Here is a 43,356-nt window from a genome sequence, read left to right on the forward strand (position 1 = left end):
TACCCAAACAAATGTTTTGTTGTCAAGAAAAATTTGTAACTATATGAAAAATTATCTAAAATAACGTGAAATGCATATATATTCAGTTAATGGTACGACAGGTAAATCTGTTTTTATATCGCCGCAAAGTATTTCTTTGTACAGGTTGGGAAGCAAGCGGGATAAAAAAATTCTTTCTCTCACCCATTTGGGTGATTTCTTTTTTAAAATAATTGCTATAATTTATTGATGAATTACTCAAAACATTATAAAAACATTATATTAAGGGGGTTGTTTGTATGGATAAAGAAAAATTTTCTTCAAGGCTTGAACTTTTTATAGCAATTTTTTTGGGCATAACAGCAGTATTGACAGCCTGGGCATCATGGCAGTCTTCGCTTTATGGAGGTAATCAAGCTACAAAATACGCCAAAGGTATTGCTATTATCGGAGAAGCAAATTCCTTGTACAATGAAGCAGCCCAGTACATTGCCCAGGACATGGACCTTTGGAATAGAATCAGTGACTTGCGCATTGAGCTTGAATTTATGCAAGATAATGAGAGTGAGGAGGTTGAAAAGCTTCAGTGGAAACTTGACCAAATCATGGCCGATAATGTAACTGAAGAGTTGGCGTCAGCCATAGAGTGGGCGGATGCACAACAGGAATATGCATCACCTTTTGATAAAGAGGGGTTTATTGATAGTTACTACGAGGAAGCGGATGCAAAATATGAAGAGGGACAAAAACTTTTAGAAGAAGGACAAAAAGATAACTCACTTGGAGACATTTTGGGACTTGTGACCGTCGTTTATGCTGTTGTGTTATTTTTACTTGGCATTGCTGCTTCTTTTAAAGGTATAACCACGCGGATTATTATTATTGCTGTTGCCATCATTGGATTTATATACGGTACTGTAATAATGTTTAGTGTGCCCATATTAACTTTATGAAATAAATATAAGAGAAAAAGTTAAGAAACACAACATTATAACACTTAGTTATTATTACTTATAGTTATATTTACTTATAGTTTAAATAAAAAAGGGTAGTGTCAAAAGTTTTATGAAAAATGAAAAGAATGGAGGACGATGTATGAAGAAAAAATCCATATATTTAATTATAATATTTGCTATAATTATCACCGGCCTGGTTGTCTTTTTTGCAATTCTCTCTAATGACGGAAGTGAAGGTAGCCTAAGTGAGGATACAATTAAAGATGAAGGAGGCAATTCCATTTCGCACAGATATGTAAAACCGGAGAATGCTGTAGCATATACAATAATGGTATATATGAATGGCTCTGATCTGGAAAGTGAAGGGGGAATGGCGACAGGTGATATTACTGAAATGCTTTCGGCTAATTTCCCTAAAACAGATATTAACGTGATAATACAAACGGGTGGCACAAATATGTGGCAAAACGAAATTATTCCCAGCGATAAAATTGCACGATATCGTGTAATTGAAAACAATATTGAACTTTTGGAAGAACTGCCTGCTGAGAGTATAGGGGAAAGCACTACGCTCACATCTTTTATTAATTACTGTATGGATGAGTTTCCTGCAGATAAATATGGGCTCATTATGTGGAATCATGGCGGCGGATCGGTAGTCGGATACGGTGTTGATGAATTGTTTAATTATGACAGTTTGACTATAAATGAAATGAAGACAGCTTTTGAAAATTCATATTTAAAAGACCATAAGTTGGAATTTTTAGGCTTTGATGCATGCTTGATGGCAAATATAGAAACAGCTTACATGGCGAAGGATTATGCAAACTATCTTATTGCATCGGAGGAATTGGAGCCCGGCTATGGCTGGGATTATCTTACATGGTTGTCTTACTTAGGCAGCAATCCGGGGTTGAATGGTGCGGAAATCGGTAGAGAAATTGTTGATAGCTTCGTTAATTTCTATAAAAATAATGGGATGGAAGATGAAGCAACTACCTTATCTGTTGTGGATTTAACGAAGGTGGAAACTGTTGTATCAGCGCTGGAAAATTTTATAGAAGCTGCTGATATTTCAAGCTTAAGTTATCAAAAAATTGCAAAACCGCGTTCAAAAACCCGTGAATTCGGTATGCCATCGGAATACGGAGGCAGTACGGACATGGTTGATATTGTGCATATGGCACAACAATTCCGGGATATTTGTCCGGATGAAGCCAATGATCTTATCAAGGCCATGGAAAATGCAGTTGTGTATAAGTCCCAGGGGGATTTTGTAGATAATGCAGGCGGTTTATCCCTGTATTTCCCCTATTCTGCCAAAGACGAGGTGGGGGAACGCATACCGATTTACCAAACAAGCGGTTTTTCTTCAAAATATATAAATTACGTATCAAAGTTTGCAGAAGTTTTAACCGGCTCAACTTTTGCAAAGCTTGATGTTTCGGAAATTGCGCCAGCCCGGAGTGATGATAATTTTGATATTATTATTCCCCCTGAGGAAATAGATAACATAGAAAGTATATATTTTACAGCATGGGTTAAAGAGGATGATAAGTTTTACACACAAATTTATCAAGACAGCGATGTTGAAATTGATGAAAACGGAAAGATTCTTACTGAGTTTGACGGTATTATAACAACAATTAATGGCGAATGGGCATGCCTCTATGAAATCGAAGTAGGCGATGATTATATTAGATATGGTGTGCCGGCACTATTAAATGACAAAGAAGTTAACCTAATAGTATTATATGATGACAGAAATCCTGAAGGTAAAGTTATTGGGGCAATGCCTATTTATGAAAAAAACACCGGTATGGCACCCAAGCAACTTATAAAGATTAAGGATGGAGATAAGATAAAACTCTTATATTATGCAGAGAGATTTGTCGACGTCGATGAAGAAGCATCTGAATTAAGCGAGGACGATTTCTTCTGGTATGAAGGTGACGAGTTTACCGTAAAAGGCCAGCTTGTTGTGGAGAACTGGGAGGTTGAAGAGGGTGTATACTTGTATGGCTTCACCATTATTGACCTGCAAGGCAATGAGTATTACACTGACTTTATCGAGGTATCGTATTAATTTGTACCTGGCACTACCCGAATTTTATCTTATATATTGGTTGAAGTTTATATTAAGTATCTTAAACATTTTAAGTACCATAAGTACCACTATCAACAATATGTTGCCAAATCACAAAAATATTGACTAATTGCAAATAAGTGTATTAAAATATGCATATAGGGATAAAACCTGACTAAAGCAAAGTGTTTCCCAGGCAATAATTTTGGTGCATTAAAATTTTTGGCCAATAACCAGCTAAAATAAGCATTTTAAAGGGATTAAGCATAACGTTGCAGGTTGACAAAAACAGAAATAAACGGTTAAATATAAAATAAAAGTGTATCTTGATATTACTTAGAAAATTATGGAATTAACTTAGTTGAAGCAGCATAGAAATGATGATAGTATTGCTTTCGGCCTGACAGATAGAGATGATATCAAGGGCTGATGCAGTCAACAAGAACCGGATGGAGAGCCTCGGTGTTTCGGCCCGGGGATGGACAGAAGGGGACATAAGGCAGTACATACATAAGGGGGCGTGTAACCTGCATGGCTTCAAAGGCGAAGCTATGCCTGTTTGAGGGAAATATTGAAAAACATAATGGAAAAAACATAATATTAAGATAAATATTATGAGGGAGTGGAAAATTATACAAGGCTATTGCATATTTTCCAAAATTAGGTATAATAATATAAGGGGAGGAAAATGCCGGAAACACCCTTGAATTATCCGCATGAATTATGGACGGGGCGGATAAAAAGGGTGTTTTTGGCTTTTTATATGCATGAAATTAAAAAAGAATAAGCAAAAGATAAAGATTTATATTAGGTGGGTTGTTGTTGTTCTTTACCTGGCCATGATATTTTATTTCTCAAGCCAGGATGGGACAAAGTCTCACAAAGTCTCATCGGAATTATTGCAATATTTGAAGTTTCTTGTAGTGCTGATACCGGAGCGGATACAGAGGTATTTATCCGGCACATACAGGAATATGGAGTTTATCTTAAGAAAGGCTGCTCATTTTACCGAATATTTTATTCTTTCTTTTGTTTTTTACAGGGCTATGGTAATTAGCGAGGTAAGGGTGAAGAAAAGCATGATCGTGACCCTTGTTTTCTGCTTTTTATATGCGGTGTCCGATGAGGTACACCAGGTTTTTGTCCCAGGCAGGGCTTTTGCAGTGGGAGATATAATCATTGATACACTTGGCGCTGCCCTGGGTATAATAGTTATATTTTTTAAAAACCTTATTTCAGGCAATATACAATATAAAAAGAGGCATTAAACTCATTGATTAGCTTGAACTTGGGGTAAGGGAAATAAAAAAACAAAATACAAAAATGTTGTATAATATTTGAGAAATCAGTTTTTATTTTAGAGGAGAGGGTTCTATGCGTCGTGTTTTTAAGGCGTTAGTGATAGTGGCTATAGACATACTTATAATAAACGCCTCGTTTCTAATTGCTTTTTTGCTAAGGTATGACGGTAATGTATCATACATTGTTTCGTCGTATGCAAAAGACATCTGGTACATATCAATTATTGCAACAATAATCAAGCTCATGTGTTTTATACTGTTAAAACTCTATACCAGTCTATGGATGTACGCCGGCATGTATGAAGCCATGATGCTTGGCCTTGCCCTCATTACCGGAAACGCTGTTGTGGTTGCGACAGTTTCTTTTTTACCGATGTCTGCGCCACTATCCGTATTTATTACGGCGTTTTTCGTTGAAACGTTATTTATTAGCGGGACAAGGTTTATGTACAGATTTATGAGAAGAATAAAATACAAGGGGTTTGATAAGAACTCGGCAAAGAGGCTGATGATTATAGGTGGAGGAGAGGCAGGATCGGTTATAGTGAGGGAGCTGCAGCAGAGCCCGTGTTTAAACAGTAAGGCAGTGGCCATTATTGATGATAATAAGGCCAAGAGGGGCATGAAGCTCCATGGAGTGCCTATAGTGGGCGACAGGCATGACATTGTGAGGGTGGCGACAGAGAAGAATATTGACGAAATAATCATTGCCATACCTTCAGCACCAAAGAAAGAGATTAGTGCGATATACAGCGAATGTATAAAAACCGACTGTAAGGTGAGGATACTCCCATCCATATCCCATATAATTGATGGCAGAGTGAGCATAAAAAGGGTAAGGGATGTGGAGTTGGAGGACTTGCTGGGGAGGGAGGCCGTAAAGGTCGACCTCAACGAGATTGCCGCATATTTAAAAGGAAAAGTTGTTTTAGTTACGGGAGGCGGCGGTTCAATAGGTTCCGAACTGTGCCGGCAGATTGCGGGGTTTAGTCCCGAAAGCCTAATAATTCTAGACTATTATGAAAACAATGCGTTTGACATACAAAATGAGCTTAAGTTTAATTACCCGGGCCTGGATCTCAAGGTTGTTATAGCAAATATAAGGGAGAGGCAGAGGATAGACGAAATATTCAGGCAATACCGACCCGAGGTAGTATTCCATGCCGCGGCCCATAAACATGTGCCGCTTATGGAGGAAAATCCGCAGGAAGCTATCAAGAACAATGTTTTCGGTACCTTGAACGTGGTTGAGTCTGCCGATAGGTATGGTACATCCAGGTTCATATTAATTTCTACCGATAAGGCTGTAAATCCTACAAATGTTATGGGAGCAACCAAGAGAATTGCCGAAATGATAATCCAGGCTACCGGAAGGCACAGCAAGACAAAGTTTGCGGCAGTGAGGTTCGGGAATGTACTGGGGAGCAATGGCAGTGTCGTGCCCCTTTTTAAAAAGCAGATTGAGATGGGCGGGCCTGTTACAGTTACCCACCCTGAGGTTACAAGGTACTTCATGACTATTCTGGAGGCTGTCCAGCTGGTTATCCAGGCAGGGGCTATGGCAGAGGGAGGAGAAATATTTGTCCTTGATATGGGGCAGCCTATGAAGATCTACGACCTGGCAAGGAACCTAATAAAGCTTTCGGGATATAAGCCTGACGAGGATATAAGGATAATATTTACCGGCTTAAGGCCTGGAGAGAAGTTGTATGAAGAGCTTTTACTGAAGGAGGAGGGCTTGAAGGCAACAAAGCATGATAAGATTTTTGTTGCAAAGCCTGTTTTTACCGATTCTGCACTGTTAAAGAGGGAGCTTGAGGTGTTGAGCGGCCTTCTTACAAAGGAAGCGGAGGAGATTGTCGAATACATTTGCAATATTGTGCCGAGTTACAGCAGGGTAAGCGGGGGACAGTAAAAAGAAGTTGATGTTTTATAGGACCTACCAGTTATTGGGCACAAGTTAATGGCAGCAACTACACAGATGCTAAAATTTTTCTTACCATAAAAAGTGTTAATAAAATTAGATATGTAGAAATCGATGCCAATCGAGGCAGAAAACCTTAAAACACAGTTGTTTCAATGCTTTTATCGTTCCTTAACTTGAAAAATTATACAGTTTTTTAGCAGAAAAATATCCTTCAAACCATTGAAATTACTGGGTTTGAAGGGTATTTGTAGCAATTTTGTAGCAGTGGGATTAGTTAGGTATTTTATTATTGAATATGTATAAATTGAATTAAGTGCACTTAAAACTGATTTATAAGGATCTATTATTACAAAATGATTTTTATAAAATATGGGAGAGGTTGAAATAGAAGATATGGCCTTAAGATTAATGTATATTACCAATAATCCCAGCATTGCAAAAATTGCAGAAAAAAGTGGTGTTGATTGGATATTTGTTGATCTTGAAATCATTGGGAAAAAAGAAAGGCAAGGACATTTAGACACAGTTATTTCCTGTCATAGCGTAGATGATGTAAAAAAAATTAAATATGTCCTCAGTAAATCAAAACTTTTAGTACGTTTGAATCCTATTTATGATGAGTCAAAAGAAGAGATAAACCAAGTGATAAAATATGGAGCAGATATTGTTATGCTTCCATTTTTTAAGACTAAAGAAGAAGTTGAGAAATTCATAAAATATGTTGAAGGTAGAGCAAATACGTGCCTTTTATTGGAAACGCCTGAAGCAGTAAAAAATATTGATTCTATTTTAAATGTTGAAGGTATTAATTATATTCATATAGGATTAAATGATCTTCATCTAGGTTATGGTATGAAATTTATGTTTGAGCTTTTAGCAAATAATACTGTTGAGATGCTTTGTAATAAAATAAGAGACAAAGGAATTCCTTATGGTTTTGGTGGGATTGCACGATTAGGGTATGGAATTCTTCCGGCAGAGAATATTATTGCGGAACATTATCGACTTGGATCCAGCATGGCTATTTTATCCAGAAGTTTTTACAATTTCAATAAGAACGATAATATGAGTAATGTAGAAGAATTTTTTATTAATGAAGTTAATAAAATTAGGAATTATGAAAAGAAATTATTAAATGAGTCTAATGATTACTTTCAATTTAATAGACAAATTGTTATTTCAAAAGTGAATGAAATAATAAATAAAATTTAATAAAAATCTCTTAAAGTACACGGAAGTTTAATATTGAGGAGGAAAAATAAGGAAGGTAAATGAAATTATCTTATAAATTACTTAATTATATAGCCGAGAAATATGGCGAGGCATACTATTTGTTAGATTCAAAGCAGTTTGTAAAAAACTATAAAGAACTAGAAAAAGCTTTTAGAGATATCTATCCTAATTTTAATATTGCATACTCATACAAGACAAATTATACACCTAAGCTTTGTAAAATAGTAAATCAATTAGGAGGATATGCAGAAGTAGTCTCTGATATGGAGTATAGACTTGCACTAAAATCAGGTGTGATGCCCAAAAATATTTATTTTAATGGACCTTATAAAGACTCTTACGCAGTTGAAGAATTATTATTAGCAGGAGGAACTGTTAATATTGATTCTAACTATGACCTAAAAATAATAAAAGAAATTGCGAAAAAATATCCTGATAATAAGTTATCAGTTGGTATTAGATGTAACTTTGATGTTAAGGATGGAGTTGTATCTAGGTTTGGATTTGATATAAATGGAGATGAGTTTGTTACCACTATTAATAGTATTCGTGAAACCTCAAATATAATACTCAAAGGAATTCATTGCCATTTTGCTACAAGAAGTATTGAAACATGGCCTTATAGAGTAAAAGGAATGCTTAATGTAGTACAAAAATATTTTAAAGAACCTCCGAATTTTATAAGCTTAGGTGGTGGATTATATGGAAAAATGCCAGATTCTTTAAAAAAACAATTTAATGTAGAAATTCCTAAATATGAAGATTATGCTAATACGGTAGCACCTCAAATTAGAGACTTTTTCAAAGATGTAAATGAATCAAAAAAACCCATGTTGATTATTGAACCAGGTACTGCATTAGTAGGAGATGTTGTGAAATTTGTTACTAAAGTTTTAAGTATTAAAGATATAAGAGGGAAAAAAATTGCAACTCTTTTAGGAAGTATATATAATATTAACCCTACATTAAATAGAAAAAATCTACCTGTAACTGTATATCACAGTAATGATAACGTAAGCAATCAACAATTTTATTTAAATTTGGATTTTGGTGGATATACTTGTATTGAATCTGATTACCTTTATCGAGGATTTAGTGGAAATTTAGCTATAGGTGATTATGTTGTTTTTGATAATGTAGGATCTTATTCAATAGTATTAAAACCACCATTTATTTTGCCTAATTTTGCAGTAGTTGAATATGATGAAGAAACAAATTCAATTGAATTAATTAAGCGTAAAGAGAGTTTTGAAGATATATTTAAAACCTTTGAATTTTAGATGTAGTTTTGTTTTTTGGGGGCGTATATTTTGAAGTTTGTAGTTAAAAGGATCCTAGATATCTTATTTTCATTAATAGCGATTATTGTATTATCTCCTGTTATGCTAATCATTGCAGTTGCGATAAGATTAGATTCTAAAGGCCCTGCATTATTTAAACAAAGTAGATTAACTAAAAATGGGAAAATTTTTACTATATATAAGTTTAGAACAATGATTGAAAATGCAGAATATATGGGAACAGGATTATTTAATTATGAAAATGATTTTAGAGTAACTAAGGTAGGTAATTTTTTAAGAAAGACAAGTTTAGATGAGTTACCTCAATTGTTTAATGTTATAAAAGGCGATATGTCAATTGTCGGACCACGACCACCAGTTTCGTATGAGCTTGGTAATTATGATGATTTAAATGAAGAATATAAAAGGAGGTTTACAGTATTACCAGGAATTACTGGTTTGGCACAGGTTAGTGGAAGAAATGAATTAATCTGGGATGAAAAGGTAAAATATGATAATCAGTATATTGATTTATTTCATAAATATGGTATTTTAATAGATTTTAAAATTATTATACTTACCATATTAAAAGTGATTAAAATGGAAAATGTATATGAAGTAAAAGATAAATATATAGAAAATACATTAAATGAACAATTAACAACTAATTCAAAATAATTGGAAACATATGGAATTTTTCAAATCAAATGAGAAATAATAAATTTACTGTGTCTAAGTTTATAAAGTAATTATTAATACTTAGTATTGTTTAATATATATTTGGGGGCATAAATAAATGAAGACAAGTATAGAAAATAGATTTATTTGGTTAGATGGTAAGATTGTACCGCTTCAAGAGGCAACAATAAATGTATTATCACCAACAGCCCAGTTTGGAGCAAATGTGTTTGAAGGTATTCGTTGCTATTGGAATGAGAAAAAACAGCAATTGTATGCTTTTCGATTGTATGATCATTATAAAAGACTTAAAAATTCTATTAAAATGTTCCGAATGGAAGATAGATATACAATTGAAGAAATGAAACAAGGTTTAATTGATGTAATAAGAGCAAATGAATATAAAGAAGATATAGCTGTAAGACAGACTGTATTTATTGATGGATTCGGTTCTTGGAGTTCTAAGGGTCCAGTAAGTATGTTTATTGCTCCTATACCAAAAGGACGAACACTTGAACCTAATAAACTTGGTTTAAAATGTTGTATAAGTTCATGGGAAAGAATTAGTGATAAAAATCTTTCCCCCAAAGTAAAAGTTGGAGCAAATTATATTAATAGTAGAATGGCCCAAATGGAAGCTATAGAAAATGGATATGATTCAGCAATATTTTTAAATAGTCATGGTAAAGTAGCAGAAGGGCCAGGATCATGTCTTTTTATAATAAGAGACGGTGTTCTAATTACTACAACTATAACGGCATCAATATTGGAAAGTATTACTAGAAATACAATTATAGTGTTAGCTGAGGAAAAGTTAAAAATAAAAGTTATAGAAAGAGAGATTGATAGAACGGAATTATATATATGTGATGAAGCGTTTTTATGTGGTTCAGCAATGGAAGTGGTTCCAATATTAAGTGTTGATGGTATTGCTATTAATGACGGTAAACCAGGCAAGATTACTCAAGAAATATATAAGATATATTTAGATGTTGTGAGAGGTAATATTGAGGATTATAAGGATTGGCTTACACCTATTTATTAAATAAAATATACTATAAATATAATTAAAATGAATGGTGGTAGATGATAATGAATAAGTCAAATAATAATGAAAATAAAACAGTATCAGTAATAATTCCAGTATATAATGCTGAAAAATTTATTGAAGAGACAATTCAATCTGTACTTAATCAAACATATGAGGATATAGAAATTATTTTGGTGGATGATTGCTCTAAAGATAACTCTAGAGAAATAATTAAAGAATATGCAAAAAAATATAAAAACATTATTTACTATTTGCAGGAAAAAAATTTTGGTGCTGCTGTAGCAAGAAATAAAGGTTTGGATTTAGCAAAAGGTAGATATATCGCATTTTTAGATAGTGATGATTTATGGTATTCTGAGAAAATTGAGAAGCAGATAAATTTTATGAGAAAAAACAATAATGTTGCTTTTTGCTATACAGCTTATGAAATGATTGATGAAGAGGGGAATTTAATAAAAGGGAAAATAAAAATATTAGAAAAAGTAGAGTACAAACACTTACTAAAAAGAACAATAATTTCAACACCAACGGTTTTATTAGACCGACAATTAATAGGTGGTTTAAAGATGCCTCTTAGACGGACGGGACAAGATTACGCATATTGGCTATTATTATTGAGAAATGTTGGGTTTGCCTATGGAATAGATGAGGCTTTAGTCAAAGTTAGAAGACATGGTAATTCATTGTCAGCAAATAAGTTCCAAAATATTCGGGATGTATGGAGTATCCAAACTAAAAATGAAGGGCTATCACTATTATATGCAACTTATAACACTATTTGTTATATATATAATTCTTTTGCTAAACGTTACTTTTAATGCGTTATGAAAGAAAAATTTCTATTTATTAAAAATTGAAAAATTATAGGGGAGATTTTATGAGAGATAATGAGTTAGTTGTATTTTATGGGATGTTGTTAAAAAAAATATCAAATAAATATTATTGTAATGGAGCTTTTGGCAGATATATTGATGAATTAGCCAAAAAGTATAATGTTTTGTTTTTGGTTGTTCCAGTTATTACTTTAAATAATGAAAAGTACATTAATGATTATGAAATTAAATCAACAAACATTATTTTCCAAGAAATACCTGAGTATAATAGCTATTTTGAAGCTTTGAAAAAAGCTAAGTTAATAAAAGAGACAATTAAAAAACACTCATCTCAATGGAATAGTGTTGTTTATATAAGATGGCCTGTTCCCTTTTTTAAATATGTATTTAATATTGCTTCCCGGAAGGCACTACCTGTTTGTTTCCATTTAGTAGGAGATTCAAAAACTGTTATTTCAGAAGGTACTAAGTATAAAGGGATTCTAAAAATTTTAGCAATAAAATTTGCTGAATATAATGAATATATTATAAAAAAATTAATTAAAATTACACCTACTTTAGTTAATGGTAGTGGGTTAAGAAGATTATACAGTCAAGATAATAAATTTATAAAAGAAATTTGCACTAGCACATTTAGTAAAAAGGAAATAGAAAGTTCAATTAAAGAAATAAATAAAGAATTAATAAAAATATTATATGTAGGATATCTTAGACATGAAAAAGGATTGCAATATCTCTTAGAAGCAGTTAAATTGCTAAGAAAGGAAAATGTAAATGTTTATTTAACAATAATAGGAGAAGGGGATATATTAGTAGAATTAAAGAAAGTAGTAATAGATTTAGAAATTGATAAATTTGTTAATTTTAAAGGTTACATTCCTTTAGGAGAAACTCTTTTTAATGAATATAAAAAACATGATATTTTCGTTTTACCATCAATATCAGAAGGAACTCCTAGAGTTTTATTAGAAGCAATGTGCAAAGGACTTGCAGTGATTGCAACAAATGTAGGAGGAATTCCATATAGTGTGAAAAATGAATATAATGGTATTTTAGTTAAGCCGAAAGACTCAAAAGCATTAGCAAACTCAATATTAAAAGTGATAAATGATGATGATCTTAGAAAATATATCATTACAAATGGATTTGAGTTTGCGCAAAAGAATACATTAGAAAATCACGTTGATGAAGTATTTAGTTTTATAAAAGAAAAGTGTCTTGAGTATGATGTAAAATATGAGTTTGAAGATAAAACGATAGATAAAGTAAAAAGGTTTTTAATAATATCAATTCCTGTTCATTTAATAATGCTTATTACAGGGTTATTGCCTAATTCAGAACCAGCAAATAAAACACGAGGATTTTTACTGAAGCCATTTTTTAAATCTGCAGGCAAGAATTTACAAGTAGCTTCAGGAGTGATTTTAAATCGAATTGACAATATTTCAGTAGGAGATAATGTATATATAGCTCATAATGTTTGGATGAATGGCTCAGGAAGAATATATATTGAAAATGGAGTAATAATAGGGCCTTTCTCAGTTTTAGCTACAACAGAACATGTAATTGAAAATGGAAGTGTAAGTAATAAAAGAACGCTTGTTGCTCCCATTAGGATAGGTCAAGGATCATGGCTTGCTAGTCATGTTGTTGTTACTAGTGGTGTTAATGTTGGAAATGGAAGTTTAATAGCTGCAGGAGCAGTTATTACAAAAGATGTTAACGCACATAGTTTATATGGTGGCGTTCCTGCAAAATTTATCCGAGAGATAAAATGATAGAAAAAATACAATAAATAATAAACACGAAAAATATTATTAGAAAGTTGTGTAGTTCAAATGAATAATTTAGAAAATAAACTAAACAATAGTCTAAACAAAGCTGAAAAATTCTTATTATTTTTCACTGGTGCCTTAATTCCATTGATAAACTTAAGAATAAAAGTATCTTTTTATTCTATTTCTGCTTACATGTTAGCCGTGGTACTATTGATGTTTTATTTATTAATAAGGGATAAGATATATAGAAATAATTTCTTAATCTTTAATATTGGACAACAAGATATAATTATTATCCTTTTTATTTTAGTTCTTGCATTTTCATTACTCTATTGTGTAGATAAGAATTATGGTATTCAAAGGTTTATAAAATTATTAATAGTAGTATTATTCTATTTTTTTTATAAACAGATTTTGATTAGAAAACCTAACTATATCGAAATAATTACTTCATATGCTATAAAAGGACTAGCACTATATATTATTTACCTTTCGTATTATTATTTATTTAAATTTAATGTTACTTATATAGGAATTAATACCCAATATGCGACAAGAAGTGAAAAAAATTCATTAGCTTTTATGATGAGTATTTTAATTGCATTTATAATCACAGACTTATTTAAAATTGAAAAGAAACGAAAGCATAAATTTATAAATACTTTATTTCATTTAATTGTTATTATTTCTGTATTGTTGGTACAGTCTAGAGCTCTTCTATTAGTAACTATTCTTCAATTTATTATAAATTTTGCAATTAGTTCAAAAAAATTCAGTTTAATTAGCAAATCCATAGTAATTTTAATTTTGATAATTATAATTATTAATTTTTTTGTGCCAAACAATGTGATTATCAGTTCTATTGACCGTGCTTTTACTATAGTAAAAGTATTTACTAATAATGAAGTTTTAAATGAAGGGTCAATAGGAATAAGATTGTTAATGCTTCAAAAAAGCATTAGTTTGTTTTTTGAGAGTCCTATTTTTGGTGTGGGCTTAGGAAGTTTTATGTATTATTATGGAGATATTATAACATATATCTCACATAATGATTATCTGTTAGTATTAGCAGAACAAGGGATATTTGGCATTACTTTATTTGTTTTACTAATTCTTTCTTTTCTGAAGATGGCTTATAAAAATTATAGAGCTAATAAATCATCAACTAATAAAGGGTTAGTTTTGGCCATGTTTGGTGTTTCGTTTTATTTTCTTTTTATTAATGCCTATGATAATATATTATTTTGGTCATTACTTGCCTTTATAAGTGCAACTAATATTGAAAATTTATAAGTTAGAGTATATAAATATTGATAATAATTGATAATAATTCGTTAGTGATATATTATTAATTTATTAACGGAAGGAAGAGGCTGCCGCATGTCTACTCAACAGAAGTTAGTAAGTATAATTGTGCCTATTTATAATGTGGAGGATCATATTAGAAAATGTGTGAATAGCATTCTAAAACAAACATATACAAATATTGAAATAATTTTAGTTGATGATGGTTCAAATGATAAAAGTTCAAAAATATGCGACGAATATGCCCAGCTTGATGATCGAATAAAGGTTATCCACAAGGAAAATGGGGGTGTATCATCTGCAAGAAATGCTGGCCTAAGTATAGCAAACGGGAAATATATTGGTTTTGTAGATGCGGATGATTGGATAGATATTGATATGTATGAATATCTTGTTCAGAGTATTGAATCTAATAATTGTGATATAGCTTGTTGTGGTTATTATAAAGAACATAAAGGAATAACAGAAATAATCTCAAAATCTGAGGATATGATTATAGAATCGTTGGATGAAAATTTGGATAATTTTATTGAGGGAAGTTATGAAGGAAGTGTTTGGAATAAGCTTTTTGTAAGATCTATTATTAATCATGAGTTCGATACTAAGATATCAATAGGTGAAGATGCTTATTTTCTTTATAATGCCATAAAGAATGCAAAAAGAATTGTGTACAAACGTGACCCAAAATATCATTATTTCATCAGATTTGATTCTGCAACAAATGTACATTTCAATGCGAAGCGATTTGATACGATAAACTCAGTTGATAAGATATACAATGATATAACAATAAACTTTCCAAATCATGCAAAAAAAGCAGAAATTATGGTTTTCAATAAATATTTAGCTATTTTAAATCTAATGTTATATTACGATGCTGATTTTCAGTATGAATTTCAGTATAGTATGATTATTGAAAAATTGTTGAATCTTGGGGGGAAAATTAAATTTTCTAATCATCCATCTAAACAAAAATATTTAGCATATAGACTTTTTAGATTTAATAAGAAAATATATCGCTTAATAATAAAATTGTATTACAAAAACAAGCTTTGTAAGTTTTCCTAACATTAACTCCTACCGCATATTTGTTAATAAGTGCTTGGTATAAGTTTTAAATCTTTAAACTTTTGAGCAAAGACTAGTCACCAAACTAACACCTGTATTACATGTGAGATAGTAGACGGATTGTATAAAATTGTATAAACTAGCAGATTAAAACTATCAGGACGTAGCGAAAGAGAAGATATTAAATCTTTAACCTTTCACCGTCGAGAAAGTCGACATTGTTCAATAACTTAAAGGCAGTAAACTGATGGGTGAAAAGGTAAGTACAATAATACTCTAAGGTCTATGCTTATAGCACGATAAAAAATAGAATTGATAAGAACCAAGGAGAATCAGTCTATTCCTAAAAAATATTTGCAAAAGTAATTTAAAATAATGCTGTACTTAGAGAAACTAAAAAATTATCTTAACATTATAGGGAATTATAAAAAGTCATCTAGAGAAGCTCTTAGATATCTTGAAAAAGACATTAAAAACATAACTAGGATTTACATAATAAGATTAATGTGGAACCAATACAGTAGCTATAACTTTTAAGTGAAAGCGTGGTGGAAAAACAAACCATTGAAAACCTCCCGAAATCTATGTAATGATATAGTGTTACGTTAAGGAAGGGGGTTTTCAAAATGTTATTTGCTAAGAAATATGAGACATTCGATGAAATGAATAAGTTATATAATATGCACTTTGAAGCCAAGGAAACCAAAATGTACTTGAGGACTCGGATGATCATGCTCTCCTGGGATGGTTACACTGTACCGGAGATAGGCCGTATCCTTGACATTCACCCTCATACCGTCCGTCATTGGGTCAAACAGTATAACGAAAAAGGTATAGGCGGTCTGTATGATGCGGAAAAACCAGTACCTCAGCCACTGTACAGTGAAGAGTTGGAGAATGAGCTTGCTGACCTTGCTTTCACTCCTCCAAAACAATTGAGTCTGCCATTTGGCAGATGGACATGTGAAAGAATGGCTCAATACCTTGTCGATACCGGAAAAGTGAAGCACATATCCGGAGAAAAGGTAAGGCAGATATTGCATAAAAAGCATGTCAGTTTCAAGAGAGCCAAGCTTCACATTACCTCACCGGATGACCAATATGAGGTTAAAAAAAACGAATCGAGGACCTCAAAGCAAGCTATCCGGCAAACTCGGTTATCCTCTACGAGGATGAATGCGGCCCTTTAAACTCAAAGACACTGCTTACGAAGAGCTGGTTACCTGTAGGTAAGCCCCAGAAAGTTGAGGGCAATGCCCCAAATGTCGGGAGTATTAACCTATTTGGTGCTTATGACTACAGGACAGGTGAAGTGTTCTACAAGTTTACTAAAAAGAAGAACAGCTATGAGTTTAAAAGGTTCCTTACAAGGCTCTTGTTCCGCTTCAAAGGCAGGAAGATATATCTTATTCTTGATAATGCCAGATATCATACGAGCCGAGAGATCCAGGCTTAGCTTGCAAAGCAGGAAGGCAAGATAGAATTTTTGTTCCTGCCAAAGCAGTCGCCATGGCTAAATCCCATTGAACCGGTGTGGGAGGATTTCAAAAATGACCGAATCCGAAACCGGCACTTTACTTCAATGAGGCAGATCATCTCGGAATCGAGGGGTTACTTTAAACAGAGAAGGCAAAGAACAGTTCAGATGGTTGCTGCTTAAAATAAAAAACTGTAAAATAGGGTTTGATGCTACTTTCCCTTTTTCTCATGATACTGGCATAATTTACATAACCCACCGTTGTTTGCTACTGTATTAAGTTCTCAACGAATCATGATCTTTCGCTCACAACCAGGGATGAAAATGGGTTAAACTGCTTGCATAATTTCAACTATGTGCTAAATTAAAAGTAAGACAGGAACAGAGTTTGAACGCACATTGGAGGAATAGTACCCCGATTGTCAACGTAAACTGATTGCCTTCGAGCACAACCAAATGTGCACCTTTAGGTAGCACGAGTAGTAAAGTTCATATAATCTCGGGCAATCACTCCTGTCAAAATAATTATTAAGGAGTTGATCTATATGCAAGACATACTTGAGTGCTGTATGGCCTTGACATCCATAAGGAATCCATAGTTGCATGACTTCTCAAAGGACCTCTTAATAGACAACCCACCTCTGAAATCAGGGTGTTTTTAACACTGCTTTTAGACCTTGATTCTCTAAAGGCATGACTTGTTAAAGAAAACTGCATGCATGTTGCTATGGAAAGTACAGGCATATACTGGATACCTGTATATGAAACCCTTGAAACGGCTTTTGATGGCCATATGTCCCTGATTGTTGCCAATGCAAGACACATGAAGAATGTACCTGGCAAGAAGACTGATATGAAAGATGCTGAATGGATTGCCACTCTCTTAAGGGCTGGTCTTTTAAACGGAAGTTTTATTCCCGAAAAAGATATCCGGGAATTAAGAAACCTTACGAGATACCGCAAAAGTGTTATATCTGATATAACTTCACAGAAGAATCGCATTGAGAAGTTTCTGCAAAGCTGCGGTTTTAGGCTTTCATCTTTCATATCGGATATATTTGGCGCTTCCGGCAGTGCAATTATAAAACATCTCTACACCCATGGCAGTATTACTATCAAGGACCTTGATGCTTATCTTAAAACCCAAACTCGTAATAAGATAAATGAAATAATGCAAGCTATAAATGGTAAATTGGATAAACATCAAAGGTGGTTTCTTAAAATGATGTTTGAGCATCTTGAGAGTCTTAAGGCACATCTTTCCGAGGTAGAAAGCCAAATCGATTCATCTATTCAGAAATATGACCATCAGATAGAGTTAATAGATGGTATACCAGGCATCGATAAAACTGCTGCTTCTACAATACTTGCGGAAGTTGGCACAGATATGAGTAAATTCAAAACTTCCGAACATATATGTTCCTGGGCGGGATTAAGTCCAGGCAATAATGAAAGTGCCGGTAAAAAAAAAAGTACTAGAACCAGCCCAGGCAACAAGTATATAAAGACCATCGCTTGCCAGTGTGCCCATGCAGTTTCCCACACCAAAGATACATATCTTGCTTTCAAGTTCCATAGTATAAAGGCCCGACGAGGACCACAGAAAGCGGCAATAGCCACTTCAAGACATATAATGATTGGAGTCTTCCATATCATTAAAAAGAAAGAGCCTTACAAGGAACTTGGTGGAGACTACCTACTAAAGCTAAGACCCAAAAATGTTGCAAATAGCATGATTAAGCGCTTTAAATCCCTTGGTTACGAAGTCATTGAAAAAAACGTTATTTAACTGTCAAGGAACAAATAGTATATTAAGTATTATTTAAAAGCTGTTTTATAGCAGCTCTTATAGGTATTGGTTTTTTGCGCCTTACACACTTTGTACGCGGATTACACTATGTTTCATATTAAGGTCCAGTTTTAATGTGCCTATTGGCACGGTTTACCAAATTTTATACTTTAAATGTTGGATGCTGATAATAATTTCTGCTTTGCATCCACATTAAGTTAAATTGATTGTATATTGTAAACTGTTAAAGTAATGTCAAATAAATAATGAAAACTCAAACTTCGTATATTAAAAATATGCTCTGAACCTTGGGAAATCAACATTTTTCAGCACAGATGTTTTGGAAGAAAATCTGTTCCTCTCAGGAGAATAGATTAATGAGTTGATACTTTCATTGCGTAACTTCTTTGAGCATTATAAGACAAAAATGAAGCATAAAAAAGCATCTTAACAGTTATAATTCGGCTAAACTATTGATTTTCGAAAGTATAGAAGTCATTATTTAATTACGAAGTTTGAGAATGAAACTAATTTGGAGGATATATCCATGAAAAAAGCAGGAATTATTACATTTCATTTTGCAGACAACTTCGGAGCAGTACTACAAGTTTATGCCTTGTCAAAGATAATAGAAGATTTAGGTATTGATGTTGAAATTATTGATTTTATACCTCAGAAACTAAGAGAAGGATATAATTTATTTTTTAACCTCAGAAGTACAATACCTGAAAAAGGTTTTATTTTGACCATTCGAAGCTTATTAGGTAGAATATATAACTTAAAGGCAAATTATTTACGGATAATGAATTTTAATGACTTTAGAAACAAACATTTAAAATTTTCAAATAGAAGGTATAAAGAACCAATAGAACTTATTGAGTGGAAACCTAAATATGATTATTATATTACTGGCAGTGATCAAGTATGGAATCCAAACTTTTTTTCAAAAGTTGGAGAAACATATTTCCTTGATTTTGTGGATGAAAACTCGAAAAAAATATCTTATGCTGTTAGTATAGCCGAAAAGGTTGATGAAAAATATTATAATGATTTTCAAAAACATTTACAAAGATTCGACTTTATTTCTGTAAGAGAAAAATCAGCTAAAGACTTTTTGTGTAAATTCACAAATAAAGAAATATTTGTGACATTAGACCCTACTCTTTTATTAAATAAAGAAAATTGGAGTCAAATTTCTACTTTTAATTTTAATAATATAAAAGGGAAATATATATTAGTATATGATTTACGTTATGATCCTTTAATGGTAGAAATTGCAAATAAAGTTGCTAAAGAAACTGGTTATAAAATAATAAGTTATTCAAGGAATACGAAATATTATAAGAAATATGTTAATTGGGATAGTTCTTTTTATTCGAAGAATCCAACGGATTTTCTTGGACTTTATGATAATGCAGAATTTATTGTTACAAATTCTTTTCACGGTACTGCATTTTCTGTTATTTATAACAAACCGTTTTTCACAGTTCCTCATCCAACAAGAGGAAGTAGAATGATTGACTTGTTGGTTGTTCTAGATCTTCAGAACCGTATTATAAGAAATAACGAAGATATACATATGATTATCAAATCTATGAATTTTTCCAATGTAAATAAAAAGTTGTCAGATTTAAGAGAACAATCAATAAATTATTTAAAAAATGCTTTAGATATTAATTAATGGTGAAAGATGAGAACTAAAAAATTTGTTTATAATTCAATCACAACTGTTGCTTATCAAATAATACTTATGTTTGCTGGTTTTATTACTCCTAAAGTGATGCTTAAATATTACGGTTCAGAGATTAATGGATTAGTGTCATCCATCAATCAGTTTATTGTTTACTTTAATTTGGTAGAAGTAGGATTATCAGGAGCAGCAATATATGCATTATATAAGCCACTTGCTGATAATGATTATAGAGCTATAAACGGAATAGTGGCAGCCGCAAAGAGATTTTATATCAAATCAGGATATATATTTGTGTTGTTAACAATTGGTTTAGCTATAATATATCCAATGTTTGTTACATCAAATATTTTATCACCGATTAATATCGGATTATTGGTTTTAATAATTGGTGTTAATGGAGCTTTAGAGTTTTTCACACTTGCAAAATATAGGGTATTATTATCAGCAGACCAAAGAACATATGTTATTTCTTTATCTTCAATAGTTTACAGAATATTTGATACATTGATTGTTGTTGTTTTAGCTATTCGAAAAGTAAATATTGTTGTTTTGCGTTTAGTGGCTTTACTCTCAATATTTTTACGATCATTCTTTTTGATGAGTTATGCAAAAACTAAGTATAAATTTTTAAGTTACGATGAAAAACCAAATTATGATGCTCTAGATAAGAGATGGGATGTTTTATATCTACAAATTTTAGGAGTAATACATACTGGGGCTCCTATTGTAGTTCTAACAATTATAACAAATAATCTGAAATTAATAAGTGTATATGTAATTTTCAATATGATTATAGATGGGTTAAATAGAATATTAAGCATTTTTACAAGCGGATTATCTGCATCATTTGGTGATGTTATAGCAAGAGACCAAAAAAGCATTTTACAGAAGGCTTATAGTGAATTTGAATTTTTTTATTACATTGCTATAACAATTATTTATTCTATAGCATTTATAACTATAATGCCTTTTATTCGGATCTATACTAAGGGAGTCACTGATATTAGTTATGATATTCCATTAATAGGGTTTTTGTTTGTATTAAATGGCCTTTTATATAATATAAAAACGCCCCAGGGGATGCTTGTCATTTCTGCTGGTCTTTTCAAAGAAACCAAGATCCAGACAACGATACAAGGTGTAATTGCTGTTATTGTAGGAATTATATTAACACCATTTTTAGGGATTATAGGAGTATTAATAGGATCAATTTTGTCGAATCTTTATAGAGATATTGACTTACTATTTTATATTCCAAGAAATGTTACAGAACTACCAGTTAGAAAAACAGCATATAGAATTGTTAGAATGTTAATGTCAGTTATTGTTATATGGATACCATTCTTGTTTATTGAAATTAATCCTACTGATTATATATCATGGGTTGCGAATGCTGCTATTGTAGGTATATATGCGATTATAGTAGTATTTGTAATCAATTTTATATTTGAGCGAAATGAAATGATAAATATATATAAAAGAATAAGCGGAATAATAATACATTGATATTATATTTGAAAGAACAAAACACATGTATACTAAGCTGTATAAGTATTTACCCGGTCTAATTATTTGATAAAAATCAAAGTGAAGAAATATCTTAAATTAAAAGATTAAATAATTTATAAGAGATTTTTAGTTTTGCCGATTGAAAGAATCGGAACAGATCAACGAAAATTGTAGGTGAGGAGAATGATTAATATCACAAATAAGAAAGACTGTTGTGGATGCAATGCATGTTATAATATATGTCCTAAAAGTTGTATTGAGATGAAAGAAGATTTTGAAGGATTTTTATATCCAACTGTAAATTATAAAAATTGCATAAAATGCGGACTATGCATAAAAGTTTGTCCAATGATAAATTTAAAAGAACCCAAAAATATATTGTTTGTTTATGGGTGTAAAAGTAAAAACATTGAAGAAAAATTCAAAAGTTCTTCTGGTGGGATGTTTTCTATACTAGCGAATTACACACTAGATAAGGGTGGAGTTGTCTTTGGAGCAGCATTTAATACGGATTTCAAAGTAGAACATATTATAGTTGAAGACAGGGAAGAATTGGATAAAATAAGAAGATCAAAGTACGTTCAAAGTAATATAAATGATTGCTATAAATTAGCCAAGAAGCATTTAGAAGAAGGAAGAGACGTGTTATTTTCAGGTACTCCTTGCCAAATAGCGGGGTTAAAGAATTTTTTGAATAGTGATTATGAAAAATTATTACTGGTTGATGTTGTATGTCATGGAGTACCGTCACCAGGTATTTTTAGAGAATATTTAGAATATTTAAAAAACAAGAATAATTCTAACATTAGAACTATTAATTTCCGCGCGAAAGAATTATCTGTACAGGCTATTAGTATAGAATTTAATAGTGGGTATAAATATTTAAATGAACCTTTTAAAGATATATACTATAAAGCTTTTTTAACTAATCTAATCCTTAGACCTTCATGCTATGATTGCAGACATAATAATTTTAGGAGTGGGAGCGATATTACGTTGGGCGATTATTGGGGCGCATCAAATCGGTTTCCCGAGTATCAAGACAAGGAAAACGGAGTCTCTTTAGTAATAATTAAGACACCAACAGGTCAAAAATTATTTAACACGTTAATTAACAAATTTGAATATATAGAAACAGATATAGAACATGCTATAATTGGAAACCCAACTATAGTAAGATCGAGTCCTATTAATAATAAAAGAGATGCATTTTTTGAGGAATATAAGGGAAAAAATACCGAAATTGATAAGTTATTATTGAAATATACAAAAGTAAGCTTATTTAGGAGAATCGTGAGTAAACTAAAAAGAGAAATAAATAAGATAGTTTAAGGATTGGTTTTAAGTATCCGGGAATAGTAAACAGAATGGTTTGGAGAAAAAAATAATACTTAAATAATACAGGAGGTATCCCATGTCAAACTACCTAATTACCGGCGCTGCCGGTTTTATTGGTTTTCACCTCTGTAAAAGGCTGCTTGATGAAAACCACAGCATTATCGGCCTGGATAACATGAACAATTACTATGATGTTTCCCTTAAGGAAGCCAGGCTTGGCATATTGAAACAATACATCAACTTTACCTTTTATAAAGCATCTCTGGAAGATGCTGATACAATTAAGAAGGTATTCTCATCCCATGAAATAAGTGTGGTAATAAACCTTGCTGCCCAGGCGGGTGTACGTTACAGCCTTGAAAATCCAAGAGTTTATATAGATTCAAATATTGTGGGCTTTCTTAATATACTGGAGGCGTGCAGGCACAATAAGGTTTCCCACTTGATATTTGCATCGTCAAGCTCTGTATACGGCTCGAATACAAAAGTGCCGTTTTCCGTGCATGACAACATAGACCACCCAATAAGCCTTTATGCAGCAACAAAGAAGTCCAATGAACTTATGGCCCATGTATACAGCCATTTGTTTGGTATTCCTACTACTGGATTGAGGTTCTTTACCGTATATGGTCCGTGGGGAAGGCCGGATATGGCTTTATTTTTGTTTACAAAATCTATTCTTGAGGGAAAGCCTATTAAGGTATTTAACTATGGTAATATGAAGCGGGATTTTACATATATTGATGACATTATAGAAGGAGTAGTAAGACTGATACCCAGGCCACCTAAAGCTAATCCGGGCTGGGATTCAAGCAACCCTGACCCAGGAACAAGCTCCGCACCATATAAGGTATATAACATAGGCAACAACAGCCCTGTAGAGCTGTCAAGGTTTATTGAGGTACTTGAAGAAAAGCTTGGCAGGAAGGCTATAAAGGAATACTTGCCTATGCAGCCGGGGGATGTGCCGGCAACTTATGCCGATGTGGATGATTTGATGAGGGATGTAGGATTTAAGCCTGCTACATCTATTGAGGACGGAATAGATAGGTTTGTTAAATGGTACAGAGAGTATTATAGAGTATAGGAAGGTGATATAATGGCTTTATTTGAAGAGATAAAGAACAGGAAAGAGAATATTTCAGTAATCGGGCTGGGATATGTAGGGCTTCCGTTGGCGGTTGAATTTGCGAAGAAGGTTAATGTTATTGGCTTTGATATAAATAAAGAGAAAATTGAAACTTATAAAAAAGGGATTGACCATACGGGAGAAGTCGGAGATGAGATAAAAAAAACCGGTATTTATTTTACCAGCAATGAAGGTGATTTAAAGAAAGCAAAGTTCCATATCGTTGCTGTACCTACTCCAATTAACAAAGACAGAACACCTAATCTAAGACCTATAATTAGCGCCAGTGAGGTGGTAGGGCGAAACCTTGTACCGGGTTCAATTGTTGTTTATGAGTCTACTGTATATCCGGGATTAACGGAGGAAGTGTGTATACCTCTTTTAGAAAAGTCTTCAGGATTGAAGTGCGGCATAGACTTTAAAGTGGGATATTCTCCGGAAAGGATAAATCCAGGGGATAAAGTACATACCGTTACAAAAATAATTAAAGTTGTGGCTGGGATGGATGAAGAATGCCTTGAGGAGATTGCAGAGGTTTACAGCCTGATAGTAGAGGCAGGTATATATAAAGCTGAGAGTATAAAGGTTGCAGAAGCTGCAAAGGTTATAGAGAATACCCAGAGGGATATTAATATTGCCTTTGTGAATGAACTTTCAATTATTTTTAACAAGATGGGTATAGATACTAAGGCGGTACTTAAGGCAGCAGGCACTAAATGGAACTTTTTAAACTTTACTCCAGGTTTGGTTGGAGGACATTGTATAGGAGTAGATCCCTATTATCTGACATATAAGGCAGAAGAACTGGGCTACCACCCTGAAGTAATTCTAGCCGGAAGACGGATTAATGACAGCATGGGTAAGTATGTTGCTGAGAATACGATTAAGATGCTTGTCAAGGCTGACAGGCAGGTTAAAGGTTCCAGGGTATTGATCATGGGTTTTACATTTAAGGAAAATGTACCTGATACGAGGAATAGTAAGGTTATTGACATTGTGAGAGAGCTTAAGGAATACGGGGTTGAAGTTCATATTACGGATCCTATTGCAGACAAAGAGAGTACAGAAAAGGAATACGGAATTAAAATTGAAGAATTCGATGATGTAAGTGACTTTGATGCTATTATCCTTGCAGTATGCCATAACGCTTACAAGAGCCTTGATTTGGAGAAACTAAAAGGTAAATACAGGAACGGAAGTTACGTATTGGTTGACGTAAAAGGCATATTTGAGCGTGAAGATGCCCAACGACACGGTTTTTTGTATTGGCGCCTTTGAGGGTGCCTGGCACCGCCCGAATTTTGTCGAACAATGTCGAAGAGCATATCATATAAACTTGATTTATTCGGTTTTTGGGAGTGAGTGCAATGTTAAATGAAAATAATATTAACTGTATATTTCTTTGTGGTGGAAAAGGCACTCGCATGCAGTCTGAGACAAAGCACAAGGTATGTTTTGAAATTGATGGAGTACCTGCAATACTGCGTTCTTTGAATAATTTTGACAAGGCCGGATTAAGCCGGTTTATTGTGGTGGTTGGGGCCCTTTCAGGGCAGGTTGTTGAATGTATTGGAGGAAGCTATCCTAAAACTACATTTGTTTATCAGAAGGAGCAGAAGGGAACGGGAAATGCTGCCGGAATAGGCTACAGTGTTGTAGAAAAGTTTAATATAAGCGGACCGGTTATTATTACAATGGGGGATAAGATTACTGATGACGGATTTATTCGAAGAGTGGTAAATAAGTTCTATGACACCAAAGCTGACCTTATATTATCAGTACAACCTAAAGAGGTGAACCCTACAGGAGGACGTGTTGTTTTTGATGAAGGCGGTAAGCCTATTGGTATAGTAGAAGAACTGGATGCTAAAAAAGCCTTAGTTTATAAGAAGTTCAAGGAAATGTTGGAAGCGGGGGCAGAACCGGAATACATATATTCAACTATTGAAGAATACGCAACAGGAATAATATCCGGCAGTAAGAAAAGAGAAAAGGTTTTAAATGAAATAAAGAGTTTATTGGATAATGACAATAACAATGAAATTAATAATGCCAAGCTGAATTTGCTCTATAGAGTTGTATCAGAAAAAGCAGGTATTAAAATTGGAAATAAAGTGTTTGATCCTGAATACATAGATAATTCTCCATTTACTAATGCAAGCTTTTACATGCTTAGCCAGGAGGCCGCCAGGTATGCTTTCCCGTTGTTGAGCGATGATAATGCACAGGAGGAAGAATACCTGACAGACATAGTGGAGATCCTTGCATCAAGTGGGAAGTTTAAGCTGGAATTGGAAGCTACCAGGGATAAATATGAAATAATGAGCTTCAACAACGTGGAAGAACTGCTAAAAATAGAGGATTATTATAGAAAACTTAGAATAAGTGGAGCACAGTATGAAAATGGTGTTTTGAGTGATGACAGTTGCTATAAGGCAGTTAATGAGTGGATATGGTTGTTCGAAAATAAGGACAAGGACTTAATGGCTTGTCTTACTGATATATATGGCAACGATGAATCTCTTATTAACGAAAGAAGAGAGATTTATCTTAAGGTATTGCGCCTTTTTGCAGAGAGATACGGGAGGAATAGAAAGGTTGTAATTTCCAGAGCACCAGGGCGTATAAATATAATGGGAAGGCACATAGACCACCGGGGCGGCAATGTAAATGTTATGTCAATAAACAAGGAAGTAATTGTTGTTGCCGCCGGGAGGGATGATGACAGGGTTACTATAGTAAACACAAGCGATGAATTTAAGGAACGGGAATTTAGTATATCCGAACATCTGATAGAGCTTGATTGGGACAGCTGGTTAAGCTATCTTGAATCAGGTGAGATTGAGAAGATGGTTATAAATGCAAAGGGTGACTGGGTCAACTATGTGAAAGCACCAATATTGAGGTTGCAGTATCAGTTCAGGGATAGGAAGCTGAAAGGCATGGATATGGCGTTTACGGGCAATATACCAATAGCAGCAGGCCTGTCAAGTTTATCAGCTATTGTCGTATCAACGGCAGAGGCGTTTCATGTGTTGAACGGGCTTGATTTGACGCCGCAGAGATTCGTTGAGCTGTGCGGAGAGGGCGAGTGGTACGTAGGTTCGAGGGGAGGAGCTGCCGACCACGCTGCCATGAAATTTACGGAGAGAGGCTATATCGTGAAATTGGGATTTTTGCCGTTCAGCTTTGAAGATATATATAGTTTCCCTGAGGGTTATAAGCTAATAATTGCAAATTCGCATGTCAAAGCAAATAAAACAACAAACTCCAAAGACGCTTTTAATAGCAGAGTTGCTGCTTATGAGTTTGGGGTAATGATATTTAAGGATAAGTTTCCGCAATATAAGGGGGTTGTAGAACATCTTAGAGATATAAATACGGACAAGCTGGGAGTTCCGCCAAGTAAAATTTATGAAATGCTTTTGGAGTTGCCGGAAAGGGTAAAACCGGAAGAGTTATTTGCTTTAATATCTGAAGAAAATCATGGAAAAATAAAACGTATACTGGCATCACATAATCCGCCCGATTATTACTATGTGAGAGCTGTAACCATGTTTGGCATAGCGGAATGCTGCAGGGCGAGGCTTTGCAAGGAAATGCTTGAGGCAGGGAAAATTGAGGAATTCGGGAAAATGATGAACATAAGCCATAATGGAGATAGGGTTGTATATTATGATGAAGAAGGCAATATGCACGAATATGATTGGAGCTTGCCTGATGCAAAACTGAAAGAGCTTATAAATGACTTGAGAAGCGAAAACCCTGAAAGAGTACTTAGGGCGCAAATTGAAAGGCAACCTGGGGGATATGCTTGTTCCATCCCGGAAATTGACTATATCGTGGACATGGCTTTGAGAGTGAAAGGCGTTATGGGAGCCCAAATATCCGGGGCTGGCCTCGGCGGCTGCGTAATGATACTGGTGGAGGAGGGCGCTGTTGACGCATTAGTTGCAAAGCTGGAGAGAGAGTACTATGCCCCAAGGGACCTCGACCCTGGAATAACTGTTTGCGCCCCTGTAAAAGGGTCCGGTTTAGTGTACCTGGCACCGCCCGAAAAATGTCGAAAAATACAAGAAGCTTGAAAGTGTTTTAAATTAATTGAACTCAAAATGAATAGAATATAGTTAACAAATGATAAATACCTGCAGGTGTGAATTAGTCCTGTGGGTATTTTTTAGGCCTTTAAAAGAACAAATGTTTTGCCTATGCACTTAGGTCAGAAAACTGGTAAAAATATTGACATACGACAATATTTCTGTATAATAATTACAGAACTATTGTTCGTAAGGTTGTATTATGGCTAAAGCGGAAGAATTTAATTTACTGGAATTTCAACGTAAATTCGGTACCGAAGAAGCATGTGAAAAATACTTATTTGAAAGAAGATGGCCTGAAGGCTATAAATGTCCAAAATGCGGGCATGATGAGTATTATTTTATTGGAACCCGGAAGCTTTATGAATGCAAAAGATGTTCATATCAGGCATCCGTGACCGCTGGTACTGTAATGCATAGGAGTAAGCTTGATTTAAGAGTATGGTTTTGAGCCATTTATCTTGTTGCAAATGACAAGAGAGGGAGGTCGGCATTATCTATTTCACAAGTGCTTGACATTAATTACAGGACTGCCTGGAGATTGTTACACAAGATCCGTCATGCTATGAGCGAGAGAGATGCTCAATATCAGCTTGCTGGATTTGTTGAAATGGATGATGCCTACTTTGGAGCTCCACGTCCGAATACTGATGGCCGAGGAACTACAAAAGCCAAGGTTGCAATTGCTATATTTTAGATAAAATTATGATTATGGGGGATTCTTATGAGCTATATTAATTATTTACCAAAACCTCTTTTAGGTGACATAATTAATAACCAATGTATACCAATCATTGGAGCAGGATTTTCTTTAAATGCTGTAGTATCAAGAGGAGGGAAGATGCCCCTTTGGGAAGACTTGGGGAAGAAATTTGCCAGTGAATTACTGGAATACCCGTATAATAATCCGGTAGATGCTATATCCGCATATTGCCATGAGTATTCTAAAATTAAGCTTATTGAGAAACTGACAGAATATATTCATATAATGGATTCAAAACCTGGCGATGTGCACACAGCATTTTGCAGTATCCCTTTTGATATTGTTTGCACAACTAATTTTGACTTTCTTCTGGAAAGAGGTTATGAAAAAACTGGAATGTATTGTCTCCCAATCATTGAAGAATCACAATTGCCGATCTCTAATAGAAAATATGATTTGATTAGTGAAGTACCAAAAATATCTTTATTAAAACTTCATGGAGATCTTAATCACCCCGAGAGAATAGTCGTTACTGAACAGGATTATGATTCATTCTTAGATAAGTATCCTTTAATATCGACCTACTTGGCAAACCTATTAATTACAAGAACGCCAATTTTTATTGGTTATAGTCTTGATGATCCTGACTTTAGACAAGTCTGGCAAATTATTAATGAAAGACTAGGAAAACTGTGTCGTCCAGCATACGCTTTAGTAGTCAATTCTGACAGGGCTACCATTTCAAAATTTGATAGAAGAAATGTTAAAGTAATTAATATTCCAGGCAAAGGATACCAGCAAGTTTTGGTTAAACTATTTAAAGAAATAAGGGAATACTGGATTAAATCTCAAGATGTTAACAAAACTCTTCAAGATCAAACATTAGCTGAACTATCTCTACCGGTAGAATCTGTTGGTCGCTTATGTTATTTTATGATTGCTTCAAAATATCAGTCGTTTTATAAAAGCTATGTATACCCAATTGCAAAAGACTATGGAATTACTCCAATATCATTTGATGAAGCAATTTCCGCGGGAGATAATAACATATTAGCAAGAGAAATAGCTTTAATTGAAAGAGCGGATTTAATAATAATTGATATTGATAATGAAAGACAGTTAGAATCACTTCAAATTGCGATGGAGAAAAGAAAGAAACAAGTTTATTTGCTTGTTGTTCATGAAGGGGGAGTCTTATTTAAAATATACAGAGAATACCAGAAATATTCAAAAACCAAAAGATTTATTTAACGAACCTGGCCAGTTTATCCAGCAGATAGAAGAATGGTTCAAATATGTATCGAGTGATTTGCGCTCTAAATTAAGTGAGGAGCCTAGGTGTTAGCAGTTTCTTTATTTGGGACTGGAATAATCACCTTATCTGGGACTAAAAACTTTCAACGCAAAAGTCAGTCTGTCCGTTAAGGCTTACAGGTATAACCACTACAGAGATCATATACTGCATTTTAACAATCCCAAATAGAGTGATTTTTATCCTGTCATAGTCCCAAAAAGAGTGACCGGTAACACCTAGGCGTTTACTAAAAAAGAAAGAGTATAATGCTGCGGTTATATCCGCCATATCTTTATTCGAGAACAACTTAAGAAGAGCGATTGAACAAAGAAAGGAATCATGCGAAAGTGAATCCATCCGTCCAATGCCATTAATTAAGTTGATTTCTATAGCCATGGAATTGCAACTATTGCCTGGTTGGTTAAAAAAGGAATATAAGCTTGATGAATGGATACATATTAGAAATCAGGTAGTTCATAATGGTTTGAATGTACCGCATCGTACTGCTAATGAAATAGTAAATGGAGTCTTAGGTATTATGGATAAGTTAAACTATTTTAACGTGACTTAAACAAATAATATATCGAATAAACAAAAATATAAGAGTTTTTCCGGCAGGTGAGAAAAATGTCAAAGGAAAAAGATACAATGCAGGTTTCTATTTACCATATTGATACTGACTTATTTCCTGAACTTAATAATAGAGAAATTATTGAACAAATAGTAGAAGAATACAATAATAACCTTCCTAAAAAGACAACATCTTTTACTGAACAAAAGCTAAAAGATGCTGTTGATTTACATGGATTTAACTTGAGAGTATTTTATTCTGAAAAGATGAGAAGTCCTAAATGGAAAGGATTTCTTAAACCAATTCTTGAGGATACCGCGATTCTTTTGAAAGGGGAAAATCGTGATATTTCATTTGTAGCTTTTGTTTACAATTTTTGAAAAAGTAGGCAGTCAAGCAGATAGAATTTCAAAAGAAGAATTTATAAATATGTTGATGAATCGTGATATTATCTTTTGTCTGGCTTTTCTTGATACTGCAAAAGAAGAGAGAGATATAGCTGAAAGTGCTAAATTTCAATCAAATATTGCGAAATATTCAATTGTTGAATTGTACAAGAAATTAAAGATAGTTGTCGAATGTATCGGTGGAAGTTATCCTGATACTACTTTTGTCTACCAGAAGGAGCAAAAGGGAACGGAGAACGCTGCAAGAATAGGGTACAGTGTTGTAGAAAAGTTTAATATAGGCGGTCCGGTTATTATTACAATGGGGGACAAGATTTCTGATGTAGCTTTTATCAGGAGGGTTTTGGAGAAATTCCATGAAACCGGAGCAGACCTTGTGTTGTCAGCGCAGCCAAAGGAAGTGAACCCTACTAGGGGGCGCATTGTTGTTGATGAGGGCGGCAAGCCTATTGGCATAGTGGAAGAGCCAGATACAAAAAAAGCCTTGATTTATAAGAGGCTCAAGGAAATGCTGGAGACGCTGGAAATGGAAATGCTGGATGATGGGGCAAAACGGGAATATATGCGTGCGGCTATTGAAAAATACGCAACTGGGATAATATCCGGTAGCAAAAAAAGGGAGACAGTAATGGCTTGTCTTGCTGATATATACGGAAATGACAAATCCCTTATTAATGAAAGAATAGAGGTTTACCTTAAGGTGCTTCGCCTTTTTGCAGGGCGGCACTTGATTTTTGACAGAGTTTACCGTCAAACTATTTTTCATTATTTCTGAAGGTATGGAATAGGAATAAAATTGGAGATGGTCTAGTGGAGAAAAAGGAAAATGTAAAATTATGTCATACGTTTTTATGGTCGATAAAACAAATAAAGGACTATATGTTTATCTTTTTTATCAATTTACTCTTGGGTTTCACTGCAACTGCAATCAACATAATCGTAGTAAGATTAACTGAGGTTGCAATTTCTAAAGCTATAGGTGAAAGGGGCGCTTTTACTCAGGTTGTAATTTTTCTTATTTTTGTCTTAATTTTAGGCCTCTTGATCAATACATTGCAAAAATACATTGGAGGCATATTAAGCACAAAAGTTACATATAACTTAAAAAGCTTGTTTAATAAAAAGATATTGTCATTGGATAGAGCATCCAAAGATGCGCTGCATTCCGGTGATATTATCTCAAGATTTAATCATGATATTAATACTATAGCTGCCTTTGTACCCGGAGGTTTATATAATATTATATTTCAAATTATCATGGCAGTTGCTGCAGCAATATATATGATTTTTATAAATTGGCTCTTATTAATAGTAAGTATTGCCTTTTTACCGGTTGCTATGTATGTATTAAATGTACTTCGAAAGAAAATGGGCAAATATTTTATGCAAGATAGTGAAAACCGCGGAAAATCCAATATAGTTGCAAATGAAACCATCAAAAATATATACTTAACTAAATCATACAATTTGCAAGATTATATGTCCAATAAAATCAAAGTGTTTTATCAAAACTCTCTTGACAGTTGGATAAAAATACATAAAATTTTCTCACCGATTTTAATGATAACAATAATGCTGCAACATTTACCTAAGTTTATTTCTATTGGTTTTGGCGGATGGCTGGCTCTGAATGGTTATTTGAAACTGGAAAATCTAGTGGCATTTGTTATGCTTTTGGATTATGTCATAAAACCTATTATAGCAATACCACAAATTATTGTAACAATGTCGTCCGCCGGGACATCAATTAAAAGGTTGGAGTCAATTTTAGAGCTGCCTGATGAAAGAACTGGCGGTGATGATGTTGATAAATTTGAGATTAGTCCGATACTGTTAGAAGCAAGGGATTTAACATTTGGCTATAACAAGAACAAAACAGTCTTGAACAATATAAACTTCAGACTCAGACAGGGAGAATGGATCGCGATAGTGGGGAAAAGCGGGAGCGGAAAAAGCACTTTCATCAAACTGCTTACCGGTGATTATGAACCTCAGTCGGGCTGTTTACTGCTTTATGGTCAGCCGTATAACACATTGTCAATCAGAAGTATTAGAAGTAAAATTGCTTTAGTATCGCAAGACATAACAATATTTCCACTTAGCGTAAGTGAAAATATAGCAATAGGAAGCCCCTATAAAAACATCTCTCAGGAAAAAATTGAAGAGGCGGCAAAACTTGCAAATGCGCATCAGTTTATTATGAAGCTGCCCGATAAATATGATACTATATTATACGAAAACGGTGCTAATTTGTCGGGCGGAGAAAAACAAATGATATCTATTGCCCGTGCATTTCTGAAAAACGCTCCTATCATCTTATTGGATGAGCCAACATCTGCATTGGATGCACAATCAGAAAGCATTATAAAAGAGTCTTTGAGCCGGCTTACACAAAATAAAGGTGTAATAATCATATCTCACAAGCTGTCATCAATTATAAATTCTGATAAAATACTGGTTTTTAAAGATGGCTACCTAATAGATGAGGGATGTCATTCAGAGTTGTTGGAAAGAAATGATTATTATAAAAATCTATGTTTATATGAATTTATAAAAGACAAAGAGGTATGTGTATGAATAAAAAAGACTATATTAAAGAATTGTTTCAGGTATATGATTTAATTGGAAATAAAAAAATCCAATATTTTTGTACAATTGTTATAACAGGATTAGCGCTACCTCTAATGCAGATCTTTTTTGCTTTTGCATATAAAAGATCTATTAATGCAATAGAATATAATGATTATTCATTATTTTTTAGTGCATGCATATTGTTTTTTCTAGCAATTGTTATTCAGTGTTTAATAGAACCGATTGCAAATTGCTATAATGGTTGTTTAGTGAATAAAATCCTTTTTAAAATAAGGAATAAAGTCTATAGGCATACAATAGAATTACCTGTTTCCTACTTAGAAAAGAATCATTCTGGGGATATTATTTTAAGGCTTACGGGAAATGTTGATTCTTTTGAACCTATTTTCAGAGGGGCTTTCCGTGATATTATGCAATCTCTTTTTTATGGTGGTGGTGCTTTAATATCAATGTTAGTTATAAATTATAAATTAGCGTTATGTTCATTGTTTTTCTCAATAATATCTTTGATTATCAATTCATCGTTTACAAAAACGTTCAGAAGCCTGGGGAAGTTAAAGCAGGAACAGGATTCAATATTGGTACAATCATTTATTACTACATATACATGCGGAGACACTGCGAAAATGTTTTGCAAAGAAGATATTCTGATTGACAGCTTTAATAGTGTAAATAAACAGTTAACAAAGACATCGATGCAGATAATAATGAAAGAAATGATTAAAGAAAATTTAAACTATATTGTCAGCAATATATCTAGAATGTGTGTCCTTATATTTGGATTGGTTATGGTAATGAAAAGTCAAACAGATATTGGTTCCGTTGTTGGCATTATAACTTTGCAAGATGGCGTAACGAACATGTTCATTTCGATTGGAAGCTTTTTTGCAAATATGCAAAGTAATTTGGCAAGTGTGGCAAGAGTTTTTGAATTACTGCGTACCTCTCCGGAAAAGTCCCGATATGATGTGAAAGAAAGTAGTATAGCCAGAGATGATGATATCATATCTTTTGAAAATGTCAGCTTCTCATATGATCGATGTAGAAAATCGTTAGATAACATATCTATAAATATTAAAGAAAATATTATGGTAGCAATTGTGGGACCGAATGGAAGCGGAAAATCAACTATCATCAAATTGCTTCTTGGATTTTATCCTCCAGATGGCAAGATAACTTTGTGTAAAAAAGCTTTCGGTGAATATAAGCTGTCTGAAATTCGGGAAAAAATATCATATGTTTCACAGCAACCCGTATTGTTTAATGCTACTGTTTTTGAAAATATAAGTTACGGTAAACCGGATGCCATAATGGAAGAAGTCATAGATGCTGCGAAACTGGCAAATATTCATGACTTTATAACAAGTCTTGAGGATGGTTATCAATCAATTGTTGGAGAAGACGGAGTAACAATGTCAATCGGGCAAAAGCAAAGAATAATAATAGCACGTGCATTGATTAAAGATGCACCAATTATATTATTTGACGAAGCAACGTCTGCGCTTGATGTTGAGAATGAAGGGGATATAATACAAACGCTTAAGAATATCAAGGGCAAGAAAACAATTATTATTGTTACACATAGACTGAGTTCGATTCAGGACGCTGATTTGATAGTGGTACTGAAAGATGGTCAAATAATAGATAAGGGTGACCATAAATATTTGCTAAAAAACAGCTGCGTTTATAAAAAACTATATGAACTGCAATCTGTATGAAAAGGATGATAAATGAGACAATGAGTAATGAGAGAATAAAGCTATTATGTATACCATATGCCGGGAGTTCTGCATGCTATTATAACAAATGGACGCCATATTTTAACAATAATATAACAGTGCACCCTGTAGAACTTGCTGGAAGGGGCATCCGAAGTGATGAGGGCTTTTATAATAGTTTCGACGATGCTATAGAAGATTTATTGAATAAAGTATTAAGAATTATTGGAGAATCAGAATATGTATTATTTGGACATAGTATGGGGGCTCTTATTGCATATGAACTATGCAACAGATTGATAACGAGTGAGGTAAAAAAACCCAAACATCTTATAGTATCTGGTTATGCCGCCCCACATCTACCGCAAACGGACTTAAATAAAGATTTCGAAGATATTGCTGCAGAATTGGGTGGTATTTCAGATGAGGTATGGAATGATCAAGATTTGTATAATATTTTTATGCCGATTTTAAAATCCGATTTCCAACTACTTAAGGAGTATAATTATCCCAAAAACAGAAAACCAATAAGTACAGACATTACAGTATTTTATGGGGAGGAGGATACTAAAACTCCGTTCACAAAAGTAGTAAAATGGAGAGAATTAACAAGCGGCATGTTTTACTGTTATTCATTTAAAGGAGGACACTTTTTTATTAACCAGCATATGGAAGAAGTAATTGATTGCATTAAAAATATTATTAGCAATAAATAGAAAAGGAAAAAGTTAAATGAGAATTTTACCTGTACAAAAAAAATATTGTAATTGTATTCAAATGATAATAATTTCATATGCAGAAAGTAAAAATATACCATATGACCATATGTTTTTGACTAAACTCAATTTAACAAAAGATTTTTATGGATTTTTGCGATTAGAAGATGAAAATGATTTAAATTTAAGCTTTAAAAAAAATTTAAGTATAAGGAAAGAATTGATACAGTATGATAACTTGGATGATTTATTTGTTCACATTAATTTAAAATTGGAAGATACGCCGATATTAGTTCATATTGATGCATTTGCATGTCCTTGGAATGAAGCATACAAAAAAATCAATGTTTGCCACTGTTTTTTAATAATTGATATTATTGGTGATACCTTAATAATTGTTGATCCTTACTGCTCAAAGGATATAATTCGGATAGATAAAAATATCCTATATAAATGGAAAGCTATAGAAGGTAATTTGGTTTATAAGCTGGTAATAGCTGCTTTAAAATACGAACCTGTCATAATAGAAGAGAAATTTTATTACAATATACTGGTTGATATAGTAAAAGTATTCGATATTGCAAAATATAAAGCAATTTGTGCTGATTTTTATGAACGGATTCGGGAAGATAAGTCTTATTGGAAAGACGAAAATCTATATATGAATCTGATTATGAACATAAATAATATCGCTTCACACCGCATGTTATTCGCAGAATCGCTAAATTACATCATACATGTATACCCCGATACTTATTATTCTTTAAAAGTATTGATACCATTATTACAGGAAATAAGCAAGAATTATACTTTCCTGAAAAATTTTTTTGTTAAAGAATTATTAACTCAAAAATCAAAAATCAAAAAACAAAGAAATTAAATCAATATTGGAAATTATTAACCAATAAGAATTCGATATGATTTATCAGTTGAAAGAAATATTGAAAGAAAAATAAATCAAAAAAGTTTATAAGAGGTTGCATTATGTTTAAAATAGGAATCATCGGTTGCGGATGGATTGTGAAAAAAGCATATTTGCCTGTTCTTGCCCAAATGAGCGATGTGAAAGTAAGCGGAATATTTGACATCAATTTTAAAAATGCGAGTAATATACGGAAGCAATACAAAATCTACGACAATATAGACGATTTTTTATGCACATCGCATGATGCTGTTATAATTGCTACACCAAATAACACTCACTCATATTATACAAATCTGGTTTTAAATTCAGGCATACATGTATTATGTGAAAAGCCTGTGGCATTTACAAGGTCTGCTGCTGAATTTTCAGTTTCCACAGCTAAAGCGAATCAAAAAATTTATCTTCCTGCGCTTGTAAACAGATTCAGAAAAGACGTTTTGAAATTCTGTGAGCTGGTTTCTTTGATTGGTGAGGTACTGGAAGTTGATGTCAGCTGGATTCGCAAATCAGGAATACCAAGGCCAGGCACATGGATTACAAACAGGGAAAAAGCAGGTGGCGGAGCATTAATTGATATTGGTACTCATGTAATAGATATAGGTTTAATGTTTATTTCAGACAAAAGAATAAAACATGAACATTTGATTTACGTAACCATTGAAGATATTGAACACAAAGGAGCCCAATGGAATATGAGCAATGAAAGCCAAAATATATCCATTGATGTGGAGACTTGGGCCAAGGGTGAAATAGTATTTGGCAATAATGTAGTACTGAAATTTAATGTTAGCTGGGCGTCCGATGTCAGCGAGGATGTTACAGCTATTAAAGTGGTTGGGACCAATGGGACAGTCAGTATGGACACATTGTTCGGGTTTAGCAACAATTTTATGCGGAAAAATATTATAATTAGACATACAGCGAAGGATGGCAAAGAGGAAACTGTATACTTCCCAATGAATAATACATTTGCGTTAGATGCTTTTAGTGACTTGGTTACCTATTTTATTGATTTGATATATGGGAATCGATTGAAAATTCTACAGCCGTCAGACGGTATTTATATTGTTGATGCGATAGAAAGGCTTTATAAATCATCTTTTATGAGGAAGGTGGATATATGAGCTATATCGGATTGGATATAGGTGGCTCGAATGTAAGGTTTGCTGTAACCAATGACTGGAATTTAAATAACTTGGAATATAATAAGAAGCCTTTTGTAAGATCTGGAAATCCTCAGAATGAAGTTGAAGAAAATATATGCAGCATAATTGATGATGTTTCTGATTGTGTTGAAGGCTTGAGTATTTCACTTGCAGCAGTGATGGATCGTAGCCGTAAGAAAGTGAAGATATGGCCTAATAATCCATCCTGGAACCATTACGATTTAGTACAACATCTAAATAGCAGATACAATGTGCCCATTGTTATAGAAGACGATGCAAATTGCGGAGCCATATGTGAGTATTATTTTCTAAAGGATTCTGTTAGAAACATGGCTTATATAACAATTGGGACTGGCATAGGATGCGGATTAATTTTAAACGGTTCACTTTTCACAGGAGAGAACGGTTTTGCAGGAGAATTGGGGCATATATATATGGGCTATGCAAGCAATGACAGCATGTGCAGCTGTGGGAATCAATCATGTTTTCAAGCGGTTGCTTCAGGTCCGGCTGTGCTAAAGAAATACAATTCTGTTGCCAAAACTCGTTTGATGTCATTGGAGCAAGTCCACAGGAAATACTTATATGGTGATCCCATTGCCGCAAAGTGTTTGTCTGACATGATAGATTGTATTTCAGGGGTTATATATAACCTTGCTATGTGTTTGGATATTCCGCTTTTTATAATGGGGGGTGGAGTAAGCAATATGGGAACAAACCTGATATCGCAAATTGAGAAAAAAGCAAATGAGCGCCTAGAATTTTTCGAACGCAGAATATCTGTTAAACAGGCGCATTTTGGAGAATTTAGCGGGGTATATGGAGCTTTGCAACTGCTTAAAAACTATTACTCATGGGGAAAGGAGAATAACCTATGAGCAGGAAAAGGATAGCAGTCATCAATGGGCCTAATATAAATATGCTGGGTAACAGGGAAGTCCGAATTTATGGGACAGAAAGCTGGAATTCAATTGAGAAAAAGGTTGAAGCTATCGGGAAACAAATAAATGCTGAATTGATATTCTACCAGTCGAATTATGAGGGAGACATTGTTAATTTTATTCAGCAAAATATCGACAAACTGTCCGGAGTAGTTATTAATCCTGCAGCTTTATCAAAAACAGGGTATTCGATACTGGATGCACTTAACGCTCAAGGAACGCCATATGTGGAAGTACATTTGTCAAACATTGTTGCCAGGGGCGGGTGGCATTCCGAGTCTATATTTACCGAAAACGCAGTAGGTTTTATTATGGGACTTAAAGGTTATGTTTATGAATTAGGTTTATTAGCAATAAATCATTATTTAGAGGAGAAAGGAGAATAAATATGGAAAAATTAGCAATTAAGGGGGGCATAAAAACGAAAACAAAGCCTTTTCCGAAATGGCCGTATTCAAACGAACGGGAACTCGAGTTAGTGGGAGAAGTGCTTTCAAGTGGAAACTGGTGGCGAATGACAGGAGATAAAGTAAAGACCTTTGAACGAAATTTTGCAGCTCTTCATGATGTTAAATATTGCTTGGGAGTGACCAATGGAACACATGCCATTGAGCTTGCTTTAACGACTCTGGGCATTAAGAGAGGAGACGAGGTTATTGTTCCTGCTGTAACCTTTATATCAACAGGGTCTGCAGTAATTTATTCAAACGCAACTCCAGTGTTAGTCGATATCGATCTTGAAACTTATTGCATGAATCCCGACGCATTTGAAAAAGCAATTACACCAAGAACAAAAGCAGTCATTCCAGTACATATGGCAGGTCATTCATGTGATATGGAAAAAATCTGTGCAATAGCTAAAAAGCATAACATCAGAGTTATTGAGGATGTCGCGCATGGGCATGGCGGTCAATGTAATGGAAAGATGCTTGGGTCATTTGGTGATATTTCTATCTTTAGCTTTCAAAACGGAAAAATCATGACATGCGGGGAAGGTGGCGCTATTATTACGAATGATGAGGAACTATATAAGAGGGCATATTTGATTCATGGAGTTGGACGTCCTGAAAATGACCGAGTATATGAGCATAGGGTTCTCGGCTCTAATTATCGTATGAATGAGTTCCAAGCTGCTATTCTAATAGCACAGCAGGAACGATTAAATGATATGAATAAAAAGAGGGACAGAAATGCGCTGCTGCTAGATTCACTATTGGCTGATGTAGACGGAATTAAGCCGCAAGCGCGTAAAGAGTATGCGACACTCATCACTCATTACATGTACATGTTTTATTATGACTCGAATTATTTTAATGGGCTTTCTCGGAAAGATTTTGTGGACTATCTGATTGCAGAAGGGATACCAGCATTTATTTGCTTCCCTGTATTATCCGATACAACTTTTTTCAAAAACAATGATTTCCATGGCCGCATTGATGAATTTGAACAATCCATATCAAATGACTTATCAAACGCAAAAAATGTTGCCGCTAATGTTGTATGGCTTCCCCATTATACGTTACTCGGTGATGAACAGGACATTATTGAGATTGCCAGTGCGATTAAGAAGATTCAAAGAGCTGTAAATATGAAATGAGGCAAATATAATGTTTAGAAATATTATTTTTGATTTTAACGGAGTTATCATTAATTCCCATGATGTTCAGGTCAAAGCTCTTACAGAATCGTACAGAGCTGTTTGTGGTAAAGGCGTACCTCCATATGATGAGTTTTTTCGGCTCTGTGGGGATAGCTTGGCAAACATTTTTAAGCAACTCAATTTGCCATCATCCATGATTCCAATTTATCAGCAAGTAAGCAGGGAAAATATTCATTTGATTAGAATTCATGACGGAATGTTTGAATTATTACAAAAACTGAATGAGATTGGTTACAATTGTGCTTTGTGTACTGGAAAAGAACGAAGTCGGACAATGGAAATACTCAAGCACTTCAATTTAGAAGATTTTTTCCGGATTGTTGTTTGTTCAGATGACGTACAAAATCCTAAACCGCATCCTGAAAGCTTACTGCTGATTATGGAAAAATTAAATGCATCAAAAGATGAGGTAGTAATGGTTTGCGATGGTATAAATGATATTATGGCCGCAAAAAATGCAGGGATAAAATCAATTGCTGTCACATGGGGGGATATTTGCAGGGATGTGTTGATTGAAAGCCAACCAACATATCTGGTAGACAATGTTTTAGAATTAATTATTAAGATAGGTATCGGGAGTGGCAATAGTGAATAGATTAAAGGTAAATTTAGCGCAATCTGGATATGAAATCGTTATACATGATAATTTTTCGGAAATATCTAATGAAATTAAACCATTATGGTCAGGGGAAAAGATAATTATCATTACTGACGATATTGTCGGAAAGTTATATTTATGCCCATTGGTTTCGGAGTTGAGTAAAATATGTTCTGTGATTTATTCATTTACATTGCCCAATGGGGAAGGCAGCAAGAGTATTGAAACACTGAACCGTATTTATGATTTTATGTTATCAAAGCGTGTTGACAGGTCTGATTTGATTGTAGCATTAGGAGGCGGAGTGGTTGGAGATGTTGCCGGCTATGCAGCGGCAACGTATTTAAGGGGAATAGCTTTTATCCAGGTTCCTACCACACTATTGGCACAGATTGATAGCAGTGTTGGGGGAAAGGTCGCTATTAATTACCAAGGTTATAAAAATATGATTGGCTCTTATTATCAGCCATTGCTTGTGTACATTAATATCAGCGTATTGAAGACACTACCTGAAAGAGAGTTTAAATGCGGATTGGTTGAAGCTGTGGTTCATGCGTTGATAGCTGATGCAAGTTTGCTGCAATACATGCATGAATATGTTAAAGATGTTGATACTTTAAAACAATGTAAAATAGAAGAGTTCATCTACAGGAATTGTAAAATTAAAGCAGAGATAGTTGAAAAGGATGAGAAGGATAAGGGGATTCGCAAGATATTGAATTTTGGGCATACAGTAGGTCATGCAATTGAAGGATTGTACGGATATGAATACAAGCATGGCGAATGTGTTGCAATAGGTATTGTGGCAGCATTTAAACTGAGCGTCTATTTTAAACTTATCAGTGAGGAAAAATTATGCTATATAAAAGCAGTATTAAGCAGTTTGGGGCTTCCTTTACATATTGATGGTCTTAATTGGATTTCCGTTGTAAAAAGGATTGTTTTTGACAAGAAAGCTTTGTCGGATAAGGTTACTTTCATTTTGCCTATTGATATAGGTAAGGTTATTGATTATGAGGTGAGCCTTGATAATCTTGAGAATATTTTTTCAAGTTATGATATCTGACATGTTTGTTGGAAAAAGCAAATAATACTTTTAAAGAATGGTGATATATATGAATATTATATTTGAAAACAAAGAGTATGGAGATTTATATAATAAATGTGTTATTGAAAAATTCAAGAAAAATTATCCTGAACCTAAGTGTGTTGCTGTTTGTATGAAGAGAAGCCCGGATTTATTATTTTTATTGTATTATCTATTTAAAAATGGAATTACATATATACCTATAGATCCTACTTACCCCCATGAACGGATTCAGTATATACTTCATGATTCGAAACCTGATATAGTTGTTTTTGATTTGGCAGAGAGTTCAAATAATGAATCAGTTTATAACAGTACTTACGCAAGCTTAATTGAACCTTGACAAATTCATGTGCGCCCAGACGAAGCTGTAGACTTGCTAGCTGGTGAAAGTCCAGTCCAAACAGACGCCAAGGGGTTTGGTAGCTATAAACCCAGTATTGTCAGTAATGGCAATGCTGAAGCGGTTTG

General features: G+C 33.8%; 39 protein-coding genes and 1 pseudogene. 39 read left to right on the forward strand and 1 reads right to left on the reverse strand.

Translation table 11 applies throughout. From position 1 onward, the window contains the following. Positions 1 to 278 precede the first annotated feature (278 nt). From HPY74_06175 to HPY74_06295, 25 genes and pseudogenes are all read left to right on the forward strand, one after another. On the forward strand, positions 279 to 932 hold the full coding sequence (locus HPY74_06175; protein ID NSW90253.1) for a hypothetical protein: 654 nt from the start codon (positions 279 to 281) through the stop codon (positions 930 to 932). A 142-nt stretch (positions 933 to 1,074) separates the two neighbouring features. Then, on the forward strand, positions 1,075 to 3,021 hold the full coding sequence (locus HPY74_06180; protein NSW90254.1) for a hypothetical protein: 1,947 nt from the start codon (positions 1,075 to 1,077) through the stop codon (positions 3,019 to 3,021). Between the two features lie 767 nt (positions 3,022 to 3,788). Beyond that, entirely contained in the window at positions 3,789 to 4,289 is a 501-nt protein-coding gene (locus HPY74_06185; GenBank protein NSW90255.1) for a VanZ family protein, read from the forward strand. A 106-nt stretch (positions 4,290 to 4,395) separates the two neighbouring features. After that, the gene (locus HPY74_06190; GenBank protein ID NSW90256.1) at positions 4,396 to 6,237 is read left to right on the forward strand and encodes a polysaccharide biosynthesis protein; all 1,842 of its coding nucleotides are present in this window, start codon (positions 4,396 to 4,398) and stop codon (positions 6,235 to 6,237) included. Between the two features lie 405 nt (positions 6,238 to 6,642). Beyond that, complete coding sequence (locus tag HPY74_06195) at positions 6,643 to 7,461, forward strand: aldolase (GenBank protein ID NSW90257.1); 819 nt, start codon at positions 6,643 to 6,645, stop codon at positions 7,459 to 7,461. 59 nt (positions 7,462 to 7,520) lie between these two features. Further along, positions 7,521 to 8,762, forward strand: coding sequence for a pyridoxal-dependent decarboxylase (locus tag HPY74_06200; protein NSW90258.1), 1,242 nt, complete (start codon positions 7,521 to 7,523; stop codon positions 8,760 to 8,762). Between the two features lie 27 nt (positions 8,763 to 8,789). Beyond that, positions 8,790 to 9,440: a sugar transferase gene (locus tag HPY74_06205; protein NSW90259.1), complete on the forward strand. Its 651-nt coding sequence runs from the start codon at positions 8,790 to 8,792 to the stop codon at positions 9,438 to 9,440. 118 nt (positions 9,441 to 9,558) lie between these two features. After that, the gene (locus tag HPY74_06210; protein NSW90260.1) at positions 9,559 to 10,485 is read left to right on the forward strand and encodes a branched-chain amino acid transaminase; all 927 of its coding nucleotides are present in this window, start codon (positions 9,559 to 9,561) and stop codon (positions 10,483 to 10,485) included. A gap of 41 nt (positions 10,486 to 10,526) precedes the next feature. Beyond that, positions 10,527 to 11,309, forward strand: a complete 783-nt coding sequence (locus HPY74_06215; protein NSW90261.1) for a glycosyltransferase family 2 protein — start codon at positions 10,527 to 10,529, stop codon at positions 11,307 to 11,309. 59 nt (positions 11,310 to 11,368) lie between these two features. Next, positions 11,369 to 13,102, forward strand: coding sequence for a glycosyltransferase (locus tag HPY74_06220; GenBank protein NSW90262.1), 1,734 nt, complete (start codon positions 11,369 to 11,371; stop codon positions 13,100 to 13,102). Between the two features lie 60 nt (positions 13,103 to 13,162). Next, entirely contained in the window at positions 13,163 to 14,395 is a 1,233-nt protein-coding gene (locus HPY74_06225) for an O-antigen ligase family protein (protein NSW90263.1), read from the forward strand. An 87-nt stretch (positions 14,396 to 14,482) separates the two neighbouring features. Then, positions 14,483 to 15,475, forward strand: coding sequence for a glycosyltransferase (locus HPY74_06230; protein ID NSW90264.1), 993 nt, complete (start codon positions 14,483 to 14,485; stop codon positions 15,473 to 15,475). Positions 15,476 to 16,101: 626 nt separating this feature from the next. Continuing rightward, the gene (locus HPY74_06235; GenBank protein ID NSW90265.1) at positions 16,102 to 16,665 is read left to right on the forward strand and encodes a helix-turn-helix domain-containing protein; all 564 of its coding nucleotides are present in this window, start codon (positions 16,102 to 16,104) and stop codon (positions 16,663 to 16,665) included. Beyond that, positions 16,596 to 16,931, forward strand: coding sequence for a transposase (locus HPY74_06240; protein NSW90266.1), 336 nt, complete (start codon positions 16,596 to 16,598; stop codon positions 16,929 to 16,931). Before HPY74_06235 ends, HPY74_06240 begins: the two co-directional genes overlap by 70 nt. A 30-nt stretch (positions 16,932 to 16,961) precedes the next feature. Beyond that, positions 16,962 to 17,135, forward strand: coding sequence for a transposase (locus HPY74_06245; GenBank protein ID NSW90267.1), 174 nt, complete (start codon positions 16,962 to 16,964; stop codon positions 17,133 to 17,135). Positions 17,136 to 17,497: 362 nt separating this feature from the next. After that, positions 17,498 to 18,612, forward strand: a pseudogene (locus tag HPY74_06250) (IS110 family transposase). Between the two features lie 676 nt (positions 18,613 to 19,288). After that, positions 19,289 to 20,422 (forward strand): polysaccharide pyruvyl transferase family protein, encoded by a 1,134-nt coding sequence (locus HPY74_06255; GenBank protein ID NSW90268.1) that lies wholly within the window; start codon positions 19,289 to 19,291, stop codon positions 20,420 to 20,422. Between the two features lie 9 nt (positions 20,423 to 20,431). Beyond that, positions 20,432 to 21,940: a hypothetical protein gene (locus tag HPY74_06260; GenBank protein NSW90269.1), complete on the forward strand. Its 1,509-nt coding sequence runs from the start codon at positions 20,432 to 20,434 to the stop codon at positions 21,938 to 21,940. 186 nt (positions 21,941 to 22,126) lie between these two features. Beyond that, positions 22,127 to 23,275: a Coenzyme F420 hydrogenase/dehydrogenase, beta subunit C-terminal domain gene (locus HPY74_06265; protein ID NSW90270.1), complete on the forward strand. Its 1,149-nt coding sequence runs from the start codon at positions 22,127 to 22,129 to the stop codon at positions 23,273 to 23,275. Positions 23,276 to 23,357: 82 nt separating this feature from the next. After that, the gene (locus HPY74_06270; protein NSW90271.1) at positions 23,358 to 24,368 is read left to right on the forward strand and encodes an NAD-dependent epimerase; all 1,011 of its coding nucleotides are present in this window, start codon (positions 23,358 to 23,360) and stop codon (positions 24,366 to 24,368) included. Between the two features lie 12 nt (positions 24,369 to 24,380). Further along, positions 24,381 to 25,688, forward strand: a complete 1,308-nt coding sequence (locus HPY74_06275) for a nucleotide sugar dehydrogenase (protein NSW90272.1) — start codon at positions 24,381 to 24,383, stop codon at positions 25,686 to 25,688. 89 nt (positions 25,689 to 25,777) lie between these two features. Further along, entirely contained in the window at positions 25,778 to 28,495 is a 2,718-nt protein-coding gene (locus HPY74_06280) for an NTP transferase domain-containing protein (protein NSW90273.1), read from the forward strand. A 214-nt stretch (positions 28,496 to 28,709) separates the two neighbouring features. Then, positions 28,710 to 28,958: a transposase gene (locus HPY74_06285; GenBank protein NSW90274.1), complete on the forward strand. Its 249-nt coding sequence runs from the start codon at positions 28,710 to 28,712 to the stop codon at positions 28,956 to 28,958. Between the two features lie 3 nt (positions 28,959 to 28,961). Continuing rightward, positions 28,962 to 29,204, forward strand: coding sequence for an IS1595 family transposase (locus HPY74_06290; GenBank protein NSW90275.1), 243 nt, complete (start codon positions 28,962 to 28,964; stop codon positions 29,202 to 29,204). 27 nt (positions 29,205 to 29,231) lie between these two features. Beyond that, the gene (locus HPY74_06295; GenBank protein NSW90276.1) at positions 29,232 to 30,461 is read left to right on the forward strand and encodes an SIR2 family protein; all 1,230 of its coding nucleotides are present in this window, start codon (positions 29,232 to 29,234) and stop codon (positions 30,459 to 30,461) included. A 136-nt stretch (positions 30,462 to 30,597) separates the two neighbouring features. On the opposite strand, the gene HPY74_06300 is transcribed toward HPY74_06295, so the two are convergent. Then, entirely contained in the window at positions 30,598 to 30,900 is a 303-nt protein-coding gene (locus HPY74_06300) for a hypothetical protein (GenBank protein NSW90277.1), read from the reverse strand. A gap of 13 nt (positions 30,901 to 30,913) precedes the next feature. Between HPY74_06300 and HPY74_06305 the strand changes: the two genes are divergently transcribed. The 14 genes from HPY74_06305 to HPY74_06370 all read left to right on the forward strand — a co-directional run bounded on the left by HPY74_06305 (position 30,914) and on the right by HPY74_06370 (position 43,228). Continuing rightward, the gene (locus HPY74_06305; GenBank protein ID NSW90278.1) at positions 30,914 to 31,075 is read left to right on the forward strand and encodes a hypothetical protein; all 162 of its coding nucleotides are present in this window, start codon (positions 30,914 to 30,916) and stop codon (positions 31,073 to 31,075) included. Between the two features lie 56 nt (positions 31,076 to 31,131). Further along, positions 31,132 to 31,455: a hypothetical protein gene (locus tag HPY74_06310; protein NSW90279.1), complete on the forward strand. Its 324-nt coding sequence runs from the start codon at positions 31,132 to 31,134 to the stop codon at positions 31,453 to 31,455. A gap of 49 nt (positions 31,456 to 31,504) precedes the next feature. After that, a complete protein-coding gene (locus tag HPY74_06315) occupies positions 31,505 to 32,257 on the forward strand; it encodes a hypothetical protein (GenBank protein NSW90280.1) in 753 nt (250 codons plus the stop codon). Between the two features lie 35 nt (positions 32,258 to 32,292). Continuing rightward, positions 32,293 to 34,059 (forward strand): ABC transporter ATP-binding protein, encoded by a 1,767-nt coding sequence (locus HPY74_06320; protein NSW90281.1) that lies wholly within the window; start codon positions 32,293 to 32,295, stop codon positions 34,057 to 34,059. Further along, positions 34,056 to 35,792, forward strand: coding sequence for an ABC transporter ATP-binding protein (locus HPY74_06325; protein NSW90282.1), 1,737 nt, complete (start codon positions 34,056 to 34,058; stop codon positions 35,790 to 35,792). Before HPY74_06320 ends, HPY74_06325 begins: the two co-directional genes overlap by 4 nt. Before the next feature lie 20 nt (positions 35,793 to 35,812). Then, the gene (locus HPY74_06330) at positions 35,813 to 36,508 is read left to right on the forward strand and encodes a thioesterase (protein ID NSW90283.1); all 696 of its coding nucleotides are present in this window, start codon (positions 35,813 to 35,815) and stop codon (positions 36,506 to 36,508) included. 16 nt (positions 36,509 to 36,524) lie between these two features. Next, complete coding sequence (locus HPY74_06335; protein NSW90284.1) at positions 36,525 to 37,388, forward strand: hypothetical protein; 864 nt, start codon at positions 36,525 to 36,527, stop codon at positions 37,386 to 37,388. 104 nt (positions 37,389 to 37,492) lie between these two features. Further along, positions 37,493 to 38,557 carry a Gfo/Idh/MocA family oxidoreductase gene (locus HPY74_06340; protein NSW90285.1) on the forward strand — a complete coding sequence of 355 codons (1,065 nt, stop codon included), beginning with the start codon at positions 37,493 to 37,495 and terminating at the stop codon, positions 38,555 to 38,557. Then, positions 38,554 to 39,477: an ROK family protein gene (locus HPY74_06345; protein NSW90286.1), complete on the forward strand. Its 924-nt coding sequence runs from the start codon at positions 38,554 to 38,556 to the stop codon at positions 39,475 to 39,477. The genes HPY74_06340 and HPY74_06345 overlap by 4 nt, the downstream gene beginning before the upstream one ends. Further along, the gene (locus HPY74_06350; GenBank protein NSW90287.1) at positions 39,474 to 39,926 is read left to right on the forward strand and encodes a 3-dehydroquinate dehydratase; all 453 of its coding nucleotides are present in this window, start codon (positions 39,474 to 39,476) and stop codon (positions 39,924 to 39,926) included. The genes HPY74_06345 and HPY74_06350 overlap by 4 nt, the downstream gene beginning before the upstream one ends. 2 nt (positions 39,927 to 39,928) lie before the next feature. After that, positions 39,929 to 41,137, forward strand: coding sequence for a DegT/DnrJ/EryC1/StrS family aminotransferase (locus HPY74_06355; protein ID NSW90288.1), 1,209 nt, complete (start codon positions 39,929 to 39,931; stop codon positions 41,135 to 41,137). Between the two features lie 10 nt (positions 41,138 to 41,147). After that, positions 41,148 to 41,795 (forward strand): HAD family hydrolase, encoded by a 648-nt coding sequence (locus HPY74_06360; GenBank protein NSW90289.1) that lies wholly within the window; start codon positions 41,148 to 41,150, stop codon positions 41,793 to 41,795. After that, the gene (gene aroB, locus HPY74_06365) at positions 41,788 to 42,864 is read left to right on the forward strand and encodes a 3-dehydroquinate synthase (GenBank protein ID NSW90290.1); all 1,077 of its coding nucleotides are present in this window, start codon (positions 41,788 to 41,790) and stop codon (positions 42,862 to 42,864) included. The genes HPY74_06360 and aroB overlap by 8 nt, the downstream gene beginning before the upstream one ends. A gap of 49 nt (positions 42,865 to 42,913) precedes the next feature. Continuing rightward, positions 42,914 to 43,228, forward strand: a complete 315-nt coding sequence (locus tag HPY74_06370; protein ID NSW90291.1) for an AMP-binding protein — start codon at positions 42,914 to 42,916, stop codon at positions 43,226 to 43,228. The last annotated feature ends 128 nt before the right edge of the window (positions 43,229 to 43,356 follow it).

The sequence above is a fragment of the Bacillota bacterium genome (assembly GCA_013314855.1).
In the GTDB taxonomy this organism is placed as follows: Bacteria; Bacillota; Clostridia; order Acetivibrionales; family DUMC01; genus Ch48.

Excerpts from the sequence above, each read along its gene's own strand:
- HPY74_06175 (NSW90253.1), top strand. The coding sequence starts at position 279 with ATGGATAAAGAAAAATTTTCTTCAAGGCTTGAACTTTTTATAGCAATT.
- HPY74_06180 (NSW90254.1), top strand. The coding sequence starts at position 1,075 with ATGAAGAAAAAATCCATATATTTAATTATAATATTTGCTATAATTATC.
- HPY74_06185 (NSW90255.1), top strand. The coding sequence starts at position 3,789 with ATGAAATTAAAAAAGAATAAGCAAAAGATAAAGATTTATATTAGGTGG.
- HPY74_06190 (NSW90256.1), top strand. The coding sequence starts at position 4,396 with ATGCGTCGTGTTTTTAAGGCGTTAGTGATAGTGGCTATAGACATACTT.
- HPY74_06195 (NSW90257.1), top strand. The coding sequence starts at position 6,643 with ATGGCCTTAAGATTAATGTATATTACCAATAATCCCAGCATTGCAAAA.
- HPY74_06200 (NSW90258.1), top strand. The coding sequence starts at position 7,521 with ATGAAATTATCTTATAAATTACTTAATTATATAGCCGAGAAATATGGC.
- HPY74_06210 (NSW90260.1), top strand. The coding sequence starts at position 9,559 with ATGAAGACAAGTATAGAAAATAGATTTATTTGGTTAGATGGTAAGATT.
- HPY74_06215 (NSW90261.1), top strand. The coding sequence starts at position 10,527 with ATGATAATGAATAAGTCAAATAATAATGAAAATAAAACAGTATCAGTA.
- HPY74_06220 (NSW90262.1), top strand. The coding sequence starts at position 11,369 with ATGAGAGATAATGAGTTAGTTGTATTTTATGGGATGTTGTTAAAAAAA.
- HPY74_06225 (NSW90263.1), top strand. The coding sequence starts at position 13,163 with ATGAATAATTTAGAAAATAAACTAAACAATAGTCTAAACAAAGCTGAA.
- HPY74_06230 (NSW90264.1), top strand. The coding sequence starts at position 14,483 with ATGTCTACTCAACAGAAGTTAGTAAGTATAATTGTGCCTATTTATAAT.
- HPY74_06235 (NSW90265.1), top strand. The coding sequence starts at position 16,102 with ATGTTATTTGCTAAGAAATATGAGACATTCGATGAAATGAATAAGTTA.
- HPY74_06255 (NSW90268.1), top strand. The coding sequence starts at position 19,289 with ATGAAAAAAGCAGGAATTATTACATTTCATTTTGCAGACAACTTCGGA.
- HPY74_06260 (NSW90269.1), top strand. The coding sequence starts at position 20,432 with ATGAGAACTAAAAAATTTGTTTATAATTCAATCACAACTGTTGCTTAT.
- HPY74_06265 (NSW90270.1), top strand. The coding sequence starts at position 22,127 with ATGATTAATATCACAAATAAGAAAGACTGTTGTGGATGCAATGCATGT.
- HPY74_06270 (NSW90271.1), top strand. The coding sequence starts at position 23,358 with ATGTCAAACTACCTAATTACCGGCGCTGCCGGTTTTATTGGTTTTCAC.
- HPY74_06275 (NSW90272.1), top strand. The coding sequence starts at position 24,381 with ATGGCTTTATTTGAAGAGATAAAGAACAGGAAAGAGAATATTTCAGTA.
- HPY74_06280 (NSW90273.1), top strand. The coding sequence starts at position 25,778 with ATGTTAAATGAAAATAATATTAACTGTATATTTCTTTGTGGTGGAAAA.
- HPY74_06285 (NSW90274.1), top strand. The coding sequence starts at position 28,710 with ATGGCTAAAGCGGAAGAATTTAATTTACTGGAATTTCAACGTAAATTC.
- HPY74_06295 (NSW90276.1), top strand. The coding sequence starts at position 29,232 with ATGAGCTATATTAATTATTTACCAAAACCTCTTTTAGGTGACATAATT.
- HPY74_06300 (NSW90277.1), bottom strand. The coding sequence starts at position 30,900 with ATGGCTATAGAAATCAACTTAATTAATGGCATTGGACGGATGGATTCA.
- HPY74_06310 (NSW90279.1), top strand. The coding sequence starts at position 31,132 with ATGTCAAAGGAAAAAGATACAATGCAGGTTTCTATTTACCATATTGAT.
- HPY74_06315 (NSW90280.1), top strand. The coding sequence starts at position 31,505 with ATGTTGATGAATCGTGATATTATCTTTTGTCTGGCTTTTCTTGATACT.
- HPY74_06325 (NSW90282.1), top strand. The coding sequence starts at position 34,056 with ATGAATAAAAAAGACTATATTAAAGAATTGTTTCAGGTATATGATTTA.
- HPY74_06330 (NSW90283.1), top strand. The coding sequence starts at position 35,813 with ATGAGTAATGAGAGAATAAAGCTATTATGTATACCATATGCCGGGAGT.
- HPY74_06335 (NSW90284.1), top strand. The coding sequence starts at position 36,525 with ATGAGAATTTTACCTGTACAAAAAAAATATTGTAATTGTATTCAAATG.
- HPY74_06340 (NSW90285.1), top strand. The coding sequence starts at position 37,493 with ATGTTTAAAATAGGAATCATCGGTTGCGGATGGATTGTGAAAAAAGCA.
- HPY74_06345 (NSW90286.1), top strand. The coding sequence starts at position 38,554 with ATGAGCTATATCGGATTGGATATAGGTGGCTCGAATGTAAGGTTTGCT.
- HPY74_06350 (NSW90287.1), top strand. The coding sequence starts at position 39,474 with ATGAGCAGGAAAAGGATAGCAGTCATCAATGGGCCTAATATAAATATG.
- HPY74_06355 (NSW90288.1), top strand. The coding sequence starts at position 39,929 with ATGGAAAAATTAGCAATTAAGGGGGGCATAAAAACGAAAACAAAGCCT.
- HPY74_06360 (NSW90289.1), top strand. The coding sequence starts at position 41,148 with ATGTTTAGAAATATTATTTTTGATTTTAACGGAGTTATCATTAATTCC.
- HPY74_06370 (NSW90291.1), top strand. The coding sequence starts at position 42,914 with ATGAATATTATATTTGAAAACAAAGAGTATGGAGATTTATATAATAAA.